Below are 57,671 nucleotides of genomic sequence, written 5' to 3'. Positions count from 1 at the left end.
GCGCGGACTTCCTGGAGCAGGTTCGCGCCGAGCAGCGCGTCCAGCGGTTCGCGCAGCGCGGTTCCGTTCCACCCGGCGGCGGCCGATGCGGCGGTCACGTGGAACTCCGGACCCGGGTGCAGGCCCAAGCGCCGGTACAGCTCTCGGGCCTGCGCCGGGAGTTCCTGGTACGACACGTCGAACACCGAACGCACCGACACCTCCTCGCCGCGCGGCGCCGGACCCGGGCGGCGCGGGAGTCCCGGCGGCTCGCCGATCGGCGGGCGCGGGATGTTCGTGGCGGCGTCGGGGAACGGAGCCGGATGGGTCGCGGTCCGGTGCGGCGGGTGCGCGACTGGTGGTTCCGGTCGTGGGCGGCCGGGGGCGGGGCGAGAACGTTGCGGTGAGTCCTCAGCTCCGGGCACGACGCGGATCACCCCCGTCCCGCACCGTACGCAGCACGCCGGTCGCCGCGATGCCCCCAAGCGAGTGGTCCCGCCGGAGTCGGCCGGGCCGAGGGCGCGGCACGCGCTGATCAGCAGCGGGCGGAGACCTCGATCAAGATCACCGGGTGCGGTGGCGGGCTGGGGTGCACTGGCGGCGTTGTCCCTGGGCAGCACAGTTACGATGGTGGGTCCGGACATCAGGTGAAAAGAGAGACGCGGTGCTGACTACTCCTCTGCCGACGCTGGAATGGACCGAGCGAGGCGAGCCGCGTTCCGCGATCTGGCGCTCGGAGAACGGTGCCGCCCCGCCGCGGCGCGTGCTGGTCGGCGACGACCGGGTGCGGGCCGACGACGCGCACAGCCAGGCGGCGGAGGGTACGGCCCTGCTGTGGCGCGGCGACTTCCACAACGCGCGCAACCTGCTGACCGCGATGGCGCGCCGGGTCGACCGCAAACCGCTGCCCGCGATGGACACCGTCGCCCAGACCTTCCACCGGCACCGCCAGCGCCAGGCGCAGCGGGCGCGGCTGCTGGGCATGGTGCTGATCCCCGTCGAGGCCGGTTGCGAGCTGTCGCTGCGGCGCGCGCCGGAGATCCGGGAGGCCTGCCTGGCCGCGGGGTGCCCGGCCGACGAGCCGTTCGTGCTGTCGCTGCGGGAACTGCTCGGGATCATCGGGGCGCACGAGTGGCGGCGCAACGGGATCGAGATCCCGGCGCTGGGGGCTCGGATCCACCCGCACTACGGGGTGTTCGCGCCGCAGCGCGCGGACTACGTGGAGCTGCTGGCCGCCGAACCGCTGCCGGAGGCGGCGACCGCGTTCGACGTCGGCACCGGCACGGGCGTGCTGGCCTCGATCCTGGCGCGGCGCGGGGTGCCGCGAGTGGTGGCGACGGACCTGGACGACCGCGCGCTGGCCTGCGCGTCGGAGAACGTGCACGCGCTCGGGCTGGCGGATCGGGTCGAGGTCGCGGCGGCCGATCTCTACCCGGAGGGCAGGGCCGGGCTGGTGGTGTGCAATCCGCCGTGGGTTCCGGCGAAGCCGTCGGCCGCCTTGCAGCGCGCCGTCTACGACCCGGGCAGCCGGATGCTGCGGGGGTTCCTCGACGGGCTCGCCGCGCACCTGGAGCCCGGCGGGCAGGGGTGGCTGGTGCTCTCCGACCTCGCCGAGCTGCTGGAGCTGCGCTCGCGGGACGAGCTGCTGAGCGCGATCGACGCGGCCGGGCTGGCCGTCGCGGGCCGCAGCGACGCACCGCCGCGGCACCCGAGGGCGGCGGATCCGACCGACCCGCTGCACGAGGCCCGTTCGGCGGAGACGGTGTCGCTGTGGCGGCTGGTGGCGCGGGACTGATCCGGTCGCGGTGATATGGAATCGGAGCGGCCGCCGAAAATCTCCGATTCTTCCGGGAGAAAAAGTAATTGTTCGGTGAATCACTCGGTTGGTCGTGCTGTTCCGGCGGGGTCGGGAGCTAGCCTCTGATCCAGTGTCGCCGGAGTCCGATTCGCCGCGGTTGATCGTCCGGAACGCAGTCGCGGCGATTTCTGGCGTTCGCCATGCGCCGGGAGCGATGCGCGGAACTCGGGACACGGCTCGCCCGTCACCGTTGACGTGGCCGGATCCAGCTCGGGGCGTTCAACCCCCGCGAAGCGCGCGCCGCTTCATCCGCTTCCTCGGCTGTTTCCGGGAAATCGTTCCACCGGGTTTCCGGCCCGGCCGAAGTGCGTGAGTAAGTCTCATTCACCAGAGGTGGCCATGCGAACGCGTGAATTGCCCCGGAGTCGACGTCCCGCAATGCGACCGAATCGTTTTCATCCTGCGCCGCGAATGCGCGTCGGCCCGCGAGCGGACGGATCGGAGAGATGAGCGGCGCCGAGCGGCGGGTCGTGCTCACCGGCATGGGAGTGCGGGCTCCCGGCGGCCACGCGACGGCGGGTTTCTGGGAGCTGCTCACCAGCGACCGCACGGCCACCCGCACCATCACCGCGTTCGACCCCGCGCCGTTCCGCTCCCGGGTCGCCGCGGAGGTCGACTTCGACGCAGGCGCGGAGGGCTTCACCGCGCGCGACGCCGCCGAGTGGGACCGGGTGACCTCGTTCGCGGTGGCCTGCGCCCGCGACGCAGTGCGGGACAGCGGGCTGGACCTCGCGCGGCCGGACCCGGCGGAGGTGGCCGTGAGCATCGGCAGCGCCGTCGGCTCCACCATCGGCCTGGACCGCGACCACCAGCGGGTGTCCTCGTTCGGCTCGACCTGGCTCGTCGACCACGCGCTGGCCTCCCCGCGGTTGCGGGACTACCAGGTGCCCTCGGCCATCGCCCGCGAAGTGGCCTGGGACGTCGGGGCGGAAGGCCCCGTCGCGCTGATCTCCACCGGATGCACCTCCGGGCTGGACGCCGTCGGGCACGGTGCCGAACTGATCCGCGACGGGCGGGCCGAGGTCGTCATCGCGGGGGCCGCCGACGCGCCGATCTCGCCGATCACCGTCGCCTGCTTCGACGCGATCAAGGCGACGTCGGCGAACAACGCCGACCCGGCGCACGCGGCGCGCCCGTTCGATCTGCGGCGGGACGGGTTCGTGCTGGGGGAGGGCGCCGCCGCGTTCGTCCTGGAGGAGCGCGCCGCGGCACTGCGGCGCGGTGCTCGGGTGCACGCCGAGATCGCCGGATTCGCCGGGCGCTGCAACGCCTTCCACATGACGGGCCTGCGGCCCGACGGCCGCGAACTGTCTTGGGCGATCACCGCCGCGCTGCGCGAATCGGGGCTCGACCACGTCGACTACGTCAACGCGCACGGCTCGGGCACCAAGCAGAACGATCGGCACGAGACCGCGGCGATCAAGCGCAGCCTGGGCGCCGCCGCGCACCGGGTCCCGATCAGCTCGATCAAATCGAAGGTGGGGCATTCGCTGGGCGCGATCGGGTCGATCGAGATCGCGGCCTGCGCATTGGCCTTGCGGCACGGCGTGATCCCTCCGACGGCGAACCTCGCCGAACCCGACCCGGAGTGCGACCTGGATTACGTGCCGGGCGATCCGCGCGAGGCGGAGCTGCACGCGGTGCTCAGCGTCGGCAGCGGCTTCGGCGGGTTCCAGAGCGCCGTGGTGCTGACCAGGGGGGACCGATGAGCCGGGGCGGTGCGGTGTGGGTGACCGGGATGGGAGCGGTAGCGCCCAACGGCATCGGCGTGGAGGACTACTGGGACGCGACGCTGCAAGGCCGCAGCGGGCTGTACCCGATCAGCCGGTTCGACGCCTCCGCGTACCCGGTGCGGGTCGCGGGCGAGGTGCTCGACTTCGACGCGGCCCGCTACCTGTCGCCGCGCCTGCTCGCGCAGACCGACCGCATGACGCGCTACGCGCTGGCCGCCGCGGACTGGGCGGTGGCCGACGCCGACGTGCGCCCCGGACTCGGCGCGGACCTGGGCGTGGTCACGGCCGCCGCCGCGGGCGGTTTCGAGTTCGGCCAGCGGGAACTGGGCAAGCTGTGGGGAGAGGGCCCGGACCGGGTCAGCGCGTACCAGTCCTTCGCCTGGTTCTACGCGGTGAACACCGGCCAGATCTCGATCCGCCACGGCCTGCGCGGCGCTTCCTCGGTGCTCGTCTCCGGGCAGGCCGGTGGCCTGGACGCGATCGCGCAGTCCGCGCGGATGGTGCGCAAGGGCACGAACTCGCTGGTGCTCACCGGCGGCTTCGAAGCCTCCGTGTGCCCGTGGGGCGTGGCCGCGCAGTCCGTGATGGGCGGTGCGAGCACCGAGCCCGATCCGAGGTGGGCGTACCGGCCCTTCGATGAGCGCGCCACGGGATCGGTGCCCGGTGAGGGCGGTGCGGCGCTGGTCGTGGAGTCCGCGGCGGGAGCGGCCGAGCGCGGCGCGCGGCGGGCGTACGGCCGGATCAGCGGGCACGCGGCGACGTTCGACCCGCCGCCGGGCAGCGGGCGGGGGCCGGGGCTGGCGCGGGCCATCCGGCTGGCCCTGCGCGACGGCGGGGTGCCTGCGGGCGCGGTGGACGCGGTGTTCGCCGACGCGGACGGCTCGCCCGACCGCGACCGGGTGGAGATCGACGCGCTCAGCGAGGTGTTCGGCGTGGCGGGCGTGCCGGTCACCGCGCCGAAGAGCATGACGGGTCGGCTGGACTCCGGAGGCGCGCCGCTGGACGTGGTCGCGGCGCTGCTGTCGTTGCGCGACGGTGTGCTGCCGCCGACGATCGGCGCCCGCTCGGTCCCGCCGGAGCTGGACCTGGTCTTGGACGCGCCGCGCGAACTGCCGCTGCGCACCGTGCTCGTGCTGGCCCGCGGGCAGGGCGGGTTCAACTCCGCGCTGGTGCTGAGCGCGGTGTGACGGGTCGAGCCGCGCCGGCCCCGGCGCGGCCGGGAAACGGGATTCGAGGAGGCAGTTGATGAGGTTGACGCAGGCCGACCTGGTGCGCGCGATCCGCGCCGCCGCGGGCGATTCCGAACTGGCCGATCTGGACGGCGACATCCTGGAGCTCCGCTTCGACGAGCTCGGGTACGACTCGCTCGCGCTGCTGGAAGTGGCGGCGACGCTGCGGCGTACCCACGGGATCACCGTTCCCGAGGACGCCGTCGTCGAGCTCGGCACGCCCGCCGAGCTGCTCCGGTTCGTGAACGAGGGGGTGCGTTGACGTGGCGCGCACGGACAACTCCGTGACGGTGCGGGCACCGCTGCCCCTGGTGTGGGACATGACCAACGACGTGGAGTCCTGGCCCGAGCTGTTCGCCGAGTACGCCCGGTCCGAGGTGCTGCGCCGCGACGGCGACACGATCGACTTCCGGCTCACCACCCGCCCGGACGCCGAGGGCCGGTCGTGGAGCTGGGTGTCGCGCCGGGTGCTCGACGTGCACGGGCGGACCGTGCGGGCGCGCCGGTTGGAGACCGGCCCGTTCGAGCGCATGGACCTGCACTGGACCTACCAGGAGGTCGAGGCGGGCACGGTGCTGCGCTGGGTGCAGGAGTTCACGATGCGCGCGGACGCCCCGTTCGACGACGCGGCGATGACCGCCCGCATCAACGCGATGACGCGGACGAACATGGACCGGATCAAAGCCGTCATCGAGAAGGCCGCCGGCGGAGCCGCCGCGTCGCGCTAGGCGGTCTTCGTCGAGCGGACGGCGCGTCGGGGCGGTGGCGGCTTCCTCGCTGCCCCCGGTCCGATGCGGCGCGGCGTCCTGAGGTGGCACGCACCTCTGCGCCTGGCATCGCCTTCTTCGCGAGGAAGCCGCTGGGATCCGCGATCCCGCGCGCCACCGCGGTGGTCCGGCCACCGCGGTCCGCTCAACGCTCCACAGTGGAGTTGACGATCAGGATGTGGTCCACCGCTGGTCGTGCGGGTCCGGCTTGTCGTCGGTCTTGAAGTTGCGGCGCAGCGAGACGCTGACCAGCTTCTCCAGCAGGGACAGGGCCTGCCCCAGGCGGTCGTCCGGTAGCTGGTCGACCAATTCGTGCAGCGTCGTTCGTTCTTCCCTCACGAGCGAGAGGGTAAGGGACCGAGATCGTCTCGCCGACATCGGACCCGGTATCGCCGCCGGTCGGGCATGGCGTGGGCGCCACTGTGGCCGGTCGGAAGTGCGGCGACGGGCTTTCGTGGTACGGAAAACGCGGCACTTGATCAGTCAAGATCTCGACGTCGTCCGGACCCGTCGCAGGTCGGCGGTGGTGCGGGGCGCCCGGTCGGCGAGAGGTCCACTATGGATCTTGATCAACTTCTCGCGGTTCGGCGTGCGAGGTCCCGCGTGCCGGTCGGATCTCTTCCGGTGGGATCGCTGTGTGCTCCTGGGATTCCCCGTGGTTTCGCCGCCGTTGGTTGCGGTGGCGGTATCGAGATGTGCTCGCTGATGATTCATTTCGCCGGGTAAGGTGAATTTGCAGTGCTGCGGATGATGTTCGGATTCGATGGATGATGTTCCGCTCTTGAAATCGATCAGCGGTCGTCGGCCGTGTGTCAAGAATGCGCGTGGAGCGGGATCGGACCTGCGGCGATCACTTCATACATGCTGGTGAAAGCTGTCTGTGACACATCGGAACGACGGTTGTCGGGCGGCGCTGAATCCGATTCGGACGGTCTCGCGACGGTATCTCGCAACCGTGATCCATCTCGTTCTCCGGCGGTTTTGATCCGAGGGTGTGACGGCCCTGGATTTCGGCGCTCCGCTGTGGTTAGCGTGGAACCGCGCGGAAGCGATCATCGCGGAAATCCCGGCCGGGAGCGGCGAAATGCGCCGCCGGACCCGGTGTGCCCGAAACCGGAACGACGACGCCGTCGTGGGATCTCCGCTCGATCCGCGCAGCGGGCGACCGCGCCCGCCATCGCATCGCGCCCCTGCCGCGATCCCCGCCGAGATCCGATCCGCGCCGAGCCGCCGCTCGCTCGGCCGGCTCGGCGCGGCGTGAGCGGGTGCGCAGTGCACCACCGGCGATCGCAGGAGGCTCGATGAGCGAGGACGTGGCCGGCCCGGACCGGCCCGGGGCCGTGGTGCGCCCGCGCCGAGCGGGTTCCGGGGCGTTCATGACCGCGATGGTCATCGACACCCTCGGCGCCGGGGTGTGGGTCACCTTCTCGTTGCTGTACTTCACCGATGGGCGCGGCATGGAGCTGTCCACGGCCGGTGCCGCGCTGAGCACGGGCTCGGTGACCGCGCTGGTGCTCGGCGGGCTGGCCGTCGGCACCTTCACCGACCGGTTCGGCCCGTACCCGGCCGCCACCCTGAGCTGCGCGATCCGCGCCCTGGTCTTCCCCGCGTACCTGTGGGCCGACACTCCGGTGGCGGTGGCGATGATCGCGTTCGGGGTGAGCCTCGGCGACCGCCTCTACTGGGCCGCCCACGGCGGTCTCGTCGCCGGGGTCGCGCGCGGCGAGCAGGCGCGTCGTGGAATGTTCGCGCTGCTCAACAGCTTGCGCACCCTCGGGTTCGGGCTCGGGGCGCTGGCGGTCGCGGTGGGCGCGGCGCTCGAAGACCGGGTGGGGCCGGTGTTCTGGACGCTGATCCCGCTGCTCAACGCGGTCGGCTTCGCGCTGTCCGGCTACCTGTTCTGGCGCCTCGGCGCCCGCGCCGTCCGGGTGCGCGAGCCCGGCGGTGAGCGGGGCGGTCGGGGTTATCGCGGGGTCTTCGCAGACGGGCGCTTCCTCGCGTTCACCGGGGCGACTCTCGCGCTCACCCTCGCCAGCGTCGCGTTCGACTCGATCCTGCCGATCTACCTGCGCTGGCTGGGCATGCCGCTGTGGCTGCCGCCGGTGGCGTACGTGCTCTCGTGCGTGGCGATCCCGGCGTTCCAGCCCGTCGCGCTGTGGTGGGGCCGGAGACGGGACCCGATGCGGTTGATGGCGCAGGCCGCGGTGCTGCTGGCGGTGGCGCTGGGCGGTTTCCTGGTGCTCGGCGGCTGCGGCCCGTCGACCGCGGTGGCGGTGATGGCGGTGCTGATCCTGCTGTTCAGCCTGGGCGAGGCGTTGTTCGGCGCCGTCGCGATGGTCATCGTGCTCGGATTCGCCGGCGGGGCGGACTCGGGGCGCTACGGCGCCTGCTACCAGCTGGTGTGGGGCGTGGCGGCGGCGATCGGGCCCGGCCTGCACACGCTGCTGTTCGCCGTGTCCGGCGCGGCGCCGTGGGTGGTGCTGTCGATCGCGCTGTCGGGGGCGGCCCTCGTCTACGAGCACTTGGCCCGGACCGCGAAACCGGTCGTCGAGGACCGCCCCGCTCGGGTGGACGTGGCGTCGCGGTGATTTCCGCGTCGAGGCGAGGAGTTCCGTCAGCGCCCTTCGCGGACGAGACCGGCGATCTCGACCGGGGCCACGACCGCGAGCGCCGCGGCCACGTCGGCTCTGCCGTGCGCCGCTATCAGCACGTCCAGGTGGGAGGCGGCGAGATCGGGGTCCTGCGGGGCCTGCTCGTCGACCAGCCAGCGAACTTGATCGACCAATCCGTCGTGCATCGCACACTCCCTGCGTCGTCGATGAGGCACGGGTGTGACCACCGTTCGGGATCGGCATGACGGTCCCCCGCGCCGGACCCACCCTTCGAGTGGACTTGATGCGAATTCCTTGACCGGAAGCCGGAAATCTGGAGCCGGACGGCGGATCGAGGTCGATCAGCGCGGGCGCGGTGGCGTCGAGAGCAGTGCCGTCCCTGCGGTGTCCGCTCGCGCCGCAGGGGGCGGGTGGTTGCCGCCGCGGCCGGATGTCCAGGTGGATGAGCGCGGATGCTCCGTGCGCACCAGGGCATCCGGTGATCATCGCGGTAATGTCCCGGCCGAGCGCCGCGGCGGATCGTGCCGGGGCACCGGAAGCTGCGAGGACCCGCCCTGATGAGCAACCACTGTGGCCCGACTGCGCGACGGATGCGCGCGCTGGCGGCGATCGGAGCAGGCGCGGTCGTGCTCGCCGCCTGCGGCACGACGACGGGTGCGGGGGACTCCCCGGCCGTCCGGCCGGTGTCGGCGACCCAGGACACCGCTCCCGCGCTGTCCGTTCCGCCGGCCGACGGCGTGCTGGACTACCAGCTCGGCGGCGCGTATCCGCCGCCGGAGGGCGTCACGGTGGTCGCGCGGGACAGCACGGCGGAACCTGCGCCGGGACTGCACAACATCTGCTACGTCAACGGTTTCCAGTCCCAGCCCGGCGATCGGGAGCTGTGGCTGGACGAGCGCCGGGACCTGGTGCTCTCCGGGCCCGACGGCGAACCGGTGAGCGATCCGGGCTGGCCCGACGAGCTCATCCTGGACACCTCCACCGAGCAGCACCGCACCCGCCTCGCCGAGATCATCGGCGAATCCGTCGAGGGCTGCGCGGCGCGCGGGTTCGACTCGGTGGAGCTGGACAACCTGGACTCCTACAGCAGGTCCGGCGATCTGCTGACCGAGGACGACAACCTGGCGATGGCGAAGCTGCTCGCCGACGTCGCGCACGGCTCCGGGCTCGCGGTGGCGCAGAAGAACTCCGCCGAGCTCGGCGCCCGCGGCAAGGACGAGGCGGGATTCGACTTCGTCGTCACCGAGAGCTGCCACCGCTGGGAGGAGTGCGGCGACTACGCGGCGGTCTACGGCGCCGGCGTGCTCGACGTCGAATACGCCGACGACCTGCGCGGCACGTTCCCGGAGGTCTGCGCCGACCCGCAGACCCCGGCGACCACGACCCTGCGCGATCACGACCTGGTCGGTCCGGACGATCCCGCCCACGTCTTCGACCACTGCTGAACCCCGCCCCACCGCGGCATATTCCGGGGGCTGGTTGGGCCGAGCGGGTGGCTCCGGTGCTCCGCGCGAGTGGATGATCGAAATCCGGGCCGCACTTCTTGCAGAATCGTCGATCGTGAGTACAGGTGACGGCGAACGGCTCCTCCAAGGTGCGGGCACGCTCATCGCGTTCCACCGCGACGATCGGCTGATGACCGCGGGCGAACCGGCGACCGACGTGCTGCTCATCGGGCAGGGCCTGGTCAAGATCGTGCTTCCGGACGCCGAGGGCGGGCAGCCGGTGGCGGGGGTGTCCGGGCCGGGCGATCTGCTCGGGGAGATGGGTGCCGTGCACGCGCGGCCCCGCACCGCGAGCGTCGTCGCGTTGAGCGCGGGGCACGCGTGGCGGGTGTCGGCGGAGGTGTTCCGCGACATGCAGGACCGCCCGGCCGTGCGCGACCTGCTCAACGAGACGTGGCGCAAGCGCCAGGAGAACTTCGACGACCGCCAGGTCGCGCAGAGCCGCGGTGTGCTGACCAGGGTCGCGCTGCACCTGCTGAAGTGGGCGGAGCACTTCGGCAGGCCCACCGGCTCCGGGCGGCGGGTGGACGGGTTGACGCAGCAGGACATCGCCGGGGTCGTCGCCGCCTCGCAGAAGCAGGTCGAATCGGCGCTGAAGGGGTTGCGCCACGCCGGGCTGATCAGCACCGGCCGCCGGACGTTCACCGTCCTCGACGCCCCGGGCGTGCGAGATCTGATCCGCGGCAACCGGAGCGATCACTAGTTCTCCCGGATATGGGGGAGAACGGCTCCGGTGCGCGCTCCAGACTGTGTGACTTCACGTAGTCACCCATCTGGAGGTATGCAGTGTCGCTGGTCCCTGAGAATCGCACGCTGTTCGCCGTCGACGTGGTCGAGTCCGCGAGCAACCGCGGGTACCACACCGAGGCGATCGCACCGGCCGTCGACGGCCTGGTGGACACCGCGTTGCACCACGGCGGCCTCGGCGCGGCGGACGTGCTCGACCGGGAATCGACCGGAGACGGCGTGCTGCTCACGCTGCCCGGCTCGCACCTGGGCTCGGTGCTCGACGCCGCCGAGTACCTGGATCGGGCCGCCGCCCGGCGCAACCGGCTGAGCAAGCCGGAGATCCGGCTGCGCATCGCCGTCGACACCGGCCCGGTCGGTGTCGTCCCGGGCTACTACCCGGCGAAGACGGCGCTCACCCGGATGCTGGACGCGCCCGCGTTCAAGGAGCTGATCGCGCGCTGCCGCGAGATCGGCGACTCCGACGAGGTGAACACCGCGCTGATCGTCTCCGATCACGCGAAGCGGATCGCCTTCAGCGGCGACCACCTGCGGGTGCTGCGGGAAGGGGAGTTCAGCCGGTTCCCGGTGCGCAACAAGGAGTACGCCGCTGAGGCGTGGGTGCGGGTCGCCGACTTCGACGCGCGCAGCGTCGCGGCCCACCTCGCGACGCTCGCCGCCGAACCCGAACCCGAGACCGGAGCCGGGACCGGCACCGTCGGCTCGCACCAACTGCCCGAGGTGTCGCAGCAGTTCGTGAACACGGTCCACGGCAACGTCCAGGAGTCCTTCCAGGCCGGTGTGGTCTACGGCGACGTCCACAACGGACGTCCCCGATGATCGGGCCGCCGAACGCCGCGCCCGCTCAGTTCACCGACGGCCGGGTGCCGATCGAGAGGCGGTTGAAGGTGTTGATCAGGGTGATCGTCCACAGCAGGTGCGCCAGCTGGGACCGGTCGAAGTGCTCCTCAGCGGGCCGGTAGTGCTCGTCGGGGACCTGCCCGCCGGACAGCCGCGTCACGGACTCGGTGAGCAGCAGCGCCGCCCGCTCGTGCCCGGCGAACCGCGCCGACTCCGCCCAGGTGGGCAGTTCCGCGAGGCGCTGCTCGGTCTCCCCGTTCTCGAGGGCTAGCCGCGAGTGCAGCATCGTGCAGAACTCGCACCCGTTGAGCTGCGAGGCGCGCAGCCGCACCAGTTCCAGCAGGATCGGGTCCAAGCCGGATTCCTGGGCGTCGGCACCGGATTCCGCCGCGAGCCGGTGCAGGGCGCTGAGGTGCTGCGGCGTGATCTGATCGAGGTCGAGGCGGGTCGCGCTGGACGTGGTCATCGGATTCCCCCTGGGGTGCTGGTGAGCGAGTGCTCGTTGGCGAGCGCGGTGACGGTGCGGCGGCACACCTTCCCGGTGGGGGCCAGCGGCAGTTCCGGCAGCACCACCAGGAGTTCGGGCAGCTTGCGGCGTTCCAGCCCGCGCTCGGCTTCGAGGAACGCGGTGAGCTCGGGCAGCGTGGGCTCGGCGGTGCCGGGGGTGTGGCACAGGCAGGCGCACAGGCGTTCGCCGAGGTCGTCGTCCGGCACCCCCACGCAGGCCACGTCGACGACGGACGGATGCGCCGCGATCTCGCGTTCGACCTCGGCGGGGCTGATGTGGAAGCCGCCGCGGGACACGACCTGGCGCAACCTGCCCAGCACGTGCAACCGGCCGAACTCGTCGATCACGCCGCGGTCCCCGCTGCGCACCCAGCCGTCGGAGGTGCGGTAGCGGGCGTCGAGGTCGGGATCGGCGACGTAGCTCAGCGGCGTCATCGGGCCGCGCGCGAGGATCTCGCCGCTCGTGCCCGCGGGCACGTCGCGCTCGGCCTCGTCGACGACGCGGATCTCCGCGACCGACGGGTCGGGGAACCCGGCGCCGGGAGCGTCGGGGGCGCGGGCGGTGTGGCAGTTGATGCCGTCGGAGGACCCGTACACGCTGATCACGGGAGCTCCGAAGCGTTCCGCGGCGGCCCGGCGGGTCACCTCCGACAGCGGGGCGGCGCTGGAGACGACGGTGGTGACGCTGGAGACGTCCTCGGCCGGGACCGGCGGGTGATCGGCGAGGCGGCGCAGCATCGTCGGCACCCCGAACACGTGGGTGGGGCGGTGCCGGGCGACCAGTTCCAGCGCCGCGGCCGTCTCGTAGCGCTCGGCCAGCACGAGGGTCGCGCCCAGCGCGGCGACCGCCACGTGGGTCGCGCACGAACCGTACGAGGAGGCCAGCGACATCAGCATCAGCGCCCGCATCGGCCGGTCCGGCCGCACCGCCTCCGCGAGGGCGCGCACGTAGTTCGCGCGGCCACCGCACATCGCGTTGTGCGAGTAGGCGATCATCTTCGGTTCCGCTTCGGAGCCGGACGTGACGAGGATCCGCACCGGTGCTTCGGCGTCCTGCGGCCGGGCGGCCCAGCGAGCGGGCGGGGCGTCGTCTAGCGAGCGCGGCCCGGATTCGCCTGCGCCGAACGTGAAGATCCGGCGCAGGCAGGGGAGAGCGCGCGCGTCCTCGGCGTCGTCGACGGTGCCGAAGATGGCCGCCGCCGCGCGGGATCGGCCCAGCAGGCTGCGGGTGTCCTTGCTGCCCCGGCCCGCCGGGTAGGCGAGCACGACCGCGCCGACGGCGGCGACGGCGAGTTCGGCGACGACCATGCGCCGCCCGTTGGGCATCCGGATGCCGACGATGTCGCCTGGGCCGATGCCCGCCTCGGCGAGCGCGGCGGCGATCCGGTCGACCTCGCGGTCCAAGCCCGCGTAGTCGAGCACCCCTCCGGTGGCGTCGATGACGGCGTCCCGGTGCGGGTGGGCGGCGACCCGCTCGCGGAACAGGGCGTGCACGTCGCGGTCCGGGCAGTGCCCGGCGCGCACCCAGTGCTCGCGGAGCTCTGGTGGGACGAGGTCACCGATCGGGAGGACGGTCTCGGGCATCGGGTCGTGGGTCATGAGAACTCCCAAGGGGGCAACGGGTGCAGGTGCTCGGCGCGGCCCAGCGCGGCGCGGAACCGGTCGTCGGCCGCGAGCGAGCGCAGGTCCGTGCACACCGGGGTGAGGTCGACGCCCACCTCCGCGCCCCGGTGCGTCCAGGTCTCGGTGGGCCGCGTCCGGCATCGGTCGGCGACGTCGCCGATGCCGGAATCGAACACGGCCTTCGCGATGTCGGGTCCGATCTCCCGCGGCAGCACCAGGAAACCGTCCTCTGTCCGAAGTGGACCCGACCACGGCGCGGGCCGTCGTGCCGGCCGGGGCACGAGGCTCGCGGCGGACAGCAGCGACGTGTCCACTCGCGATCCCTCACCGGTGCGCACCCGCCGCAGCAGGCCCTCCAGCACGCCCCAGGCGCACGCGAGGCCGCCGAGCACATCGGTCAGCGTCATCAGCGAGGGCGCGGCGGGCGTGCCCGGCGGGGTCAGCGCCGCGGCCAGCCCGCTGCCCGCCTGCACGAGGAAATCGGTGCCCAGCGGCGGATTCGGCCCCGCCGCGTCGCCCCAGCCGGACGCGTGCGCGTAGACCAATCCGGGACTGGCGCGCACCAGGTCGTCGGCGTCCAAGCCGAGCTGCGCGGCCTTGCCCGGCGCCCAGTTGTGCACGAACACTTCCGCGCCCGCCACCAGGTCGTTCAGCTCGCGGCGCCCGGCGGCCGACTTGATGTCCACCTCCACGGTCCGCTTCCCGTCGTTGAGCGAGCGGTAGCGCACCGAGCAGTCCCCGGCCATCGGCGGCAGCCCGCGCATCGGGTCGCCGCCCGGAGGTTCGACGCGGATCACCTCCGCGCCGAGCATCCGCAGCACGTGCCCGGCCACCGGTCCCTGGATCCGCCGGGTCGACTCGACGACGACGAACCCCTCCAGCGGCGCACCGGCCGGAACGCCCCAGTCCCGCGCCGGCGCGGCGGGCAGCGGAGCGCTGGTGCCTGCCGCGACCTCCCAGGGCGAGGACGGGTCCTCGCGCACCGGCAGCACCGCGACGCCGGAATCCGCCGCCGCCGCGCGCACCTCGGCGTACCGGGTGCGACCGATGACCTCGTGCAACTCGGCGGGCAGCGCGCAGCGCGCGGTGCCGAAGCGCTGCTGGAACGGCCACCACCCGTGCGCGATGGCGGGCTTGTCCGCGCCCAGCGCCCGCCAGAAGCGCAACCACGGTTCCGCGTCGAGCGTCTCCAGCTCGCAGCGGACCCCGTCGGAGGTGGTGAACGGCGGGCGCACACCCTCCGGCCGCTGCGGGTCGTCGTCGGGGTCGACGTCCGCGACCGCGAGGTACTGCTGCACGCTGAGCAGCGCGGCCTGCGCCACCGACGTGCGCACCTCGGTGCGGTGGGCCCCCCGAGCGCGGGCGATCGCCGCGGCCAGCGTGCCCTGCGCCGCCAGCACTCCGGCTACGACCGACGCGTAGTCCACGCCCAGCGCGACGGGGAGTCCGGCGGCCCGGCCGTGCACGTGCATGATTCCGCAGGCCGCCTGGACGGCAGCCTCGTCGGGAAGCGGTGCCCGCACCGGCCCGGACCAGTCGATCCCGCAGCGCGCGGCGTCGTCGGGGACGGCCGTGGTCAGCCGCGCGTGGACGTCCGCGGCGACGTGCGCCACCGCACGGTCCGACACCGGGGCGGTGCTCATCGACCGGCCTTCCGGCCGTGCACCGAGTACATCAGGCTCGACGCCGCGCGGAACTCCGGATGCAGCATCACGGCCCGCACCCGCACCAGCTCGGCCTCGGTCATCCCCGCCGCCAGCAGCCCGTCCCGCATGTGGTCGAGGCGGTGCACCAGCAGCCGCAGGTCCGCGGAACCCCGGTGCCGCAGCTGCACGTGCGGCCTCGGGTCCACGTCGACCAGACCGGCGCGGTGCATCGCCAGCGGAACCCGCCGCCCCCACTCCTCGTCCACCCCGGCGGAGCGCATCACGACGGCCTTCGCGGTGAGGAACTTCTCGTAGAGCAGGGCGGAGTCCTCGTCGGCGGCCAGCAGCAGCGGTTCGTAGGAGGTGTCGAACTCGTCGATCTGCAACCAGCCGCCGGGTTTCAGCGACCGCGCCAGCTTGGCCAGCACCGCCTCCCGCTGGGGCAGGTGCCGCAGCACCAGCCGGGCCACCACCAGGTCGAAGCTCTCCACCGGCAGCGGATCGGTCACCACGTCGTGCTCGCGCACCACCAGGTTCCCGCGCGACTCCCGCATCGGCCGCAGGTCGGTCATCAGCACGCTTCCCGTGGGCGCGACCCGATCCGCCAGCCACACCGACACGTCACCCGCGCCCGCTCCCACTTCGAGGCAGCGCCACCCGGCACCGACACCGGTCTCGGCCAGCCGCGCCAAGGTGAGCGGGTCGTGTGCCGCGCTCAGGCAGCGGTGCCAGTCCTCCTCGTGCACGTGCCGGTCGTCGAACACGTAGGTGCAGGTCACCACCCGCCCCTTTCTCCTTCGTCGAAGCCGATTCACAGGTGGCCGTCGGCCGATTCGCCGGTGCTGCGGCGAGGACGGCGATCCCGCGCGGCGCGGCAGTGCGGAAGATCGGCCATGCGGCGGGAGCACCGCTACCCGGCTCCCCGCGCCGCCTCCGGGCGGATCTAGGTCCAACGTCCGGTTCCAGGCCGGTCCGTGTCACCCGTGAGCTGTTCGAGTAGCAGCGCTCGCCGCACCTTGCCGGTGCCGGTGCGCGGTACCTGCTCCCACGTCAGCGGCACCGGTTCCTGCATCGTCGGCAGCCCGCGGATCGCCCGGCGCCAGGCACCGGTCGGGAGCGTCCCGTCGGCGGTCACCACCACCGGCAGCGGCGGCTCATCCGTCCTCCCGAGCACCACGCACTCCTGCGCCTGGGGGATCCGGTCCTCCAGGACGTCCTCGGTCTCCAGGCAGCTCAGCTGCGGGGTCCGGTCCACTTCGCGGTCCAGCAACGAGACGTGGCCGTCGCGGTGGTGCACGCCGATGTCGCCGGTGTTCCACCACGGGCCGCGCCGCTTCGCCTCCCAGCGCTCGGATTCGCCGGGGTAGTCCAGGCAGCGCGCGGCGGTGCGCGCCAGCACCAGGCCGGGATCGCCGCGCCGGACCGGTTCGAAGGTGTCCGGGTCCACCACGCGCAGCCGGGTCCGCCCCGGCACCGGCCAGCCCAGGTGCCGCGCGGAGGAGCTCTTCGCGCCGTTGAGCGAGCGCCGGGTGTGGAAGCGGAAGGTCAGCGGTCCCGTCTCCGTCTGCCCCCACCCCTGCATCCACAGCGGACTGCGGTGGGCGGAGGCGTTCAGGAAGGTGCGGACGGTGGGCGGGTGCACCGCGTCGTAGGTGCTGATGAACAGCCGCACCCGCCGGAACGGGTTGTCGAGCCGCTCGGTCAGCGGCCGGAACCCCACGTACGCGGCGGGCAGCGCCTCCACGATCGTCGGCGGGTGGGCGCGCAGCATCGGATCGGCCAGGTCCGGCTCCGGGCGGCTGAGGATGACCAGGTCCCGCGGCGCCATGCTCAGCGCCACCGCGGTCCAGCAGAACGTCCGCCCGTGCGCGTAGGAGCTCGCGTTGACCACCGTGTCGTCCGGGCGCACCCCGATCCGCGGCATCCGGGTCGACTCGAACCGGGCCAGCTGCCCGATGATCGTGCGCGTGGAGTGCGCGACGAGCTTCGGCACGCCGGTCGTGCCGGAGGTGTGGTTGATCACCAGCGGGTCGTCGTCCGGGCGCAACCGGGGTGCGGGCGCGGGCTGCCCGCGCACGTCGTCCAACGACAGCGCGCCCGGCGCGTACCCGTCGAGCAGCAGGGTGGCGCGTGCCGCGGAGACCAGGTCGAGCCCGTCCTCCGCGCAGCTCGCGGCCACCCCGCCGGAGGTGACCAGCACCGCCGCGTCCAGCCGCTTGAGCAGCTGTTCCAACGCGGCCGTCGACAGGTGCGCGGAGATCTGCGCGGGGATCGCGCCGACGCGCACCGCCGCGCACGCCAGCAGGTCGTAGTCCCAGTGGTTGTCCTTCACGATCGCCACCCGGTCGCCCCGCCCGGCCCCGGCCGCCGCCAGCCACCCCGCCGCGGTGCGCACCAGTTCGGCCAGCTCGTCCACCGCGTACGTCGACCCGCCGTCCGGTGCGATGTCGAACGGCCGGTCCAGGCGCACCGTGGTCGCGGTGTGCCGCCGCGCGCACTCGTCGAACAGGACACCCATGTCATGCGGTTTCAACGCGTCGGCTCCTAGCCTGGGTCGGGATGCTCAGCGGTGCGTGCAGCCTGCTCAGCACGCGCGAGGCGGCGAGCGCGCCCGCGCGCACGGCGCCTTCGCTCGCGGGGCGCAACATCACCCAGTCCCCGGCGTAGTCGACGGGGCGCAGCCGGCGGGCCATGAACCGGGAGCGCAGCCCCAGCGCGGCGGGCGTGGCCTCCGGCAGACCGTGCGGGTGGCGGTGCACGAAGTTGCGGCGGTTCGCCGCGGGCAGGTCGGGAAGGTACCGGGCCGCGGCGCCGGTGAGCCGGGCGATGATCTCCTCGTCGGGCAGGCCCAGCAGGTCCGCGGTGGTCGCGGGGTTCGGCATCAGGGTCAGCAGTCCCGCCCCGGCGGGCGCCCGGTCCGGGTGCTTCTGGTGGTCGAACAGGATCGCCGAGAGCACGTCCTCCTCGGCCTGCGAGGTCAGCAGCACGTACGGCGGGGCACCGGCGGCCGGTGCCAGCGGCCGGTCCAGCAGGCAGCTCACCTTGAGCGCCGGGGTGAACGAGCACGCGCGCAAGAAGTCGCCCTCCGCTTCCGGTGCTCCCGGGTGCAACCGGGCCGCCACCGGTGCGGGCACGCACAGCAGCACCGCGCGGGCGGTGATGCTCTCCGAGCCGACCCGCAGCCGACCCGAGTTGCCGGTGGACACGACCTGGTGCACCTCCTGCCCGGTCCGCACGTCGAGCCGGCTCGCGAGGCGCCGCGCCAAGGTGTCCATGCCGCCGCGGTAGGTCCGCCAGCTGGAGGCGTCGCCGACGGCCAGCAGCAGCGACAGCATCACCGCCGCGGAGGACCGCTCGGTGTCCCAGCCGAAGAAGGTGCCCGCCACCGGCTGCAGCAGGTAGTCGTGCACGTCGGGGTGGAAGCGGCGCGCGAACTCGGCGACCGTGGTGTCCGCCAGCGGGGTCCGCTGCGGGTCGTCGGTGTCGAACTCGCCGCGCCGCCGCGCCAGCCACAGCTGGAACTTGGCCAGGTCGACCCTGGCCAGTGGGGAGAGCCCGGCGCCGGTGAGCAGGCCGCGCGGATCGGCGACCCCGGCGTGCGCCCGCCCGTCCCGCCACATCGCGATCGGGCTCTTGATCAGCGGGACCTCGTGCTCGGGAATCCCCAGCCGTGCCAGCAGTTCCCACGTCGCGCGGTAGCCGCGCGGGGAGAGCTGCTCGGCTCCGGCGTCGATCGTGTAGCCGTCGACCCGGACGCTCGCGGTCCGGCCGCCGACGTGCGGGGCGGACTCGTACACGCGGACGTCGAGACCGGCGCGGGAGAGCTCGGTCGCGGCGGCGAGCCCCGCCATGCCCGCTCCGACCACCGCGACGTCCAGATCGGTGCTCATCGGGCGAGCCCCCCGACGAGTCCGAGGGTGATCAGCAGGTTCGCCACGACCAGCAGCAGCACGTACGTCCGGTGCACCCGGAAGCCGAGCTTGCGGGCGCGCATGATGTCGTGCGCCCGGAATCCGAGGTGGTACTGCCGGGCGCGCAGCGCGCTCGCCGGCAGCAGCAGCACCACGAACCACCACGGCGCCACCCCGGTGAGCGAGGCGCCGAGCACCAGCAGGAACTCGCCGAGCGACAACGCGCCGATGAACAGGGCGTTGCCGCGCGCGGTGGTCAGCGCGGCCACTGTCGGGCGGCCGACGCCCCGGTCGCCCTCGACGTCGTTGGTGTTGGAGTAGACCCCGAACATGAGCGGCCCGAGGCCGAACAGGATCGCCTGCACCAGCAGGAAGCCGGAGAACTCACCGGTGGCCAGCCCGTACGGGGCGAGCACCAGGACGGTGCCCAGCGCGACCAGGAACGCCTCCTGGAAGCCGTGGTAGCTCAGCTTGAGCCCGTAGGAGTACTGCAAGGCGATCACATAGGTCACCGCGATCACCACGATCGTCCACATCGGACGGTTCGGGGCGAGCGCGACGGCCCCTCCCCACAGCAGCGCCCCGGCGGCCGCCGCGGCCCAGCCGAACCGCAGCGCCTCCCGGTCGGTGAGCGTGCCCGCGACCAGCGGCTTGCGCAGCTTCTTGCGCAGCGGATCGTTCGGCCCGTAGTTGGCGATGTCGCTGCCGTCGCGGAATCCGGTCACGTCGTCGAACGAGACCAGCGCGACGAGCGTGCACACCTCGCCGAGCAGGAACAGCAGCAGCATCGGCAGCGAACCGGCCCCCACCGCGGCCGGCGGCAGCACGGCGGCGGCGACCACCAGGATGCTCAGGTAGTAGTCGTAGACGTCGAGCTTGCCCAGCCGCGCGTAGCTGCGCGCCTTGCTCTCCGGCCTGCCTGCGTCGAGATGCCTCGGTCCGGCGTGCAGTTCGCTGGTCATCGTGTGGGGGGGACTCCTCGTTCAGCTTGCGGGGACGCCCGGCGCCGCGGCGCGCGGGCGGTGGCGGACGAACTCGCGGACGGCATCGGCGATCCGGGCGACCTCGGCGTCGGTGAGGTGCGGGTAGATCGGCAGGGCCAGGACGCGGGCGCTGGCGTGCTCGGCGTTCGGCCATCGCTCGTCCGCCGGGGCGTAGGGCAGGAACGCCGCCTGGTACGGCAGCGCGAGCGGGTAGTACACGTGCGAGCCGATGCCGTGCTCGGCGAGGTATTCCCGCAGCACGTCGCGCTCCTCGGCGAGCACGTTGTAGACGTAGTGGCACCGGCCGTTGCGTCCCGGCGGGGGCGCGACGAGGCCGTGCTCGGCGAGCGGGGCGAACCGCTCGGTGTAGTGCTCGGCGATCTCGGCCCGCCGTTCGAGCCGGGCGGGGAAGCCCGCGTACCGGTAGCGCTGGAACGCGGCCTGGATCTCGTCGAACCTGCTGTTGGTCCCGACGGCCTGGTGCACGAACCGCTCCTGCTGACCGTGGTTGCGCAGCATGCGCAGCCGCCGGCCCAGCGCCGGGTCGCGGGTCACCACGGCACCGCCTTCACCCGGCATGCCGAACGATTTGACCTGGACGAACGAGTACACGCCCGCTTCGCCCCACAATCCGGCGGGGGTGCCGTTGAGCACGGCTCCTTGCGCCACCGCGGAATCCTCGATCAGCCGCAGGTCGTGGCTCGCGGCCAGCTCGGTGAACCGGGGCATGTCGGCCATGATCGAGAACATGTGCGCGGGCATGAGCGCCTTGGTGCGGTGGGTGATGTGCCGCCGCGCCGACGCCGGATCCAGCACGAGGGTGCGCGGATCGATGTCGGCGAACACCGGCGTCGCGCCGACCTCCACGACCGAGGCCGCCAGCGGCGCGCAGCCGAACGCGGGCACCACGACCTCGTCGCCGGGGCCGATGTCCATGGCGCGCAGCACCAGCCCGAGCGCGGCGGTGCCGCTGCCGCAGGCGACCACGTCGCCCGCGCCGAGATCGTCGCGCAGCATTTCCTCGAAATCCCGGGTGTGCTCGCCCAGGATGAACTTCTGTCGGGGATCTCGACCGATATCCTGGATCACGTCCAACATGACCTTGCGATCGTGTTCGAACAGATCCGGTGGGAAGAACGGAATCTCGGAACGCGTCACGCGGACCTCCCGGAAAAGAACGCGCGCACCGCGGAGCACACCCGATCGAGTTGTTCGAGGGTGAGATCCGGGTACAGCGGAAGGGCCACCGCGCGTTCCGCGGCCGCTTCCGCGCGGGGCAGCGCGGCGCCCTCGGAATGCAGCCCGCGGAAGCACGGTTGCCGGTGCAGCGGAATGGGGTAGTAGGTTTCGGTGCCGATTCCCGCGCGGGCGAGCCATTCGACGAGTTCGTCGCGGCGTTCGACCTCGATCAGGTAGACGTAGAACGCGCTCGCCGAACCCGGACCGCGATCCACGACTTCCGGCAGCCGCACGATCCCGGGCAGGCCGGTGAGGCGTTCCCGGTAGGCCTGCGCGAGCTGCGCGCGCCGGGCGATCTCCTGGTCCAGGCCGGGCAGCTTCGCGAGCAGGACCGCGGCCTGGATGTCGTCCATCTTGCTGTTGGTGCCCGGCCGCGCGGTCTCGGTGGAGATGCCGGGGAAGTGGTCCAGGGTGTGGCCGAAGCGCCCGTGGTGGCGCAGCCCGGACACGACTTCGGCCACCCGCGGGTCATCGGTGATCACGGCGCCGGCGTCGCCGATCGCGCCGAGCGTCTTGGTGGGGAAGAACGAGAGCACGCCGCCCGCTCCGTGCAGGCCGGCGTGCACTCCGACCTGGCGCATCCCGATCGCCTCGGCGCTGTCCTCCAGCACCGTCAGCCCCCGCCGGGCGGCCACCCGGGACACGGCGCTCATGTCGGCCATCTGGCTGAACAGGTGCGTCGGCAGCACGAACCTGGTCCGCGGGCCCGCGACGCGGTCGACCTCGGCCGGGTCCAGCGCGTAGGTCACCGGGTCGATGTCGGCGAACACCGGTTTTCCGCCCGCGAGGACCACCGAACTCGCGGTGGCGATGAAGGAGTAAGCGGGGACGACGACCTCGTCGCCGGGCCGGAGGCCGAGCGCGCGCAGCAGCAGGACCAGTGCGTCGGTGCCGCTGTTGACGCCGATCGCGTACCGGGCTCCGGTGTAGTCGGCGATGGCGCGTTCGAGCTCGCCGACCTGCTTGCCGTGGGAGAACTTGCCGTTGTCGAAGACCGCTTCGACGCGGGCGCTGATGTCCGGCCAGAGCCGGTCGAAAGTGCGGGCTTGCGAGAAGAATGGAACGGGCGCGGAAGTGTCCGGCAGGCTCGATAATTCTCGCGCCCCTGTGTCGTTCGCACCGCGGGACACGACGGTCAACTCCTGTGAGAAAGGGGTGGGGTATTCGGCTGGTGAACCTAGCCCAACGGCGTCTCGGCCCGGAAGTCCGTCGCATGATCACAAGTGATTTTCATCCTTTTCGGTGATCATCGGATCGGAGTCGTCGGACCCGGTTTCGGTCGGGTTCGGTGAAATCGCTAGTCTTCCGTTCGGCATGCCGGACTCGTTCGCCGATGACCATTCCGGTCGGCGGGCGATCCATTGCGCGAATCCGCCCGGTATCCGTCCTCAAAGGACCGCGCCACGGCGGTTCCGCCGAACGGTGCATCGGTCACGACGACGACGGAGAAAACCGAGTCGTCGCGGAAATGCCACCGCGGAAGTCCCACAGATCAACGGAGCACGATGTTGCATTCACTCGTGGTCGGGCTCGGGCGCGCCGGGGCGGGACTGCACCTGCGCGTCCTGGCCCAAGCGCGGGAACTCGACCGCGACCTGTTCCGCCCCGGCCCGATCATCGCCTGCGACCCGGAGCCCCGCGCCCGGCGCGCCCTGACCGGGGTGACCGTGGCGGAGTCGGTGCGCGCCGCCGCCGGACTCGTGCCGCCGGCGCGCACCGTGGTCCACCTGTGCACCCCGCCGCTGGACCGGCCCGCGCTGCTCGCGGAACTCGCCGAACTCGGCTTCCGCCAGGTCATCGTGGAGAAACCGCTCGCAGCGGACCTCGCCGGACTGGCCGAGATCAACCGGATCCGCACCGAGCACGGCATGCGGCTCGCGGTGGTCGCGCACTGGCTGGACGCCGAGCTCACCCGCAGGATCGCCGAGCTCGTCGACGGGCGGGCGCTGGGGGAACTGCGCTCCCTCTCGTTCCACCAGCACAAACCGCGCTTCACGCACTCCATCTCGACCCAGGGGCACCCGACCGCGTTCGACGTGGAGATCCCGCACGCGCTCGGCGTGGCCCTGCGGCTCGCGGGCCCCGCCGACCTGCTCGACGCGGCGTGCACCGACATGCGCTTCGAGGACCGCGTGCTGCCCGGCATGGGCGGCGCGCGGCTCACCCTGGACCACCACCGGGGCGTGCGCACCGACATCGTCTCCGACCTGACCGCCCCGGTGCGGGAACGCCGCGTCGCGCTCGAATTCGAGCGCGGAACGGCGATCGGGCACTACCCGCTCAGCGACCAGGACCACCACGCGCAGCTGAGCGTGCACGGACCGGACGAGCAGTGGTCGGTGTTCCCCGACGACGCGCTCACCGAGTTCACGCTGCGCGCCTACCGCCGGTTCCACTCCACCGGACCGGTCGCCGACCCCGCCGCCGACGATCGCTTCGCGCTGCAGTGCGACGTGATCCGCCTGCTGTGGGCGGCGAAACAGCACTGCCGGAACCTCACCGGCCCCGTTCGACAGCGGAGGAGGACTCCAGATCATGCAGGGTGACCTGCGGCCCGCGCTCGCCGGAATCGGCGACGAGGCCGCCGTGGACCTCACCGGGCAGCTCGCCGCGATGCGCAGGCTCGGCTGGCCCGGTATCGAACTGCGAGCGGTGGACGGCGTCGCGCTCGCCGACCTGTCCGCGCACGACCTGCGGCGCACGGTGCGCCAGGTGAGCGCCGCCGGCCTCGACGTGGTGTGCCTGGCTTCCCGGATCGGCAACTGGGCGCGTCCGATCACCGCCCCGTTCGACGCGGACCTGCGCGAACTCGACGTGCTCGCCGGGCAGTGCGGTGCGTTCGGCACCCGCTACGTGCGGATCATGTCCTACCCGAACGACGGGCTCGCCGAAGCCGAATGGGGCGCCCGCGCGCGGGAACGCGTCGCCCGGCTCGCGGAACGCGCCACCGAGCACGGCATCACGCTGCTGCACGAGAACTGCGCGGGCTGGGCCGCCGCCGACCCCGACCGCGCGCTGCGGCTGCTGGCGGAGGCCCCGTCGCTGCGGCTGCTGTTCGACACCGGCAACGGCGTCGACCACGGCTACGACGCGCTCGAACTGCTGCGCCCGCTCGCCGGGCACGTCGCGCACGTGCACGTGAAGGACGCGACCGGTGGCCCCGGCGCGGCCACTTACGTGCGGCCGGGGGACGGCGAGGCGCGGGTCGCCGACTGCCTGCGGTTGCTGCTGAACTCCGGGTACGCGGGCAGCTTCTCGCTGGAGCCGCACCTGGTGGCCCGCCCGCACGACGGCGAGCAGGCCGATGCTTCCGCCGCCGACCGGTTCGTCGACGCCGGACGGGCGCTGGAGCGGATGCTGGGGGAGCTGCTCGCGCCGTACGCGGCGGGGGCATCGGCACGCGGCCGGTCCTGATGTCCGCCGACCCGTTCGGCGCGGCGGATCGGGAGCTGCTGCGGGACCTGTTGCTGCTGCCGACGGTGAACCCGCTGGAATCGGTGGAGCCGCCCGCTCGGATGTGGCAGGCGCAGCGCGCCTACGCCCGAGCGGCGGCGGCGATCGGGTTCCGCACCGCGCACCACGCCGCGCCCGACCCGGCGGTCCTGGACCGCGACGACGTGCCCCGCACCGTCCGGGCCGCGGCGGGTAGCGCGGACTTCCTGGCCGAGCAGCCGAGCCTGGTGCTGCGGCTCGGCCCGGAGCTGCCGCCGGAGCGCACGGTCATGTTCAACGCCCACCTGGACACGGTGGCCGGGATCGAACCCGTCACGTGCTCTGCGGAACGGATCACCGGGCGCGGGTCGATCGACGCGAAGGGACCCGCGGTGGCGCTGCTGGCGGGCATCCGCACGGCAGCCGCCGCGAATCCGGCGCTCGGGCGCGACGTCGGGGTGCTGGTGCAGATCGTCTCCGGCGAGGAGGGCGGCGCGATGGGCACCTACGGCACCCGGCCGCTGGTCGAAGCCGGATTCTTCGGGCGCCTCAACGTGTTCTGCGAACCCACCGGCCTGCGGTACTTGCCGCGGGCGACCGCCTCGATGACCGCGCGGGTCCGGGTCGACGGCCGCGGTGCCATCGACGACGAACCCTCGGCCGGGCACAACGCGACGGTGCTGCTGGGCTTCCTCGCGCAGCACCTGGCGCGCCACCTCGACCCGCGGGAGCGGCCGGGCCGGTGTTGCGTCGCCGGGGTGCGCACGGGCGAGCAGCACAACCGGGTCTACGGCAGCGGGAACCTGCTGCTGAACCTGTCCTACGCCACCGCGGCGGAAGGAGCCGAGGCCGAGCGGGCGCTGCGGGCGGCGGTGCGCTCCGGGGTGCGCGAGTTCACCGAGATCTTCGGTCGCACCAGGGAATTCGCCCGCACCGCCGCCGACGCCGCCGAGATCGTGCACGTCGACTGGCTCAAGCGCGGCCTGCCCTGCCTGGACGACTCGCCCGCCTGGGCGCGGGAGCTGTTCGCCGCCGCCGGCCTCGCCCGCTGGCCGGACGAGCTGCCCGCGTTCACCTGCGACGCCATCTGGATGCACGGCGTCCCGGACACCGCCACGGCCGTGCTGGGGCCGGGTTCGCTGGAGACCAACCACGCCCACGCCGAAGGCGAATACGCCGACGTCGCCGAACTGCGGGCCTTCGCCCGCGCGGTGGCGTCGTTGCTCACCGAGTTCACCGAGCGGCACCACCGGGGTGCCGGGGAGGAGACCACCTGATGACACTGCTGCCGGAGATCGCACACTCCGGGGATCGAACGACGGTGTCCCACGCGGACCTGCACGCGTTCACCGCGCGCGTGTTCGCCGAGCACGGGATACCTGATCGCCGAGCGCACCTCGCGGCCGACGCGCTGTGCTACGGCGATCTGTGCGGATTCGACTCGCACGGCCTGTTCAACCTCGCCCGGTTGTACCTGCCGTTGCTGAAGTCCGGGCGGATCGATCCCGCCGCCCAGCCCCGCGCGCTGACCGACCTGGGCGCGTGCGCCGTCGTGGACGCCCGCCGTGCGCTCGGGTTGTGGGCCGCGGCCGAAGCCGCGGACTCCGCCGCGGAACGCGCCGCCGAGCACGGCATCGGAATGGTGTCGGTACGGGGCGGCACGCACTTCGGCTGCGCCGGGTTCCACGCCGCCCGCGTCGCCGACCGCGGCATGATCGGGATCGTCGCGAGCAACTGCGGCGGCCAGCGCATCGCCCGCCCGCCGCTGGGTGCGCTGACGATGCTGGGCACCAACCCGCTCAGCGTCGCCGCTCCCGCCCTCGACGACCACCCGTTCGTCCTCGACATGAGCACCACCGTCGTACCCACCGGGAAGGTGCGCGTCGCGGCGAGCAGCGGTGAGCGCGTGCCGGCGGGCTGGCTGACCGACGACACCGGCGCCGCGGTCACCGACCCGGCGGAGTTCGACCGGGGCACCGCGCACCTGCGCTGGCTCGGCGGCGACCCGGACACCGGCTCCCACAAGGGGTTCGGGCTCGGCCTCGTCGTAGAACTGCTGTCCGCGCTGCTGCCGGGAGCCGGGCTCGGCCCTGCCCCGGAGGCGCTGCACGGCGACGGCGGACCGCACGGCCGCGACGACGACATCGGCTACTTCGTGCTGGCGATAGCCCCGGACCTGCTGCGCCCGGAAGGGGAGTTCGCCGCCGACGCGCGCAGCCTGTTCGGCACGCTGCTGGACTGCCCGCCCGCCGCCTCCGGCGACGCGGTCCGCTACCCCGGCTGGCACGAGGCGGAACTGGCCGCCCGCCGTCGCCGGGACGGGGTGCCGCTGCGGCCGCGCCTGCACCGGGAACTGGTCGAGCTCGGCCTGCCCGACACCGGCGGAGGTGCGCGATGACGAACCCGGAGACCGCGCGCCGCGTCGCCGTGATCGGCCTCGGCACGATCTCGAAGTACTACCTGGCCGCGATCGACGAGCTCCCCGGTTGGGAACTCGTCGCCGTGTGCGACGTGCGCCGCTCGGCGCTGGCCGTGCACCGCGGGCACGTACCCGGTTTCCTCGACCACCGCGACCTGCTCGCCACCGTCGCGCTGGACGCCGTGATCGTCGTGGTGCCCAACGACGTGCACGCCCGGATCTGCCGCGACGCGCTGCTGGCGGGAGTGCCGGTGTGCGTGGAGAAACCCCTCGGCATCGACCTGGACGAGGCCCGCGCGCTCACCGAACTCGCCACCGAGCGAACCCCGCTGTTCACCGCGTTCCACCGCCGCTACAACGACAACGTGCTGCGGTTGGTCGACGAACTGCGCGAGCGCGGTCCGGTCGAATCGCTGGTGGTGCGCTACCTGGAGCGCATCGAGGAGCACATCGGCGGCGACACCTGGTACCTCGACCCGGACCGCTGCGGCGGTGGCTGCGTCGCCGACAACGGACCGAACGCCTTCGACCTGGTGCGGTTGTTCCTCGGCGACGTCGAACCGACCGGGGTGTCCGTGGTCAGGGACGAGCACGGGATCGACCGGCAGGCCGTGCTCGGACTGCGGTCCGCCACCGGCGTGCCCGCCGTCGTCGAACTCGACTGGTCCCACCCGGGCGAGACCAAGGACGTCGAGGTCCGCTGCGCCGACGGCACCGTGCACCGCGCGGACGTGCTGCACGGGCACCGCGGGTTCAAGGCCTCGCTGTGGCACGAGTACGTCGGAATCTTGGAGGACTTCGCGACGGTGCTCGACGCGGGCGGCGCGGGCGCGGCCCGGCGGCCCGACGGCGGGCTCGCCGCGCTGGAACTGGTCGACGCGGTCTACCGCACCGAATTCCTCGACACCGCACCGGAATGGGAGGGCCTGTCATGAACCCGCACGAAGACGGGCGCAAGCGGGGCCTGCGGGCCACCGTCGTGAAGGTGCTCCGGCACCGCCGGGATGACCGGGGCATGTCCCTCGAACCGCACCTGAGCCGCTGCATCAGGGCGGGCGAGGTGCACGAGCTGGTCACCACCGACCACGGCGACACCGCCACCGGGTCCCGCATCGACCGGGTCGGGTTCCTCGGCTTCGCCGAGTTCGGCAGCGCCGGGGTGCTCGACCGCGGCGACGAGCTCCGGATCGGAGACCGGCTGGTGGGCACCGTGCTCGGCTTCGACGCCTGCCACTACCCGAACCACTACAACATCCTCGTGCGGACCTCGATCCCGTGCACCGGCGAGGAGATCGGCCTGGAACCGGAAACGGCCCTCGCCTTCGACCAGGCGTCCGTCCGCGTCTGACGCCGCCGCAGCCGAACGGCCGGTGACCTTCTGGGGGAAGGTCACCGGCCGTTCGTTCGCCGGGGGCGGATCAGCCCAGCAGTTCGACGTCCAGCCGACCGAAGTGGAAGTTGCGCACGGCGGCGAGCAGCTCGTCCACGGTGAGCTCACCGTTGGCGTCGGTGTCCACGTTGACGAACGCCTCCGCGGCCTGCGAGCGGTCGACGCCGACGGCGTTGAGCCAGGAGGCGAACTCCGTCGCGTCGATCTTGCCGTCGTTGTTCTTGTCGCACAGGCCGACGATGCTGCGCACCAGCGGGCCGAGCACGCGGTTGAACTGCTCCTCGCCGTCCTCGAAGATCAGCTTCTGGGTGACGCGCAGGAAGTCGTCCTCCGACAGCGAACCGCCGGCCGTGGTCCCGGCCTCGACGGCCAGGTACTCGAACATGCCGGTGAGCGCGTCCTGGACCGACTGGGCCTCGGCGCTGTCGACCTGCGTGCCGAAGGCCTGGGCGATCTGCACGGCTTCCTTCTCGAAGTCCGAGCGCTCCAGACGGCCACTGCCGTCCAAGTCCCACTTGGCGAAGCGCTTGCGCAGGCGGTCGTTAGCGATAGCCGCGGTCATGGCCATCCTCCTTGATGATTCGTTGGTGAAATGGTGCTCCGCCCGCGACCGGACGGCAGCGGACGGCCCGCGCGAGACCGAAGTCCTCGCGCAAGATCGGTTCCGGTGCGCCGGGGTGCACCGACGCGCCGGGGCGGGGGTGGGTCAGAGCAGCGTCACCGAGCCACCGGCGGACTTCCCTCGGGTGTCCAGCAGCGCGCGACCAGTGCTGGAGATCTCGACGAGGTCGTAGCAGGAGTGGTCCTGCAGCAGGACGACGAGATCCGCGTCGGCCAACGCCTCCGGGAGCGGGTGCTCCTTGCGGATCGGGCGACCGTCCACTTCGAACTCGGCGACCTCCGGGTCGTGGAACGAAACGCGGGCGCCGCGGGCGAGCAGTTCGCGGGCGATCGGGTACGCGGGCGACTCGCGGGTGTCGGCGACGTCGGGCTTGTAGGCCACGCCCAGCAGCAGGACCCGCGAACCCGCGAGCGCCGCGCCCCGCTCGGCGAGCAGCGCGGCCGCCCGAAGCACCACGTGCGAAGGCATGCGTTCGTTCACGGCGCGAGCGGCCGACAACGTGTCGAAGGTGAACCCGGCGCTGCGCGCCTTGCTCTCCAGGTAGCGCGGGTCGATCGGAATGCAGTGGCCGCCGACGCCGGGGCCCGGCTGGAACGGCGCGAACCCGAAGGGCTTGGTGCCCGCGCAGTGCAGCACGTCCCACACGTCGATGCCCATCCGGTCGCAGAACAGCGCGACCTCGTTCACCAGCGCGATGTTCACGTACCGGTAGCTGTTCTCCAGGAGCTTCGCCATCTCGGCCTCCCTGGTCCCGCGGGAGACCACGAGGGATTCGACGAACCGGCCGTAGAAGGCGACGCCGTACTTGGCGCACAGCGGGGTGCAACCGCTGATGATTTTCGGGGTGTTGTGCATCGAGAACCGCTCGTTGCCCGGATCGATCCGCTCCGGCGAGTACACCAGGTGGAAGTCCTCGCCGACGCGCAGTCCGCTGCCCCGTTCGAGGATCGGCCGCACGACCTCCTCGGTGGTGCCGGGATGACTGGTGGACTCCAGGACCACCAGGGTTCCGGCGCGCAGCCGGGCGGCGACGGTCCCGGCCGCGGCCCGCACGGCGCTCAGGTCCGGATCGCCGGAGGCGGACAGACCGGTGGGCACGCACAGCACCACGGTGTCCGCGGTGGCCAGCACCGCCGGGTCGGTGGTCGCGGTGAACCCGGCGGCGACCATCTCGGCCACGGCCGCCTCCGGCACGTCCCCGACGTGGGACCGGCCCGCGTTCAACCCGGCCACGACCTCGTCGGACACGTCCAGCCCGACCGTGGTCACGCCTGCGGAGCAGGCGGCGGACGCCAGCGGCAGGCCGACGTAGCCGAGTCCGGCCACCACGAGATCAACAGACATCATCCGACTCCTCGTCCGATGCTGGTTCCGGTCCTGCGGGGACGGTCGGGTCAGGCCTGGAAGCTGCCGGTGCCCGGGGGCACGTGCGCTCCGTGGCCGGGGGCGACGACGAGGGACGCCGTCATGCAGAACGGATCGCCGTAGATGCGAACGGGCGAGTCCGTCTCGTTGATCAGCACGTGCGCGGTGAGGGGGGCCCGGTAGCACCCGTTCGGCGTGTCGTAGGTCGTCACCGGTTCGAGCTCGGTGCTGAAGATCAGGACTTGGCCGCTGGAGGCGGCGGCCGCCGTGGCCGCGGGGAAGCCGGCGGCCAGGATCGCGGCCGTCGCGGCCACCAGTAGACGTGCGGTCGAGCGCATGGTGCGATTCCTGTTCTGTGTGGGGGAATTCCCGCCGGTGGCACCCGATCGGGGAGTGGCGGGGTTGCACCCGGGACGAGCGCGTCGCCGCGTCCCGGGCCGTAGGTCACCGGCCCGCTCGGGTCGCCGACGACAGCGCGCCGACGCTGACCATCATCACGAGCACGCCGAGGACCGCGATGAATCCGGCGGTCTGGGCGGGGGATTCGCGCGGCCCGCCGGAATCCGCGAGCTCCACCCGGGTCTCGTCGAGCGGCGGCGGGACCGGACGCGCCGCCGGTGGCGGCCGTTCGGCGGGCGGGGACGGTTCGGCGGCAGGCGGCGCAGGGGGCAGCGGGGGCACGACCAGTGCGTCGGCGGCGGTGACCTCGCCCGCCAGCGACCGGGCGGAGACCGCGAGGCGCACCGTCTCGCCGGGAGCCGCCCGGCAGGTGTAGGTGACCGAGCGACCCGGTTCCAGCGTGCCGAGCGTGCGCCGGCACGCGGGCGGCTCGCCGGTGACCTCGACTCCCAGCAGCGGGACGGTCGAGGTGTTGCGCACCCGCACCGGCACCGATCCGGCACGCGCGGGCAGGATCTCCAGCGCGACCGAGGGCCGTTTCGGTGCGGGCGGTTCGGGCTCGGGCGGTGATTCGGCGATCTCCGCGGTGGCGCGCTCGACGACGGGCAGGCCGCCGTGGCTCATGCCTACCGCGCGCGCCGACACCCGGCCGTGCGCGGGCGCCGTACCGGAGCACGAGGCGGTTTCCGTCGCTCCGGGCCGGAGGTGGCCGAGAACTTCGTGGCAGGGGCCGGAATCCAGGGTCACGACGACACCGGCGAGCGTGGTGTCGCCGGTGTTGCCGACGACGGCGGTCTGCGTGATCGGGTCACCGGGCCGCGCGACGGCGGGCGCGACCTCGGTGCGCAGCGACAGCGAGGGGTGCTCGATCGGCCACCCGCTCTCGTGCTCTCCGACGTGCTCTCCGGGCGCCGGAGCGCCCGGGTGCGGCGGGACGTACGCGGACGTCAGCAGCGGGATCAGCAGGGCCAGCCCGCAGCACGACAGCACGGCGGAACGCCGTGCGGCCGCTCGGCGCGGGGCGCATCGGTTCAGAATGGATTGCTTCCGCAACATCTCACCCCCTCGGGCACGTGGAAAGCAGCGGAATGACCGGAGACGGCAGGTCCTTATCGGCGGCCGGGAAAACCGTAGCACTGCGAATTCGAACCCCGAGTGCTCTTCGTGGAAAGTCCACATTGGCCTAATTGGCCTGCTGACCAGCGGAGATGTGGGAATTTTGTCGAACTGCGCGGAATGGTCGAGATGAGTTATCCGTTTCGGGAATCGTTCAAGATCACCCTATTCGGTGAATTTTGCGCCTGACGCTTGGAAAGTTCCTCCTTTTAACGCAGCGTGGCGGGTAGGGTTCTTCGCGGCGGACCGGAGATAGCAGCCGAACTCCGGATTCGTTCCCCTTCGGGCGCGCCATTTCGCGCGGCCCGGTCCCGGCCATCGCACAGCACAAATCGACCTCGCCCGGTCGTGCCGTCAGGAACGGACTTCTCGTGATCTTCCTCATTCTTCTGGTGCTGGTGTTGCTCACCGCGGCCGTCGCCGCGGTCACCTTGCTGGGCGCCCGGCGTGAAGCGGTCGCCGCCGGCGGCTCCGACTCCGACTCGCAGTCCTTCGTGGGCGGCGTGCTCAACGCGCTGTTCACCGTGCTGCTGGCGTTCTACATCGTGTTCGCGTGGCAGAACGGCGACGACGTCGACAAGGCGGCGCAGCAAGAGGTCAATGCGCTCAACGATGCGTATTGGCAGGTCAGCGCGGTTCCGGCGGAGCAGGCCGCGTCGATCCGCTCGCTGGCCGAGCAGTACGCGCACCGGGTCGCCGAGCACGAGTGGGCGGCGCTGGGCCAGGGGCGCGGCGACGCGGAGGCGGACCGCCTGCTCGTCGGGTTGCGGGCGGAGGCGATCGCGCTGCCCGCCGACACCGAGGTGCAGAAGTCGGCGCGGGAGCAGGTGCTCGCCGACGTGCGCCAGATCGACGAGGGGCACCGGGAACGGGTCGACGTGGCAACCGACGACCAGAGCTTCAACGTGGTGCTGCTCGTGGGCAGCATCCTCGGCGCGGTGCTCATGATCGTGTTTCCGTTGCTGGTCGGGTTGAGCGCTCGTCCGGCCAACGTGGTGACCATGGCGCTGCTGACGTTGACCCTCGGATTCACCATTTACCTCTCGGTGCAACTGATGCACCCATTGCAAGGACCGTTCGGTGTCGATCCTGATTCCTTCCGCACATTCCTGGAAGCGCTGCCGGGGGGTACATCGGCGACCGAATGAGTCGAGCGTCGCAGCCTCGTTCCGAATGCAGGGGGAGAAATGGTGGGGGTCATGGTGCATGTCGTGATGAGTCGCAGATGCGAGCCGCGAGCCGCGGTGCGGAGCCTGACGGGAAACGCCGTGCTGCAACGGTGCGACTGGGCGGCGGAGGCGGATCGCGTGGTCCGCGAATTCCGATCGGGGTCCACGATGGACACCAGCCGATTGCGCAATTCGCTGTGCTGGTTGTTCGAGCAGATCGCGCTCGTGGCCGGGGCCGGAGCGGAGATCAGTCGCGACCGCTTCCACCAGGCCTGCGAAGACCTCCTGTTCGAGCAGGGCGAGGCGGCGTTCAACCGGATGCTGCTGCCGGTGCTGGAGGCCGTGCTGGAGCTGAGCCCGAACGCCGCCGAGGGCACGATGCCGCACCCGGATTTCGTCGGCTGGATGCGCGCGCTGGGCATGAATCCGGCGACCGCGCTGTGCGCGTCCGAGAAGGCCCGCCTGCGCCACCCCGGCGACCTCTCGTTGCACGCGATGCTGCACGTGATGCGCGATTACCACCTCGCCGGCGCAGGGGTGCACCACCGCAGCTGACCGCCGGTCGCCGTGCACGGGCGCACCTCAGCCACCTTCGATCTTGTCGCGTTCCAGGAGGGCGGCGTTGTCGATCGTCGTCCTGCCGGCGGCGACACCGCTGAAGCGGCCACCGGCTTGAGCGAGTCGATCCCCGCGCACTTCGGGCGCCCCGGCCGTGAGGTGAGTCAGCCGTCGAGTTCGTACTGGTGCTCAGGTCTCCCGCTGGCTCCGTATCGCAGCGTCATGGTCACCTTGCCGTCCTGGGCGAGTCCGGCGAGGTAGCGCTGCGCGGTGGCGCGGGCGATGCCGAGCTCGTCGGCGACCTCGGAGGCGGATCTCGGTGCGGTGGCGCTGCGCAGCGCGTCGGTGATCAGCTTCGTGGTGATGCTGGACTGGCCCTTGGGCGAACCGGGCCGATCGCCTTCCCGCAGCGACCGCATGGCCCGGTCGATCTCCTCCTGGTCGACGGCGCCGTCGGTGGCGGGCAGCCGGGACCGGTAGTGCGCGTAGGCGGTGAGCCGGTCCTTCAGCTGGTGGGCGGTGAACGGTTTCACCAGGTAGTTGAGCGCTCCGGCGGCGAGCGCGGCGCGCACCGACGCGGGGTCGGACGCGGCGGTGAGCATGATGGCGTCGACGTCCAGTTCGGCGAGCAGCGCGATGCCCGGCCCGTCCGGCAGGTAGTTGTCCAGCAGGACCAGTTCCGGCCGGTGCTCGGCCAGGAGGTCGCGGGCTTCGGCCGCGGAGTGCGCGATGCCGACGGTGCGGAAGCCGCGCACCCGGTCGGTGAACTCGGCGTGCACCTGCGCCACGCGGAAGTCGTCCTCGACGACGAGTACCCGGATCATCGCTTCGTCTCCTGTTCGGTGGTTTCGCCGGTCGCGGCCAGCGCGCCGGGCAGCCGGGCCACGAACAGCGCGCCCCGGCCCGCGCCGCCGGGGTCGGCGAGCCGGACCTCGCCGCCGAGGCTGTGCGCAGCCTGCCGGGCCAGCGCGAGGCCGATGCCGTGGCCCTCGCCGCCTTTCGTGGACGTTCCTTCGGTGAACACCTCGTCACGAATCGCGGCGGGCACGCCGTCGCCGCTGTCGAGCACCGACAGGTGCAGGGCGGTGCCGTCGGAGAGCAGATCGACCTCCACCACGGCCGGCCGGGTGCGCCCGGAGCGGGCGGCGTCGCAGGCGTTGTCGACGAGGTTGCCGAGCACCGTGGTCACTTCGACCGGCGCGACCACGCCGGTGGCGACCCAGCTGGTCTCGCCGAGTTCCAGGGTCACGTCCTTCTCCCCGGCGGCGGCCTTCTTCGCTCCGAGGAAGGACACCAGGTAGGAATCCCGCACCGCGTCGGCCGCCGGCCCCAGCCCGGCGATCGAGCCGCTGAACAGCGCTTGCAGGTAGTCCTCGGCTTCCTGGCGGTGCCCGGTCTGCAACAGGCCGGACAGCGCGTGCAGCCGGTTGGTGAACTCGTGGCGCTGCGCCCGCAGCACGTCGGCGGTGCCGCGCACCGCGTCCAGTTCGCGGGTGAGCTTGTCCAGGTCGGTGCGGTCGCGCAAGGTCACCACCGCGCCGAGGTCGACGCCCTCGCGGAGCACCGGGCGGTGGTGCACGACGAGCACGCGGTCCGCGGTCACCGTGATCAGGTTGTCGACCGGCCGCCGCGCCAGCAGCGCGGAGCGCAGACGGGGCGGCAGGTCCAGGTCGCGGACCGAGGTGCCCGGTTCGACGGGGCGGCCCAGCAGCCGTTCGGTCTCCGCGTTGCACACCGTGACCCGTTCGTCGGCGTCGAGGGCGAGCACTCCTTCGCCGATCCCGTAGAGCACCGCTTCGCGCTGCCGCACCAGCTCGGCGAGTTCGTGCGGTTCGAGGCCGAGCGTGCGCCGCTTGAGCAGTCTGGTGAGCAGCGCGGCACCGGCGACGCCGAGCAGCAGCGCGCCCGCGGCCAGCCCGGCGGAGGTGCCCAGCAGGCGCAGGAAGGCGGTGTCGATCTCGTGGGCGTCGAAGCCGACGCTGACCTGCCCGACGACGGTGCCGTCGGCGGTGCGCAGCGGCACCTTCCCGCGCGCGGACCACCCGAGCGTGCCGCGCTGCACGTTGACCGCTTCGCGCCCGGTGAGCGCCGCCGAGGGGTCGGTGCTGACGGGGTCGCCGATCTTCTCCGGAACGGGGTGTGAGAGCCGGACTCCGCGGCTGTCGGTGACGACGATGAACAGCGCACCGGTGGCGGCTCGGACGCGTTCGGCCTTCGCCGCGACCAGCGGGTGCAGCGCGGGGTCGGTGACGCCGCGGGCGAGTTCGTCGTCGGCGGCGACCGAGCGCGCCACGCCGAGCGCGCGCTGCCCGTACTGCTCGACGAGACCGCGGTCGAGCAGGGCGGCGGCGATCGCGAAACCGATGCCGGTGACCAGGACGATCAGCCCGATCTGCAACGCGAGCACCTGCCGGGCGAACCGCATGGGGCGGCGGGACATGCCGCGACCCTACCCAGCCGTTTCGGCGCGGCCGGGACGCGCGGCTGCGGGCGGTGAGCAGAACGAGCAGAACGCGCCGAACGCGGAATAGGCGTACAACATCCGCAACCCTCCCGCCCCGGGCGTGCAGCACCTACGGTTCCGCGAAATGAAACAACGGTGTTACGTGGGCCACGTCGTGGTTCGAAGGGGGGTAGTGCGTTGATCGCGTTGCTCGGGTTGGCAATGGTGGCGGTCTTTCTCTATCTGGTGATGAGCAAGCGGCTGGCCCCGATGGTCGCGCTGATCGTCATTCCGGCGATCTTCGCGGTGATAGCCGGTTTCGCCCCTGATCTGGGCGACATGGTCACCGAGGGCATCACCTCGCTGGCGCCGACCGCGGCGATGCTGATGTTCGCCATCCTCTACTTCGGAATCATGATCGACGCGGGGTTGTTCGACCCGGTGGCGCGGGTGGTCGTCCGGCTCACCGGCAACGACCCGCTGAAGCTGATCATGGGAACGGTGGCGCTGGTCGCCGTGGTCTCGCTCGACGGCGACGGCACCACGACGTTCATGATCACGGTGTCGGCGCTGCTGCCGATCTACCGCAAGCTGGAGGTCAGCCCGGTGCTGATGACCGGCTTGGCCTGCATGACCAACGCCATCCTCAACATCGTCCCGTGGGGCGGTCCGGCGGCGCGGGCGGCGAGCGTGCTGCGCCTGGATCCGCAGGAGATGTTCGTGCCGATGATCCCGGCGCTGGGTGCCGGACTGGTGGCGGTGTTCGTGATCGCCTACGTGCTCGGTCTGCGGGAGCGGGCGAAGCTGCGGGCGCGCAGCGCCGAACCGGTGCCGGCCGGTGTGGGCGCGGGCGGCGGCGGCCTGGGCGGATCGGAGTCCGATGCCGCCGACGCGCCGGGCATCGGCGGGGACTTCGACGTGCTGGCCCCGGACCGCGAGAGCCTGCGGCCGAAGCTGATCTGGTTCAACGCGGCGCTGACCGCGGCGCTGCTGGTCGCGCTGATCGTCGGTGTGCTGCCCATCGCGGTGCTGTTCATGATCGGCACCGGGATCGCGCTGATCGTGAACTACCCGAGCATCAAGGAGCAGGCGGCGCGCATCGCCTCGCACGCGGACAGCGTGGTCGCGGTGGTGTCGATGGTGTTCGCCGCCGCGGTGTTCACCGGGGTGCTCTCGGGCACCGGGATGATCGAGCAGATGGCGCAGTACCTGCTGCACGGCATGCCGGACGCGCTGTTCCCGTACTTCAGCATCGTGATCGCGGTGCTGAGCATCCCGTTCACGTTCTTCATGAGCAACGACGCGTTCTACTTCGGCGTGGTGCCGATCCTCGCGGAAACGGCGGCGCAGCACGGGATTTCGGCGATGGAGGTCGCGCGGGCCTCGTTGCTGGGCCAGCCGATCCACATGCTCAGCCCGCTGGTGCCCGCGATGTACGTGCTGATCGGGCTGGCGAAGGTGGATCTGGGTGACCAGCACCGGTTCGCCATCAAGTGGGCGTTGCTGGTGTCGCTGGTCGTGATCGCGGCCGGGTTCGCGCTCGGCCTGATCTCGGTGCATTGATCTCCACGCGGCAGGCGAGTCCGGGGAGGGTCCCGCCTGCCGCGTGAAGTACCGGCCCGCTCGCGATCGGAGCGAGGCTGTCGTTGACCGAGTTCGGGCGCCCCCAGGTCGCCCGAACTCGATGCCCCCTGCGAAGGACCAAGATTAGAGCTTGATCCACTTCGCGGGAAGTTTCATCTTGCCCAGCCGACCGGGAATCCGGTAATAAATTGCTGCGTGAATGAGAGATCGCGCCGATTGGAATATGCCAGCGTGGCATTGCGCTGTCCAGGGCCGATCGCGCCACGTCTCGTGCACGGCCGATAAGGTCGACTGCCGTGCAGCAGCGGACCCCACCCACTGAACCGGACGGTGACGCCGAACGGCTCCGCCGTTTGCACCACGACGCGTTGAGCCCCGACGGCACGAGACTGCTGCTGCGCCGGGTAGCCGACGCCGTGCGCGGTGAGGCGGCGCTGGTCGACGCCGCGGGCGAACCGGTCGCGGAAGGCCCGCCCGTGAATCCGGCCGCCGTGGCCGCGATCGCGCCCGACCTGGACCGGATCCGGACGGGCCAGGCGCATTCCGCGGCGGTGCACCACGACGACCGGCTGATCTCCGCGCAGGCCCTCGGCGCGGACGCGCCGATCCTGCTGATCTCGGCGCGGGCGGCGGCCTACCAGGGCGTCGACCGGCTCATCGCGGACGCGGCCCGGCTGCTGTCGATGCGCTGGCATTCCGACGAGGCGCTGCGGGCCGCGCAGCGCGTCGGCCAGGCCGCCACCGCGATCCGCGAGGTCGTGATCCACCTGCTGCTGATGGGGCACACCGACAGCGCCCAGCGGGTCGCGAGCACCCTCACCCCGCGGCTGCCCGCGTTCCTCACGCTCTACGTGATCGAAGCGGACAAGGCCGATCGGGATTCGCTCGCGGCGCGGATCGCGCGCCTCACCGGCGGCCGGGCGTGGATCGTGCACTGCCCGGTGTACGTCAAGCACCTGATCGCGCTGGTTCCCGCGGGCGAGCACGAACGCCACCGCCCCGCCGACGCCGTGGCGGACCTGGTGCGCGGGGTCGTCGCCGGGCAGGAGCGGATCCGGGTGGGCGTGAGCCGGGTCGTGTCGCTGCGCGAAGTCGGGGTCGCTTACGAGCAGGGCTTCCACGCGCTGGCCGCGGCTCGCGGCGGGGCCGGTTCCTTCGAGCTGTTCGCCTTCCAGGAGAGCCTCGCCGCGATCGTCGGACCGGAGGGGGAGGGCTGGGCCACGCGGGTCCTGGCGCCGCTGCGCGCGTTCGTTCCCGCCCGCACCCAGGACCCGGACGCGGCGACCTTGGAGCTGACGCTGGGGTCGTGGCTGACCCTCGGCACCAGCGCCACCCGCCAGCTCAAGATCCACCGCAACACGCTGACGTCGAGGTTGGCGCAGCTCGACCGCATCCTCGACTGCGACGTGCGGGACCTGCCCACCCAGGCTCGGCTGCACTTGGCGCTGCGCTTGGCCGCCCGGTCCGCCGAACCGCCCGCCGAACCCGACGAGGCGGACCTCCCGGACCTGCTGGAGACCGACGCGGTCCGGGCCTGGACGGCGCGGCAGCTCGAACCGCTGCACCACGCCGAGGAGCACCTGCTCGACACGCTCCGCGCGTGGCTGGGCGGCGGGGCCCGGCTGGAGCAGGCGGCGCGCACCCTGGGCCTGTCGGTTCCGGCGGTGCGCAAGCGGATCGTGCGCATCGAGCGGTTGCTCGAACGGTCCCTGCTGCACGGCCCGTCGGTCCGCTACGACCTGCACTTCGCCCTGCGACTGCACGACCGCGGCGCGACCGAGCCGGTCTGAGGCGGTGCGCTCGGCCGCGGATGTCGCGACGGCCGGGTGTCGGCGGCGATGGTCTTCTCGGCGAGAACGGCGACTCGGAACCGGCCGCACATCGGGTCTGCTACCGCCCCGGAAAGGGGATCACCCGTCCTGCTCCGCGAGCAGCAGAGCACCCATCAGTGACGACCTCGCGCCGAGCGTCGCCGCGGCGACCGGTGGCGTCGGATGCCCGGGGCGCGCCAGCGCGGCGACCTGGTCCGCCACGGATTCGGTGAATCCCGGCATCCCGGCGGCGAAACCGCCCCCGACGAGCACGACGTCGGGGTGCAGCAGTTCGCTCACGCCTACCGCGGCGGCGGCCAGGGCGGCGCAGCCGTCGTGCACGGTTCGGCGAGCCCACGGTTGCCCGTCCAGCCAGGCGGCCCGAAGATCGTCGAACTCGACCGGTTCGCCGCGCAGTTCCCCGGCCCGGCGCAGCATCGCCGGTCCGGACGCGATCGATTGCAGGCATCCGCGGCGCCCGCAACCGCACCGCGGGCCTGCTCCGGTGGCGATGACCAGGTGTCCTATCTCGCAGGAGCCACGTCGTGCTCCGGGGACGAGACGCCCGTCCAGCACCGCTCCGCCGCCGACGCCGGTGCCCACGCCGAAGTACAAGGCGTCGGCGCATCCCGCGTGGTGGGCTTCGGCGAGCGCGGCCAGGTCCCCGTCGTCCGCGGTGCGCACCCGCGTTCCGGGGAAGAGCTCGGCGAGCAGGCCCGTCCAGTCCAGCCCGACCCAGCTCGGTCGGTTCGGCCAGCTGGTGACGGTGCCGGACGGGTCCACTGTTGCGGGAAACGCGATGCCGGCACCCGCCGGGGTGCCGGTGGCGTCGAGCGCTCCGGCGACCGCCGCGCGGAGCAGTGACAGGTCCTCGTCCAGGCTCGCGCTCGTCGGCCACCGGACCACGTCGTCGTACCGGACGGGTCCTCCGGTCGAGCGCAGCGCGACCTTGGTCCCGCCGATGTCGATCGCGAGCAGTGGCATGGGAGTCCTCCCGGCGTTGAACGGCACGCGGGGCCGGGCGTCGACACGGCTCGTCGCTCGTGGCACCAGGTCATTGAACGCGCCGGACATCCCCTTCGACCCCCCTGGTCACCCCTGAATTCCGCCCGGCGGCGCAGAAGGCGGCCCTGCGGGCCGGGTCTCCCGCCGGATCGCTGGTAGACGGAGGAGCAGCCGGATCCGAGCACCATGCTGGTTCCGGCGGCGCCGTCGATTTCCACGGGAGGGTCGTCGCATGTCGATTTCGGGCAACACCCGGCTGTACGGGGTCCTGGGCGATCCGATCGGTCAAGTGCGAGCCCCGGCCCTGCTCAATCCGCTGCTGGCGGGGTTCGACGCGGTCCTGGTCCCGATCCGGGTGTCCGCGCCCGACCTCGCCGCCGTGGTCGAGGGGCTGGCTCGGGCCGGGAACGTGGACGGGTTGCTGGTGACGGTTCCGCACAAGGCGGCGATCTGCGGTGTCGCGGCGGAACTGGGGCCGATGGCCGGGCTGGTGGGGGCGGCGAACGCACTGCGCCGCCGTCCGGAGGGCGGATGGCTGGCGGACAACTTCGACGGGATCGGGTTCGTGCGGGGGCTGCGGGCCGCCGGACATGAACCGGCCGGACTGCAGGTGGGGATCGTCGGTGCGGGAGGCGCGGGCAGCGCCATCGCCGCGGCCGTGCTCGACGCCGGTGCGGCGGAGACGGTCGTGTCCGACGTGGACGGTGCGAGGCGCGGAGGGCTGGTGGACCGGCTGTGCTCCGCATGGCCGGGACGGGCCCGCGCAGGCACCGCGTCCGCGCTGCGCGAAGCCGACCTGGTGATCAACGCTACGCCGCTGGGCATGCGGCCCGGTGATCCGCTGCCGCTGGATCCGGAGCGGTTGGCGGCGGGTTCGGTCGTGGCCGACATCATCATGAGCCCTCCGGAGACGGCGCTGCTGCGCGCTGCGGCGGCCCGCGGCCTCGTGGTGCACCACGGACGGCACATGCTGGACCACCAGGTGTCCTGCTACCGGGAGTTCTTCGGTTGGCAGCAAGAGGATTCACTGGTGGAGCGGGTACCCGACGAGATCGCCGGAGTACCACCCGCGGGCGAAGTGCGGCGTGCCGGCCACCTGCGGTGACGGCCGGCCCACGCGTGAGGGAACCGAGCCGCCCCGACCGTCGCCGCGTTACCGGTTGATGGACGTTCGCTGGAGAGAACGCCGGTTCGACGCCGAGGCACCGGGGCTAATCTGTGGCTGATCGCGCCGCCCGCCGCACCGCGCGGGTCGCTCTCCGCCGACTCGTCCTGTTCGGACTTCCCGCGTTGTGGCGCCACGTATCGGTGTTCGGTTCCCTCGATTCGGATTGGTTCGGTGAACGACATGCTGGTGCTCGGACTGAACGGGAACTTCTCCCCGGCGGAAACCGACCTGGTACCCGGAATGCCGGAGTTCTTCAGCCACGACGCGGCGGCCTGCCTGGTCCACGACGGGGAGCTCGTCGCGGCGGTCGAGGAGGAGCGCTTCAACCGGATCAAGAAGACCACCAAATTCCCGGTCAACGCGATCCGCGCCTGCTTGGCCCGGGCGGGTGTCACGCCGGCCGAGGTCGACGCGGTGGCCTACTACTTCCCCGAGGAGCACGAGGACATGGTGCTCAACCAGCTCTACACGGAGCACCGCGGAGTGCCGATCCGCTACACGCGTCAGCTCATCAAGGACTGGCTGCACGCCGAGTTCGACTGGGACCTGCCCGACGACAGGCTGCACTTCACGCCGCACCACCTCGCGCATGGGATGTCGACCTTCGTGCGCTCGGGGCTGGACGAGGCGCTGGTCGTGATCCTGGACGGGACTGGCGAGGAACATTCGGGAACGGTCTACCGAGGTGATCGGGGGAAGCTGGAGAGCCTCGCCACGTACTCGATCCCGAAGTCCCTGGGCATGTTCTACCTCAACGCCACGCAGCAACTCGGTTATGGCTTCGGCGACGAGTACAAGGTGATGGGCCTCGCGCCCTACGGCGACCCCGGTGCTTACCGGGAGATCTTCGAAGGCTTGTACTCCTTGCAGGACAAGGGGAATTACGAACTCGGCCCCGGGAACCTGGGGTTGAACATGGTGGGACCGGCGTTCCTGCCGCACGGCTTCCGCCCTCGGCGCAAGGGAACGGAATTCGGCCAGGAGCACAAGGACTTCGCGGCCGGCGCGCAGCAGATGATGGAGAACATCGTGCTGCACGTCCTGGCGCACTGGGCGGAACGCACCGGATTGCGCAAGCTGTGCTTCGGTGGCGGGGTGGCGCACAACTGCAGCCTCAACGGGGTGATCCTGCGATCCGGGTTGTTCGACGAGGTGTTCGTGCACCCGGCCTCGCACGACGCGGGCTCGTCGGACGGCGCGGCGCTGGTCGTGGAGTACCAGGGCGGTTCGCGGGCCGCGCCCGCGCGGCTCCGCCGAGCCGACCTGGGGCCGGACCTGGGCAGCGAGGCGGAAGTGCGGCGATCCCTGTCGGCGTGGTCAGGGCTCGTCGAAGTGGAGCACGCCGCCGACATCGTGGAGGTGGCCGCCGGGTTGCTCGCCGACGGTGCCGTGCTCGGATGGGCGCAGGGCGGTTCGGAGTTCGGGCCGCGGGCGCTCGGGAACCGCAGCATCATCGCCGACGCCCGGCCGCGGGAGAACCAGACCAGGATCAACGCGATGGTCAAGAAGCGGGAGAGCTTCCGGCCGTTCGCCCCCGTGGTCACGCCCGAAGCCCTGCACACCTACTTCGAGGTTCCGGACGCGAAGGCCGACTACGACTTCATGTCGTTCGTCGTGCGGGTGGCCCAGGAACGGCGCGAGGAGCTCGGCGCGGTGACCCACGTCGACGGGACGGCGCGGGTGCAGGTCGTCGATCCGGGCGGCAACGAGCGGTTCCACCGCTTGGTCACCGCGTTCGGCGAGCTCACCGGAACACCCGTGCTGCTGAACACTTCGTTCAACAACAACGCCGAGCCGATCGTGCAGACCGTGGACGACGCGGTGACCACTTTCCTCACCACCGCTCTCGACTACCTCGTGGTCGAGGACTTCCTGATCCGTCGCCGCCAGGCGGGACCCCCCGCCGTCGACGGCCTCGTCGTGCACTTCCGCCCGATCACCAGGTTGGACCGCAGCCTGCGGATCGACCCGAACGGGCGACCGCAGCGGACCCACCAGATCTACCTGGAATGCCCCGGAGGGCCGCGGGCGGATGTCTCACCTGAGCTGTTCGCCCTGTTGGAGCAGGTCGACGGGCGCACCACGGTCGCCGCCTCGGCCACCGTCGTCGGTGGGCTCAGCGCGGCGGTGCGCACCGAGCTGCACAGCCTGTGGCAGGAGCGGTTCTTCCACCTGCTCCCGGAATGATGGCGCGGAAGGGTGTTGCCTGCGTCTGGTCCCTGACCTGTGTAGGGGTGGGGTGGCGGAACCTCAGCGTTCTTCTCGCTGCGGGATCTTTTTCCCGAGTGGCCCCGCCACGAGGGAAAAAGCCGTCCTCGCGAGAAGAACGCTGAGAACCCGCGGCGATGCCGGTGGGCATGGTGGTCGCTGCTCAGCGGCTTCGCCGCTGACAGGACGGGCCGAGAACTTCGCCGCTCGGGTGGATGTCGTCTGTCCTGATGGGAGTGCATCGGCGCGACTTCGGTGACCGCAGCGCCGGCTCGCGCGGCTTCTCCACGCAAGTTCCCCGAGCAGCCCGGCTGCTCGGGGAACCGGCTTCGTTCCGGGCCTGAGCACCGGGGGGCCTGCCGCGCCTGCGGCGGATCAGTCGTCGAGGTCGAGCAGCGCCCTGGCCGCGAGCCGGTAACCGCGGTGGCCGAGCCCGGCGATCATCCCGGTGGCCACGGGGGCGAGCACGGATTCGTGTCGGAAGCTCTCCCGGGCCCAGATGTTGGACAGGTGCACCTCGATCCACGGACCGGGGTAGTTCGCCAGCGCATCCCGCAATCCCCACCCGGCGATCATCAGCGCGCCGGGATTCACGATCGCGCCCTCGGTGTCGTAGCTGTCCTGGATCGTCCGGATGAGGTCGCCCTCCGCATCGTGCTGGTGGGCCCGCAGCGTCCAGCCATGACCGGCGATTTCGGCGGCGACCGAGCGTTCGATGTCGGCGAGGGTCTCGGTTCCGTAGATCTCGGGTTCCCGTCGGCCGAGGATTCCCAGGTTCGGTCCGTTCAGCAGCAGCAGCTCGGGCATCGCGTCCTCAACTGTGGTGGCTTCGGGAATCGTTGTCCCGCAACGGATTGTGCCAACTACGGCGGCGCGGGCAACAGTGCGATCAGGTGACCCGCGAGGACCGGGGTGATGCGGGGGTGCGTAGGGGGTGAGCGCGGGCCCGTCGCGTGGTTAACGTCCGATCCAGTCCGGCGGACCGGTGCCGCCGGCCTGGCGGGTTCCCGGTCGGTCGACCGGCCCGAGGAAGGAGCGACGGCGGATGACCACGACTGCGGATGGCGGAGAACGACTGCAATTCCCGGAATGGCCGCAATTCGGCGACGACGAGCGGGTCGGCCTGATCCGCGCGCTGGAACAAGGCCAGTGGTGGCGGATGGGAGGCAGCGAGGTCGACTCCTTCGAGCGGGAGTTCGCCGAGCACCACGGGGCGCGGCACGCGCTCGCGGTGACCAACGGCACCCATGCGCTGGAACTGGCTCTCGAGGTGCTCGGTGTTCGTCGCGGGGACGAGGTCATCGTGCCCGCGTTCACGTTCATCTCCTCGTCCCAGGCGGTGCAGCGGCTCGGTGCGGTCGCGGTGCCGGTGGACGTCGATCCGCACACGTACTGCATCGACGTGGCGGCCACCGAGTCGGCGATCGGACCTCGGACCCGGGCGATCATGCCGGTGCACATGGCAGGGCAGTTCGCCGACATGGACGCGTTGGCGAAGCTGGCCGCCGACGCCGGTGTTCGGCTGCTTCAGGACGCCGCGCACGCGCAGGGCGCGCAGTGGCAGGGCAGGCGGGTCGGCGAACTCGACTCGGTGGCGGCGTTCAGCTTCCAGAACGGGAAGTTGATGACGGCAGGCGAGGGCGGCGCGGTGCTGTTCCCGGACGCCGACCTCGCCCAGGAGGGGTTCGTCCGGCACAGCTGCGGACGTCCGCGCGAAGACCGCGGGTACTTCCACCGCAGTTCCGGATCGAACTTCCGGCTCAACGAGTTCTCCGCCGCCGTGCTGCGTGCCCAGCTGGGCAGGCTCGACCAGCAGATCCAGCGCCGCGAAACGCGCTGGCCGGTGCTGCGGGAGCTGCTGGAGGCGATCCCCGGCGTGGTGCCGCAGGCCGAGGACCAGCGCACCACTCGCAACCCGCGCTACATGGCGATGTTCCGGGTGCCCGGTATCAGCGAGCAGCGGCGGGCCGCGCTCGTCGACGCCCTCGTGGCCCGTGGAATTCCGGCCTTCGTCGGATTTCGCGCCGTGCACCGGACCGACGCGTTCTGGGAGACCGGTGCACCGGACGCGACGGTGGACGAACTGGCGCGCCGTTGCCCGAACGCGGAGGAGCTGACACACGATTGCGTGTGGCTGCACCACCGGGTGCTGCTGGCGGAACCGGAGCAACTGCACCGCCTGGCTTCCGTGCTGTCCGAGCTGGTCAGCGGGTCATGAACCCGTCATCGGGCACCGGCCCCCGGACGGCTTGGCCGGTGCGGGTCGCCATGGTCGGACTCGGGTGGGCGGCGCGATCGATCTGGTTGCCGCGGCTGCACGCGCATCCGGCGTTCACGGTCGCCGCCGCGGTCGACCCGGACCCGGCGGCGCGCACCTGGGCCGCGGCGGAGGGGATGCCGGTGCTGGCCGCGCCCGGCGAACTCGATCCGGCAGACGTCGATCTCGCCGTGGTGGCCGTGCCGAATCACCTGCACTGCCCGGTCGCGGTGGGCCTGCTGGAACAGGGCATCCCGGTGTTCTTGGAGAAACCGGTGTGCCTGAACGAGGAGGAAGCCGATCGGCTGGCGGCGGCGGAACGGCTCGGCGGGGGGCGGCTGCTGGCGGGCAGCGCGGCGCGCTGCCGCGCGGACGTGCGCGCGCTGCACGACCTGGCAGGCCGGCTCGGAGCGCTCCGGTACGTCGACCTGACGTGGACGCGCGCGAGCGGGGTGCCGGACTCCGATGGCTGGTTCACCCGGCGTCGCCTCGCCGGGGGCGGTGCGCTGGTGGACCTCGGCTGGCACCTGCTCGACGTCGCGGCGCCGCTGCTCGGCGCGGGTGCGCCCACCCGGGTGATCGGGACGACGTCGAGCGACTTCCTCACCCGGCCCGCCGCTCGCGCCGCCTGGCGGCCGGCCAACGCCGCGGGCGGGCGCGCACCGAGCGGTGACGTGGAGGACACCGTTCGTGCTTTTTTGGTCACCGACACCGGAATCGCGGTGTCGCTGCGGGCGAGCTGGGCTTCCCACGAGCCGTGCGACGTCACCTCGATCCGGGTGGAGGGCGACGCGGGTGCGGCGACCCTGCGCTGCACCTTCGGATTCAGCCCGAACCGGGTGGCGAACCCGGAACTGGTGCTCCTGCGATCAGGTCATCAGGAGCAGATCCCGCTTCGGCCGGTGCCGGTCGGCGCGGAGTACGACCGGCAGCTCGACGAGCTGCCCGTGCAGCTGGCCGATCCGACGGGCGCGGGACGGGCGGTCGACGAAGCGCGGCGCACCGCGCGGATCGTCGACGGCGTCTACGCCTCGGCCGCCACCGGCCGCGAAGTTCCGCTCGGCGACGCCGCGGCTCCGGTGGCCCTGTGAACCCGCCCATCCCGGTTCCTGCCCGTGCACGTGCGTCGGAAATCGAACTGCGGTCGGAAAAGCGCCACGGCTCGGGGGTTCCCGGAAAGACCCGTCCAGAAAGGACTCCTTCGAATGGACACCGAACACACGACCGGGCGGCCCGGTGCCCGAATCCCGTTGCGCGCCGTGGTGTTCGACCTGGACGGCGTGCTGGTGGACAGCTTCGACGTGATGCGCCAAGCGTTCACCATCGCCTATGCCGAGGTGGTCGGCGACGGCCCTGCTCCGTTCGAGGAGTACGGCAAGCACCTGGGCAGGTACTTCCCGGACATCATGCGAATCATGCGGCTGCCGCCCGAAATGGAGGAACCGTTCGTCCGGGAGAGCTATCGGCTGGCTGACCGGGTGGAGGTGTTCGACGGAGTTCCCGAGGTGCTGCGGACGTTGCGGGAACGGGGACTCGGGCTGGCCGTGGCCACCGGTAAGAGCGGTCCCCGCGCCCGTTCCCTGCTCGACCGTCTCGGCCTGCTGCCGCTGTTCGACCACGTCATCGGGTCAGACGAGGTGGCGCGTCCCAAGCCGGCACCGGACATCGTGCTGCGCGCGCTCGCGTTGCTGGACGTGCCGCCCTCGACCGCGATCATGGTCGGTGACGCGGTGACCGACCTGGACAGCGCCCGCGCCGCAGGGGTGCCCGCGGTGGCCGCGTTGTGGGGCGAGACCGACGAATCCGGGCTGCTGAGCCGGGACCCGGACGCGGTGCTCAGGTCCCCGGCGGAGCTGCTCACGAGTTTCCCGACGCGGGCGGAGACGTCCCCGAAGGCGTGACCCGGCAGGAAGCGGCGGTGCCGATCGGGCGACCGCGATGCGGTCGGCCCATGCCAGGAGCGGAACTTCCGCCACCACCGGTCGAGCGGCACGTCCCGGAAGCCCTAGGGGGCGATGAGGGGGGTGAGCGACGGCTGTTCCGGGGCAGGCTGTCGTCGAGATGCACTGCTCGCGTCTCTCCACTTCTGGCCGTGACCCGATCGAGAGGTGTGGTGACGTGCTGCGTACCGAGCTGATCCGTCCGCTGTCCGAACTCCTGCGCGAGCACGCCGATCGCTTCGGGGCCAAGCCCGCCTATCGCGACGCCCGGCGCGTGGTCGGCTACGCGGATCTGGAGGCGCGCTCGCGGCGGTTGGCCGGGCACCTGGCCGACCTCCGCGTGCAGCCCGGCGACCGGGTGGCGCTGCTGCTGGGAAACCGGGTCGAGGCGGTCGAGAGCTACCACGCCGTCACCCGCGCCGCCGCGATCGGCGTCCCGATCGGCCCGCGGTGCACCGATCCGGAGCTGACGCACGTGCTCGACGACAGCGGCGCGCGGTTGGTCATCGCCGACGCGGCGCACGTCGACCGGCTGCAGCGGTTGCGGGAGAGCCGTCCGGGCCTGGGCGTGCTGGCGGTCGCGCCGGCCGCCGAGCTGCCGCCGGACGTGCTGTCGTTCCCGGAACTCGCCGCTGCCGAACCGGACGTCCCGGCCCGCGACGACCTCGGCCTGGACGAGATCGCCTGGATGCTCTACACCTCCGGTACCACCGGCGCCCCGAAGGGCGTCCTGTCGACCCAGCGCAACTGCCTGTGGTCGGTGGCGGCGTGCTACGCGCCGGTCCTCGGGCTGTCGCCGGAGGACCGGGTGCTGTGGCCGCTGCCGCTGTTCCACAGCCTTTCGCACATCGCTTGCGTGCTGGCGGTGACCGCGGTCGGTGCCTCGGCGCGGCTCGTCGACGGGTACTCGCCGGACGAGGTGCTCGACGCCCTGCACGAGGACCGGTCCACCGTCTTCGCCGGAGTACCGACGACGTACCACCACCTGGTGCGGGCGGTCCGCGACAAGGGCTTCCGAGCGCCGGCGTTGCGAGTGGGGCTCGTCGGCGGCGCGGTCACCACCGCGGAACTGCGCGGCGAGGTCGAGCGGACCTTCGACATACCGCTGATCGACGCCTACGGCAGCACCGAGACGTGCGGATCGATCGCGGTGAACTGGCCGACCGGCTCCCGGGTCGAGGGCTCCTGCGGCCTACCGGTCCCCGGCCTGGGCGTGCGACTCGTCGATCCTCGCACCGGGCAGGACGTGGCGACGGAGGCGGAAGGCGAGGTGTGGGTGCACGGGCCGAACGTGATGGCCGGCTACCACAACCAGCCGGAGGCGACGGCCGCGGTGCTGCGCGAAGGCTGGTACCGGACCGGGGACCTGGCCCGCCGGGACGAGTCCGGGTACCTGCGCATCACCGGCCGGATCAAGGAGTTGATCATTCGCGCGGGCGAGAACATCCACCCCGGGGAGGTGGAGGAGGTGCTGCGGACGGTTCCCGGGGTCGCGGACGTCGGGGTCGCCGGCAAGCCGCACGAAGTGCTCGGCGAAGTGCCGGTGGCCTTCGTCGTGCCGGGCCCGCGGGGCCCGGACCCGGCGGCGATCTTCGAAGCGTGCCGCGAGCAGCTGTCGGGGTTCAAGGTGCCCGAGGAGCTCTACGAGATCGACCGGGTGCCGCGCACGGCGTCCGGGAAGATCACCCGGCACGTGCTGCTGGAGCTGCCCGCTCGGCTCCTCGCCGCCGGCGGTCAGCTCGACTCGGTGTTCCGGACGGAGTGGGTGCCGCGGGCATCGGTGCGGTCCGGCTCGGATTCAGCGGAGCAGTGGGCGGTGGTGGGCGGCCCGGAGATCGCCGAAGCGCTGGCGGACGGGTTCCCGGTGCGGAGGTTCCCGGACGTGGCCGCGTTGCGGGACGCGTCAGTGGTGCCGGACGTGGTGGTGTTCGCCGCGGCGGAGTCCGGTGAGGTGGCGGCGTGGCTGGACGACGAGCGGGCGGCGGGCGGCCGGGTGGTGGCCACGACTCGGCGCGCGGTGTCGGCCGGCGAATCGGACGACGTCCCGCTACCGGGTTCGGCCGCGTCGTGGGACCTGCTCGGCGCGGTGCAGGCGGACCGGCCCGGGCGGTTGGTCCTCGTCGACCTCGACGCCGCCGCGTCCGCGCGGGCGCTCCGCACGGCCGTGCACTGCGGTGAGCAGCAGCTAGCGGTCCGAGCGGGAGTGGTGCTGGCACCCCGGTTGGCCCGGACGTCGGCGTCCGCGGGCGAGGCGGCGCCGGTCGTCGGAGGTGGCGCCGGCACGGTGGTGGTGACCGGAGCCCACCTCGCACTGGCGGCGATGCTCGGCAGGCACCTGGTGGCGGCGCACGGCGCCCGGCACGTGCTGCTGCTCAGCCCCGGGGGGCGACGCGACCGCGATGCGGTCGAGCTGGCCCGCGCGTTGCGGCGAGCCGGGGCGGCCGTCGCTCTGCGCTCCTGCGAGCTCGCCGATCGGGCGGCTCTCGCGGCGGTGCTGGCCACCGCCGAACGGCCGGTCCGCGCGGTGGTGCACGCGGACCCCGGCCAGTCCGATGCGGACAGCTTGCAGTCGTTGCACGAGTCGATCGTCGGCGTGACCGCGTTCGTGCTGTGCTCGCGAGCGGCCGACTGCGCCGGCCTGGTGACGGGACCCGCCGCCGCCGACGCGCTGGCACGACGGCGTCGCGCGGACGGGCTGCCCGCGCTGTCGCTCACCTGGGGGCCTAGGGAGGGCGACACCGGTGTGTCGCCGGACCTCGGTGCGCTGACCGACGAGCAGGTGGTGGCGGCGTTCGACGCGGCGCTCACCACCGGGCAGCCTGCGCTGTCGGCCACCAGGCCGTCGTTCTCCTCGAACCGGCGCGTTCCGCCGCTGCTCAGCGAGCTGATCGACGACTCCGCCGCACCGTCACCGGACGCGTCGAACGCCGCCGCGCTGCGCCGCCGGATCGGTGCGCTGTCCGAAGCGGAGCAGGAGCGCGAGCTGCTGGACCTGGTGCGGGCAGCGGCGGCCCGGGTGCTGGGAGTGGATCGAGTGGCCGCGGACCGCTCCTTCAAGGAAGCCGGATTCGGTTCGGTGGCCGCCGTGGAGTTGCGCAACCTGCTCGTCGGGGCGACGGGCCTGCGACTGCCCGCCACGTTGGCGTTCGACCACCCGACACCGTCGTCCACCGCGAAGATGCTGCGCGCTGAACTCTGGGGTGACGCGGACCGATCGTCCGAAAAGGACGGTGAAGTGCGTCCGGTGTCGCCGGTGGACGACCCGGTTGTGGTGGTGGGCGTGGGGTGTCGTTTTCCTGGTGTGGATTCCCCGGAGGACTTCTGGGAGTTGGTGCGCGACGGCGTGGACGCGGTGTCGGATTTCCCGAGTGACCGGGGTTGGGATCTGGGTTCGTTGTTCGATCCGGATCCGGATGTGTCGGGTTCGAGTTATGTGCGGTGTGGTGGGTTTTTGGGTGATGTGGCGGGTTTTGATGCGGGGTTTTTCGGGGTGTCGCCGCGGGAGGCGGTGGCGATGGATTCGCAGCAGCGGTTGTTGTTGGAGGTGTCGTGGGAGGTGTTCGAGCGGGCGGGTGTTGATCCGAGTTCGTTGCGGGGCAAGGACATCGGCGTGTTCACCGGCTTGATGCACCACGACTACGGCAGCGGGAACCGAGGGCACGACGAGGCGGGCGAGGGACACCGCAGCACCGGTACGGCGGGCAGCGTCGCTTCGGGCCGGGTGTCTTACACGTTGGGTTTGGAGGGTCCGGCGGTGACGGTGGACACGGCGTGTTCGTCGTCGTTGGTGGCGATTCATCTTGCTGCGCAATCGATCCGCCAGGGCGAGTGCTCGATGGCGTTGGCGGGCGGCGTCACGGTGATGGCCTCTCCGGACACGTTCGTCGAGTTCTCCCGGCAGCGGGCATTGGCCCCGGACGGCCGGTGCAAGGCGTTCGCGGCGGCGGCCGATGGCACCGGCTGGGGCGAGGGCGTCGGAATCCTGCTGTTGGAGCGCCTTTCGGAAGCCGAGCGCGGCGGGCACCGGGTGTTGGCGGTGTTGCGCGGGTCGGCGGTGAACCAGGACGGCGCGTCGAACGGGTTGACGGCGCCGAACGGCCCGTCGCAGCAACGCCTGATCCGGCAGGCGCTGGGGCGGTCCGGGCTCTCCGCCTCGGATGTGGATGTGGTGGAGGCGCATGGGACTGGTACGCGGTTGGGTGATCCGATCGAGGCGCAGGCGTTGTTGGCGACTTATGGGCAGGGTAGGTCGGTTGATCGGCCGTTGTGGTTGGGGTCGGTGAAGTCGAACATCGGTCATACGCAGGGTGCTGCGGGTGTGGCGGGTGTGATCAAGATGGTTTTGGCGATGCGGCATGGTGTGTTGCCGAAGACCCTGCACGTGGATGAGCCGTCCCGGGAGGTGGACTGGTCTTCGGGTGACGTCCGGTTGCTGACCGAGCAGCGGGAGTGGCCGGAAACGGGCCGTCCCCGGCGAGCGGCGGTGTCGTCGTTCGGCGTGAGCGGCACCAACGCACACCTGATCCTCGAACACCCGCCGGCCGGACCCCCGGTCGGCGGCCCCGGCCCAGGAGGCCCGGTCCCGCTGGTGGTCGCGGCGACGGGTGAACAGGCGCTGAGTGAACAGGGCGCCCGGTTGCACTCCTGGTTCGAGGACCGGCCGGAACTCGCACCGTCGGATCTCGCCCACTCGCTCGTGACGACCCGCGCCGCGCTGCGCGACCGGGCGATCGTGGTGGCGGGCGGCAGGCACGAGGCGATGGCCGGTCTCGCGGCGCTGAGCCGTGGTGAACCGGCCCCGAACCTCATCTCCGGGAAGTCCGATGTGGACGGACGTATCGCGTTCGTCTTCCCGGGCCAGGGAGCGCAGTGGACGGGCATGGCGGCCGACCTGGTGCGGTGGAGTCCGGTGTTCGCCGAACGCATGCGGGAATGCGACTCGGCGCTGGCGCCGCTGGTCGAGTGGTCGTTGTTCGACGTGCTCGACGACGCCGAGGCACTGCAACGGGTGGACGTCGTGCAACCCGCGCTGTTCGCGATCATGGTGTCGCTGGCGGAGTTGTGGCGTTCCGCCGGAGTGCGGCCGGACGTCGTCGTGGGCCACTCGCAAGGGGAGATCGCCGCCGCGTGCGTCGCCGACGCGCTGTCCCTGCCCGACGCCGCGCGGGTCGTGGTGCTGCGCAGCCGGATCATCGCCGACCGGCTCGCCGGCCGCGGCGGCATGGTGTCGGTGGCGCTGCCCGAGGACGACGTGCGCAACAGGGTGCGCGACCATCCCGGCTTGGAGATCGCGGCCGTCAACGGCCCGGCGTCGGTGGTGGTCTCGGGCGAACCGCCCGCGCTGGCGGCGCTGCTCGCCGAGTGCGAGGCCGCGAACGTGCGTTCCCGGCGCATCCCGGTGGACTACGCCTCGCACAGCGCCCAGGTCGACGAGATCCACCAAGAGCTGACGAGCGCGCTGCGCGGGCTCGAACCCCGGCCGCTGCGGGTGCCGTTCTACTCCACGGTCTCCGGGGAATGGGTGGACGGCACCGGCCTGGACGCCGAGTACTGGCATCGGAACCTGCGCCGCCCGGTCGGTTTCCACGGCGCCACCCGGGCACTGCTGGAGCACGGTTGCCGAGCCTTCGTCGAAGTGAGCCCGCACCCGGTGCTGACCGGCGGCGTCCAGGAATCGGCCGATGCCGCGGACGTGGTGGTGACCGGAACGCTGCGCCGCGACGAGGACGGGCCGGTGCGATTCCTCACCTCGGCCGCCGAGCTGCACGCCCGCGGTGTCCCGGTGGACTGGACGACCGCCACCGGCGGCCCGGGCACGCGGCGCGCGGAGCTGCCGACCTACCCGTTCCAGCACCGGCGCTACTGGCCGGGCCCGGCCCCGGTGGCGTCCGGTGTGGGCGCCGCCGGCTTGACCGCGGCCGAGCACCCGCTGCTCGGTGCGCTGGTCGGCCTGCCGGAGTCCGGCGGATTCCTCGCCACCGGCGCGGCATCGCGCACCGCGCCGCCCTGGCTCGGGGACCACGCGGTGGCCGGTGTGGTGCTGCTGCCCGCCACCGCCTTCGTGGAACTCGCCTTCCGCGCCGGTGCCGAGGTGGGTGCCGATGAACTGCGCGAACTCGTCGTCGAGCGTCCGCTGCTGTTGCCGGAGCACGGCGGCGTGCGCTTGCGGCTGACCGTGGACGACGCGGACCGCCACGGGTGCCGGCGGCTGTCGGTGTACTCGTGCCCGGAGGACGCGGACGCCTTCGAGTCCTGGACCCGTCACGCGCACGGCCTGCTCGCCCAGGAGCAGGCCGAATCCGAACCGGACGAGGCGCCCGGGGAGTGGCCGCCGCCGGGGGCCGCCGCCGTCGACATCGGCGACTTCTACCCGCGCAGGCACGACGACGGCTACCACTACGGACCGGCCTTCCGCGGACTCCGCGCGGTGTGGCGCCGAGGTGAGGAGGTCTTCGCCGAGGTCGCCCTGCCAGAAGACCAGCGACCCGACGCCGAGCGGTACGGCCTGCACCCGGCGTTGCTCGACGCGGCGCTGCACGCGGGGAACTTCTGCACCGCCGAGCAGGCGGCATCTGGACGGACCCCGTTGCCGTTCGCGTGGAACGAGGTGCGGCTGCGCGCGTCGGGCGCGTCGATGCTCCGCGTGCGCGCGACGCCTGCCGGGCGGGACGCGGTGTCGCTGCGGTTGTGGGACGGCACCGGAGCACCGGTCGCCGCGGTCGGTTCGCTCGCGCTGCGGCCCGTGGACACCGCGCACCTGGTCGCCGACGGCGGCCCCGGGCGCGACGTGCTCTTCCGGATCGGCTGGACCGAACTGCCCTCGTGCGACGGCGATGTTTCGACGGCATCGGTCCGCGCCGCCGAGGACCTGCGGCGGCTGGCGCAAGCCGAGGCGATCCCCGAGTTCGTGCTGGCCGATGTCGAGGAGGAACGCACCGGCGAGCGGCCGATCTGGACATCGGCGGCCTCGGCGTTGGAGCTCGTGCAGGCTTGGCTGGCCGAGCCGCGGTTCGAGGCGGCGCGGCTCGTGCTGGTCACTCGTGGTGCCGTCGCCGTGCACGGCGACGGCGAGCTGCGCGACCCGGCCGCCGCCGCGGTGTGGGGACTCGTCCGCTCCGCGCAATCCGAGCACCCGGACCGGTTGGTGCTCGCCGACGTGGACGCTCCTGGCGGGTGGGAGGCGGCGTTGGCCGGCGGCGAGCCGCAACTCGCCGTGCGGGCGGGCGTCGCGTTCGCGCCCCGATTGGAACGCGCCGGGGACGAGCCCGGACTGGTGCCGCCCGAGAACACCACCGCCTGGTGCTTGCAGAGCACGGGTGACACCGCCACCGAACTCGCCCTGGTTCCGGCGCAGGGAGCCCTCGGCCCGCTGGAGCCCGGGCAGGTTCGCATCCAGGTCCGGGCGGCGGGAGTGAACTTCCGGGACGTGTTGGTATCCCTGGACATGGTCCCCGGGCAGCGAGGACTCGGCGGCGAAGCGGCCGGAGTGGTGCAGGACGTCGGCCCGGGGGTCACCGAGTTCGGACCCGGTGACCGGGTGATGGGCACGTTCGACCGCGATTTCGGCGCGTTCGGTCCGGTCGCGGTCACCGATCACCGGCTGCTGGCGCGGATCCCGGCGGGCTGGTCCTTCCAGCAGGCCGCGACCTTCCCGATCGCGTTCCTCACCGCCTGCCTAGGACTGCACGACATCGCCGGTCTGCGGTCGACGTCGAACCCGCCTTCGGTGCTGGTCCACGCGGGGGCCGGCGGTGTGGGCATGGCCGCGATCCAGCTCGCCCGGCACGCCGGCGCCGAGGTGTTCGCCACCGCGAGCCCGGCGAAGTGGGACGTGCTCCGCGCGATGGGCGTCGACGACGACCACCTGGCGTCCTCGCGGACGGCGGAGTTCCGGGACCGGTTCCGCGCCACCACGGGCGGGCGAGGCGTGGACGTGGTGTTGAACTCGCTCACCGGGGAGCTCGTCGACGCCTCGCTGGACCTGCTGCCGCGTGGGGGCGCGTTCCTGGAACTGGGCAAGACCGATGTCCGCGATGCCGCCGCGATGCCCGCCGGGGTCGACTACCGGGCGTTCGACCTGCGCGAGGCGCACCCCGACGAGATCCGCCGGATGCTGACCGAGTTGGTGGAGCTGTGCGAGCGTGGCGTGCTCACGCCGTTGCCGTCGACGGCGTGGGACCTCCGGCGCGCGTCCTCGGCGTTCCGGCACGTCGCCCAGGCCAGGCACACCGGGAAGGTGGTGCTCACCGTCCCGCGCGAGCCGGACCCGGACGGAACCGTGCTGATCACCGGTGGCACCGGCACTCTCGGTGGTCTGGTCGCTCGGCACCTGGTCGCCGAGCGCGGGATGCGGCACTTGCTGCTCTGCGGGCGCAGCGGTCCGGCGGCGGAGGGCGCCGCCGACCTGGTGGCGGAGCTGACCGGGCTCGGCGCGGAGGTCCAGGTGGCGGCTTGCGACGTGGCGGACCGGGACGCCGTGTCCGCTCTGATCGCCGGAATCGCCGCGGAACATCCGTTGACGGCGGTGGTGCACGCGGCCGGGGCGTTGGACGACGGCGTGGTCGAGGCGTTGAGCCCTGAGCGGTTCGACGCGGTGTTCCGGTCCAAAGTGGACGGTGCGCGGAACCTGCACGAGTTGACCCGAGGGCTGGATCTGGCGGCGTTGGTGTTGTTCTCCTCGGCCGCGGGTGTGCTGGGCAATCCGGGGCAGGGGAACTACGCGGCGGCGAACGCGGCGCTGGACGGGCTGGCTCAGCGGTGGCACGCGGCAGGGGCGCCGGTGGTGTCGCTGGCCTGGGGCTTCTGGAGCGAAGCGAGCGGCCTGACGGCGCACCTCGGGCGCGCGGACCTCCAACGCAACCGGCGGGACGGCATGGTGGGCCTGGACTCGGCGACGGCGGTGGCGGCGTTCGACCTCGGGATGCGGGGGCCTGACCCGGTGCTGCTGCCTGCGCGCCTCGACCTGGTTGGGTTGCGGGCCGCTGGGGCGGTGCCGCCTCCGCTGTTGCGCGGGTTGGTGCGGCCAGGGCGTCGAGCATTGCCGAGAGCGTCCGATGACCGGGGCGTGGCGCGGCGGCTGACCGGGCTGGCCGAACCGGAGCGACGCCGGGCCCTGCTGAATCTGGTCCGGCAGCACGCCGCGACGGTGCTGGGGCATTCCAGCCCGGAAGTGATCGACCCGCGCCGGGTGTTCAAGGAGGCCGGTTTCGACTCGTTGACGGCGGTGGAGCTGCGGAACCGCCTCAGCACTGCCACCGGACTCCGCCTCTCGGCGACTGCGGTGTTCGACCATCCTACTCCGAACGAGCTGGCAGCCGCCTTGCAGGAGGAACTGGTCGGCGCACCGGCTGATCCGGTGCGCGCCGGATCAGGTCGGATTTCGGCTGACGTGGTCGATGATCCGGTTGTGGTGGTGGGTGTGGGGTGTCGTTTTCCGGGTGTGGATTCCCCGGAGGGGTTGTGGGGGTTGGTGCGCGACGGCGTGGATGTGGTGTCGGATTTCCCGAGTGACCGGGGTTGGGATCTGGGTTCGTTGTTCGATTCGGATCCGGATTCTTCTGGGTCGTCTTATGTGTGTGCGGGTGGGTTTTTGGGTGATGTGGCGGG

At 72.2% G+C, this 57,671-nt stretch carries 45 protein-coding genes (1 of these 45 running past the window's edge); 25 read left to right on the top strand and 20 right to left on the bottom strand.

Annotated features, from left to right (window positions below):
- Positions 1–194: the 5' portion of a hypothetical protein gene (locus tag ACWD38_RS09225; protein WP_450123804.1), read on the bottom strand. Its footprint begins 1,066 nt before the window's first position; the window shows 194 of its 1,260 coding nt (coding positions 1–194); its start codon is at positions 192–194; its stop codon lies off the left edge, out of view.
- Between the two features lie 452 nt (positions 195–646).
- On the opposite strand from ACWD38_RS09225, the gene ACWD38_RS09220 reads away from it, so the two are divergent.
- The 5 genes from ACWD38_RS09220 to ACWD38_RS09200 all read left to right on the top strand — a co-directional run bounded on the left by ACWD38_RS09220 (position 647) and on the right by ACWD38_RS09200 (position 5,527).
- The gene (locus tag ACWD38_RS09220) at positions 647–1,774 is read left to right on the top strand and encodes a methyltransferase (RefSeq protein WP_450123832.1); all 1,128 of its coding nucleotides are present in this window, start codon (positions 647–649) and stop codon (positions 1,772–1,774) included.
- Between the two features lie 509 nt (positions 1,775–2,283).
- Positions 2,284–3,546, top strand: a complete 1,263-nt coding sequence (locus ACWD38_RS09215) for a beta-ketoacyl-[acyl-carrier-protein] synthase family protein (protein WP_450123803.1) — start codon at positions 2,284–2,286, stop codon at positions 3,544–3,546.
- Positions 3,543–4,757, top strand: coding sequence for a beta-ketoacyl synthase N-terminal-like domain-containing protein (locus ACWD38_RS09210; RefSeq protein ID WP_184479477.1), 1,215 nt, complete (start codon positions 3,543–3,545; stop codon positions 4,755–4,757). The genes ACWD38_RS09215 and ACWD38_RS09210 overlap by 4 nt, the downstream gene beginning before the upstream one ends.
- A 58-nt stretch (positions 4,758–4,815) precedes the next feature.
- Entirely contained in the window at positions 4,816–5,061 is a 246-nt protein-coding gene (locus ACWD38_RS09205; protein ID WP_184479476.1) for an acyl carrier protein, read from the top strand.
- Between the two features lies 1 nt (position 5,062).
- Positions 5,063–5,527, top strand: coding sequence for an SRPBCC family protein (locus ACWD38_RS09200; RefSeq protein WP_184479475.1), 465 nt, complete (start codon positions 5,063–5,065; stop codon positions 5,525–5,527).
- A 210-nt stretch (positions 5,528–5,737) separates the two neighbouring features.
- Here the strand turns inward: ACWD38_RS09200 and ACWD38_RS09195 are convergent, their stop codons facing one another.
- A complete protein-coding gene (locus ACWD38_RS09195; protein WP_184479474.1) occupies positions 5,738–5,905 on the bottom strand; it encodes a hypothetical protein in 168 nt (55 codons plus the stop codon).
- Between the two features lie 962 nt (positions 5,906–6,867).
- Between ACWD38_RS09195 and ACWD38_RS09190 the strand changes: the two genes are divergently transcribed.
- A complete protein-coding gene (locus ACWD38_RS09190; protein WP_184479473.1) occupies positions 6,868–8,154 on the top strand; it encodes an MFS transporter in 1,287 nt (428 codons plus the stop codon).
- 26 nt (positions 8,155–8,180) lie between these two features.
- On the opposite strand, the gene ACWD38_RS09185 is transcribed toward ACWD38_RS09190, so the two are convergent.
- Complete coding sequence (locus ACWD38_RS09185; protein WP_450123802.1) at positions 8,181–8,363, bottom strand: hypothetical protein; 183 nt, start codon at positions 8,361–8,363, stop codon at positions 8,181–8,183.
- A 372-nt stretch (positions 8,364–8,735) separates the two neighbouring features.
- On the opposite strand from ACWD38_RS09185, the gene ACWD38_RS09180 reads away from it, so the two are divergent.
- From ACWD38_RS09180 to ACWD38_RS09170, 3 genes are all read left to right on the top strand, one after another.
- Complete coding sequence (locus ACWD38_RS09180) at positions 8,736–9,623, top strand: endo alpha-1,4 polygalactosaminidase (protein ID WP_246456800.1); 888 nt, start codon at positions 8,736–8,738, stop codon at positions 9,621–9,623.
- Between the two features lie 115 nt (positions 9,624–9,738).
- The gene (locus ACWD38_RS09175; protein ID WP_184479471.1) at positions 9,739–10,386 is read left to right on the top strand and encodes a cyclic nucleotide-binding domain-containing protein; all 648 of its coding nucleotides are present in this window, start codon (positions 9,739–9,741) and stop codon (positions 10,384–10,386) included.
- Between the two features lie 83 nt (positions 10,387–10,469).
- Positions 10,470–11,249, top strand: coding sequence for a hypothetical protein (locus tag ACWD38_RS09170; protein WP_450123801.1), 780 nt, complete (start codon positions 10,470–10,472; stop codon positions 11,247–11,249).
- A gap of 25 nt (positions 11,250–11,274) precedes the next feature.
- On the opposite strand, the gene ACWD38_RS09165 is transcribed toward ACWD38_RS09170, so the two are convergent.
- The 9 genes from ACWD38_RS09165 to ACWD38_RS09125 form a co-directional block, all read right to left on the bottom strand.
- Positions 11,275–11,736, bottom strand: a complete 462-nt coding sequence (locus ACWD38_RS09165) for a carboxymuconolactone decarboxylase family protein (protein WP_184479470.1) — start codon at positions 11,734–11,736, stop codon at positions 11,275–11,277.
- The gene (locus ACWD38_RS09160; RefSeq protein ID WP_450123800.1) at positions 11,733–13,376 is read right to left on the bottom strand and encodes a class I adenylate-forming enzyme family protein; all 1,644 of its coding nucleotides are present in this window, start codon (positions 13,374–13,376) and stop codon (positions 11,733–11,735) included. Before ACWD38_RS09160 ends, ACWD38_RS09165 begins: the two co-directional genes overlap by 4 nt.
- Positions 13,373–15,043 (bottom strand): CoA transferase, encoded by a 1,671-nt coding sequence (locus ACWD38_RS09155; RefSeq protein WP_450123799.1) that lies wholly within the window; start codon positions 15,041–15,043, stop codon positions 13,373–13,375. The genes ACWD38_RS09160 and ACWD38_RS09155 overlap by 4 nt, the downstream gene beginning before the upstream one ends.
- On the bottom strand, positions 15,040–15,825 hold the full coding sequence (locus tag ACWD38_RS09150) for a class I SAM-dependent methyltransferase (RefSeq protein WP_450123798.1): 786 nt from the start codon (positions 15,823–15,825) through the stop codon (positions 15,040–15,042). The genes ACWD38_RS09155 and ACWD38_RS09150 overlap by 4 nt, the downstream gene beginning before the upstream one ends.
- A gap of 164 nt (positions 15,826–15,989) precedes the next feature.
- Positions 15,990–17,564, bottom strand: a complete 1,575-nt coding sequence (locus ACWD38_RS09145) for an AMP-binding protein (RefSeq protein ID WP_450123831.1) — start codon at positions 17,562–17,564, stop codon at positions 15,990–15,992.
- Position 17,565: 1 nt separating this feature from the next.
- Complete coding sequence (locus ACWD38_RS09140) at positions 17,566–18,936, bottom strand: protoporphyrinogen/coproporphyrinogen oxidase (protein WP_450123797.1); 1,371 nt, start codon at positions 18,934–18,936, stop codon at positions 17,566–17,568.
- Positions 18,933–19,919 (bottom strand): UbiA family prenyltransferase, encoded by a 987-nt coding sequence (locus ACWD38_RS09135; protein WP_450123796.1) that lies wholly within the window; start codon positions 19,917–19,919, stop codon positions 18,933–18,935. Before ACWD38_RS09135 ends, ACWD38_RS09140 begins: the two co-directional genes overlap by 4 nt.
- 21 nt (positions 19,920–19,940) lie before the next feature.
- Complete coding sequence (locus ACWD38_RS09130) at positions 19,941–21,098, bottom strand: DegT/DnrJ/EryC1/StrS family aminotransferase (protein ID WP_450123795.1); 1,158 nt, start codon at positions 21,096–21,098, stop codon at positions 19,941–19,943.
- Positions 21,095–22,318: a DegT/DnrJ/EryC1/StrS family aminotransferase gene (locus ACWD38_RS09125; RefSeq protein ID WP_450123794.1), complete on the bottom strand. Its 1,224-nt coding sequence runs from the start codon at positions 22,316–22,318 to the stop codon at positions 21,095–21,097. Before ACWD38_RS09125 ends, ACWD38_RS09130 begins: the two co-directional genes overlap by 4 nt.
- A gap of 366 nt (positions 22,319–22,684) precedes the next feature.
- Between ACWD38_RS09125 and ACWD38_RS09120 the strand changes: the two genes are divergently transcribed.
- Genes ACWD38_RS09120 through ACWD38_RS09095 form a run of 6 tightly spaced genes read left to right on the top strand, consistent with a single transcriptional unit; the run spans position 22,685 to position 28,378 of the window.
- Positions 22,685–23,725: a Gfo/Idh/MocA family oxidoreductase gene (locus ACWD38_RS09120; protein ID WP_184479462.1), complete on the top strand. Its 1,041-nt coding sequence runs from the start codon at positions 22,685–22,687 to the stop codon at positions 23,723–23,725.
- A complete protein-coding gene (locus ACWD38_RS09115) occupies positions 23,715–24,593 on the top strand; it encodes a sugar phosphate isomerase/epimerase family protein (RefSeq protein WP_450123793.1) in 879 nt (292 codons plus the stop codon). The genes ACWD38_RS09120 and ACWD38_RS09115 overlap by 11 nt, the downstream gene beginning before the upstream one ends.
- Complete coding sequence (locus tag ACWD38_RS09110) at positions 24,593–25,888, top strand: M20/M25/M40 family metallo-hydrolase (RefSeq protein WP_184479460.1); 1,296 nt, start codon at positions 24,593–24,595, stop codon at positions 25,886–25,888. Before ACWD38_RS09115 ends, ACWD38_RS09110 begins: the two co-directional genes overlap by 1 nt.
- Complete coding sequence (locus ACWD38_RS09105; protein WP_450123792.1) at positions 25,888–27,009, top strand: Ldh family oxidoreductase; 1,122 nt, start codon at positions 25,888–25,890, stop codon at positions 27,007–27,009. Before ACWD38_RS09110 ends, ACWD38_RS09105 begins: the two co-directional genes overlap by 1 nt.
- On the top strand, positions 27,006–27,965 hold the full coding sequence (locus tag ACWD38_RS09100; RefSeq protein WP_184479458.1) for a Gfo/Idh/MocA family protein: 960 nt from the start codon (positions 27,006–27,008) through the stop codon (positions 27,963–27,965). Before ACWD38_RS09105 ends, ACWD38_RS09100 begins: the two co-directional genes overlap by 4 nt.
- Complete coding sequence (locus ACWD38_RS09095; protein ID WP_184479457.1) at positions 27,962–28,378, top strand: DUF6917 domain-containing protein; 417 nt, start codon at positions 27,962–27,964, stop codon at positions 28,376–28,378. The genes ACWD38_RS09100 and ACWD38_RS09095 overlap by 4 nt, the downstream gene beginning before the upstream one ends.
- A gap of 70 nt (positions 28,379–28,448) precedes the next feature.
- Here ACWD38_RS09095 and ACWD38_RS09090 read toward each other — a convergent pair whose 3' ends face one another.
- The 4 genes from ACWD38_RS09090 to ACWD38_RS09075 form a co-directional block, all read right to left on the bottom strand.
- Positions 28,449–28,982 carry an EF-hand domain-containing protein gene (locus ACWD38_RS09090; protein WP_450123791.1) on the bottom strand — a complete coding sequence of 178 codons (534 nt, stop codon included), beginning with the start codon at positions 28,980–28,982 and terminating at the stop codon, positions 28,449–28,451.
- A gap of 144 nt (positions 28,983–29,126) precedes the next feature.
- Positions 29,127–30,386, bottom strand: coding sequence for a nucleotide sugar dehydrogenase (locus tag ACWD38_RS09085; protein WP_450123790.1), 1,260 nt, complete (start codon positions 30,384–30,386; stop codon positions 29,127–29,129).
- Between the two features lie 50 nt (positions 30,387–30,436).
- Complete coding sequence (locus ACWD38_RS09080) at positions 30,437–30,745, bottom strand: hypothetical protein (protein WP_184479454.1); 309 nt, start codon at positions 30,743–30,745, stop codon at positions 30,437–30,439.
- Positions 30,746–30,851: 106 nt separating this feature from the next.
- Complete coding sequence (locus ACWD38_RS09075) at positions 30,852–31,862, bottom strand: hypothetical protein (protein WP_450123789.1); 1,011 nt, start codon at positions 31,860–31,862, stop codon at positions 30,852–30,854.
- Between the two features lie 431 nt (positions 31,863–32,293).
- Between ACWD38_RS09075 and ACWD38_RS09070 the strand changes: the two genes are divergently transcribed.
- Both ACWD38_RS09070 and ACWD38_RS09065 read left to right on the top strand, forming a co-directional pair.
- On the top strand, positions 32,294–33,070 hold the full coding sequence (locus ACWD38_RS09070; RefSeq protein WP_450123788.1) for a bestrophin-like domain: 777 nt from the start codon (positions 32,294–32,296) through the stop codon (positions 33,068–33,070).
- Between the two features lie 189 nt (positions 33,071–33,259).
- Complete coding sequence (locus tag ACWD38_RS09065) at positions 33,260–33,646, top strand: hypothetical protein (protein WP_450123787.1); 387 nt, start codon at positions 33,260–33,262, stop codon at positions 33,644–33,646.
- 167 nt (positions 33,647–33,813) lie between these two features.
- On the opposite strand, the gene ACWD38_RS09060 is transcribed toward ACWD38_RS09065, so the two are convergent.
- Positions 33,814–34,473 (bottom strand): response regulator, encoded by a 660-nt coding sequence (locus ACWD38_RS09060; RefSeq protein ID WP_450123786.1) that lies wholly within the window; start codon positions 34,471–34,473, stop codon positions 33,814–33,816.
- A complete protein-coding gene (locus tag ACWD38_RS09055; RefSeq protein ID WP_450123785.1) occupies positions 34,470–36,089 on the bottom strand; it encodes a sensor histidine kinase in 1,620 nt (539 codons plus the stop codon). Before ACWD38_RS09055 ends, ACWD38_RS09060 begins: the two co-directional genes overlap by 4 nt.
- Before the next feature lie 159 nt (positions 36,090–36,248).
- On the opposite strand from ACWD38_RS09055, the gene ACWD38_RS09050 reads away from it, so the two are divergent.
- Entirely contained in the window at positions 36,249–37,655 is a 1,407-nt protein-coding gene (locus tag ACWD38_RS09050; protein ID WP_450123784.1) for a CitMHS family transporter, read from the top strand.
- A gap of 317 nt (positions 37,656–37,972) precedes the next feature.
- Entirely contained in the window at positions 37,973–39,466 is a 1,494-nt protein-coding gene (locus ACWD38_RS09045; RefSeq protein WP_450123783.1) for a helix-turn-helix domain-containing protein, read from the top strand.
- Between the two features lie 120 nt (positions 39,467–39,586).
- Here ACWD38_RS09045 and ACWD38_RS09040 read toward each other — a convergent pair whose 3' ends face one another.
- Positions 39,587–40,471: an ROK family protein gene (locus ACWD38_RS09040; RefSeq protein ID WP_450123782.1), complete on the bottom strand. Its 885-nt coding sequence runs from the start codon at positions 40,469–40,471 to the stop codon at positions 39,587–39,589.
- 253 nt (positions 40,472–40,724) lie between these two features.
- Here ACWD38_RS09040 and ACWD38_RS09035 point away from each other — a divergent pair, with 253 nt between their 5' ends.
- Positions 40,725–41,597, top strand: coding sequence for a shikimate dehydrogenase family protein (locus tag ACWD38_RS09035; RefSeq protein WP_450123781.1), 873 nt, complete (start codon positions 40,725–40,727; stop codon positions 41,595–41,597).
- A gap of 243 nt (positions 41,598–41,840) precedes the next feature.
- Positions 41,841–43,847, top strand: coding sequence for a carbamoyltransferase family protein (locus ACWD38_RS09030; RefSeq protein ID WP_450123830.1), 2,007 nt, complete (start codon positions 41,841–41,843; stop codon positions 43,845–43,847).
- Between the two features lie 396 nt (positions 43,848–44,243).
- Here ACWD38_RS09030 and ACWD38_RS09025 read toward each other — a convergent pair whose 3' ends face one another.
- Complete coding sequence (locus ACWD38_RS09025; protein ID WP_450123780.1) at positions 44,244–44,675, bottom strand: type II 3-dehydroquinate dehydratase; 432 nt, start codon at positions 44,673–44,675, stop codon at positions 44,244–44,246.
- 238 nt (positions 44,676–44,913) lie between these two features.
- Here ACWD38_RS09025 and ACWD38_RS09020 point away from each other — a divergent pair, with 238 nt between their 5' ends.
- From ACWD38_RS09020 to ACWD38_RS09005, 4 genes are all read left to right on the top strand, one after another.
- Positions 44,914–46,086: a DegT/DnrJ/EryC1/StrS family aminotransferase gene (locus ACWD38_RS09020; protein WP_450123779.1), complete on the top strand. Its 1,173-nt coding sequence runs from the start codon at positions 44,914–44,916 to the stop codon at positions 46,084–46,086.
- Complete coding sequence (locus ACWD38_RS09015) at positions 46,083–47,216, top strand: Gfo/Idh/MocA family protein (RefSeq protein WP_450123778.1); 1,134 nt, start codon at positions 46,083–46,085, stop codon at positions 47,214–47,216. Before ACWD38_RS09020 ends, ACWD38_RS09015 begins: the two co-directional genes overlap by 4 nt.
- A 114-nt stretch (positions 47,217–47,330) precedes the next feature.
- Positions 47,331–48,026 (top strand): HAD-IA family hydrolase, encoded by a 696-nt coding sequence (locus ACWD38_RS09010; RefSeq protein ID WP_450123777.1) that lies wholly within the window; start codon positions 47,331–47,333, stop codon positions 48,024–48,026.
- Positions 48,027–48,243: 217 nt separating this feature from the next.
- A partial coding sequence (locus tag ACWD38_RS09005) for an SDR family NAD(P)-dependent oxidoreductase (protein ID WP_450123776.1) occupies positions 48,244–57,671 on the top strand: 9,428 nt, incomplete at its 3' end.

It is taken from the genome of Saccharopolyspora sp. NPDC002578 (assembly GCF_053592695.1).
Note: the sequence above shows the minus strand (reverse complement) of the source record. Positions and strands in the feature narration are given on the sequence as shown.

Coding starts and splice junctions, on each gene's coding strand:
- ACWD38_RS09160 (WP_450123800.1), bottom strand. CDS start 13,376: ATGACCCACGACCCGATGCCCGAGACCGTCCTCCCGATCGGTGACCTC.
- ACWD38_RS09100 (WP_184479458.1), top strand. CDS start 27,006: ATGACGAACCCGGAGACCGCGCGCCGCGTCGCCGTGATCGGCCTCGGC.
- ACWD38_RS09020 (WP_450123779.1), top strand. CDS start 44,914: ATGACCACGACTGCGGATGGCGGAGAACGACTGCAATTCCCGGAATGG.
- ACWD38_RS09110 (WP_184479460.1), top strand. CDS start 24,593: ATGTCCGCCGACCCGTTCGGCGCGGCGGATCGGGAGCTGCTGCGGGAC.
- ACWD38_RS09165 (WP_184479470.1), bottom strand. CDS start 11,736: ATGACCACGTCCAGCGCGACCCGCCTCGACCTCGATCAGATCACGCCG.
- ACWD38_RS09080 (WP_184479454.1), bottom strand. CDS start 30,745: ATGCGCTCGACCGCACGTCTACTGGTGGCCGCGACGGCCGCGATCCTG.
- ACWD38_RS09140 (WP_450123797.1), bottom strand. CDS start 18,936: ATGAGCACCGATCTGGACGTCGCGGTGGTCGGAGCGGGCATGGCGGGG.
- ACWD38_RS09090 (WP_450123791.1), bottom strand. CDS start 28,982: ATGACCGCGGCTATCGCTAACGACCGCCTGCGCAAGCGCTTCGCCAAG.
- ACWD38_RS09205 (WP_184479476.1), top strand. CDS start 4,816: ATGAGGTTGACGCAGGCCGACCTGGTGCGCGCGATCCGCGCCGCCGCG.
- ACWD38_RS09040 (WP_450123782.1), bottom strand. CDS start 40,471: ATGCCACTGCTCGCGATCGACATCGGCGGGACCAAGGTCGCGCTGCGC.
- ACWD38_RS09135 (WP_450123796.1), bottom strand. CDS start 19,919: ATGACCAGCGAACTGCACGCCGGACCGAGGCATCTCGACGCAGGCAGG.
- ACWD38_RS09190 (WP_184479473.1), top strand. CDS start 6,868: ATGAGCGAGGACGTGGCCGGCCCGGACCGGCCCGGGGCCGTGGTGCGC.
- ACWD38_RS09055 (WP_450123785.1), bottom strand. CDS start 36,089: ATGTCCCGCCGCCCCATGCGGTTCGCCCGGCAGGTGCTCGCGTTGCAG.
- ACWD38_RS09120 (WP_184479462.1), top strand. CDS start 22,685: ATGTTGCATTCACTCGTGGTCGGGCTCGGGCGCGCCGGGGCGGGACTG.
- ACWD38_RS09210 (WP_184479477.1), top strand. CDS start 3,543: ATGAGCCGGGGCGGTGCGGTGTGGGTGACCGGGATGGGAGCGGTAGCG.
- ACWD38_RS09145 (WP_450123831.1), bottom strand. CDS start 17,564: ATGGGTGTCCTGTTCGACGAGTGCGCGCGGCGGCACACCGCGACCACG.
- ACWD38_RS09180 (WP_246456800.1), top strand. CDS start 8,736: ATGAGCAACCACTGTGGCCCGACTGCGCGACGGATGCGCGCGCTGGCG.
- ACWD38_RS09085 (WP_450123790.1), bottom strand. CDS start 30,386: ATGTCTGTTGATCTCGTGGTGGCCGGACTCGGCTACGTCGGCCTGCCG.
- ACWD38_RS09185 (WP_450123802.1), bottom strand. CDS start 8,363: ATGCACGACGGATTGGTCGATCAAGTTCGCTGGCTGGTCGACGAGCAG.
- ACWD38_RS09065 (WP_450123787.1), top strand. CDS start 33,260: ATGGACACCAGCCGATTGCGCAATTCGCTGTGCTGGTTGTTCGAGCAG.
- ACWD38_RS09215 (WP_450123803.1), top strand. CDS start 2,284: ATGAGCGGCGCCGAGCGGCGGGTCGTGCTCACCGGCATGGGAGTGCGG.
- ACWD38_RS09095 (WP_184479457.1), top strand. CDS start 27,962: ATGAACCCGCACGAAGACGGGCGCAAGCGGGGCCTGCGGGCCACCGTC.
- ACWD38_RS09105 (WP_450123792.1), top strand. CDS start 25,888: ATGACACTGCTGCCGGAGATCGCACACTCCGGGGATCGAACGACGGTG.
- ACWD38_RS09030 (WP_450123830.1), top strand. CDS start 41,841: ATGCTGGTGCTCGGACTGAACGGGAACTTCTCCCCGGCGGAAACCGAC.
- ACWD38_RS09155 (WP_450123799.1), bottom strand. CDS start 15,043: ATGAGCACCGCCCCGGTGTCGGACCGTGCGGTGGCGCACGTCGCCGCG.
- ACWD38_RS09115 (WP_450123793.1), top strand. CDS start 23,715: ATGCAGGGTGACCTGCGGCCCGCGCTCGCCGGAATCGGCGACGAGGCC.
- ACWD38_RS09035 (WP_450123781.1), top strand. CDS start 40,725: ATGTCGATTTCGGGCAACACCCGGCTGTACGGGGTCCTGGGCGATCCG.
- ACWD38_RS09015 (WP_450123778.1), top strand. CDS start 46,083: ATGAACCCGTCATCGGGCACCGGCCCCCGGACGGCTTGGCCGGTGCGG.
- ACWD38_RS09060 (WP_450123786.1), bottom strand. CDS start 34,473: ATGATCCGGGTACTCGTCGTCGAGGACGACTTCCGCGTGGCGCAGGTG.
- ACWD38_RS09025 (WP_450123780.1), bottom strand. CDS start 44,675: ATGCCCGAGCTGCTGCTGCTGAACGGACCGAACCTGGGAATCCTCGGC.
- ACWD38_RS09075 (WP_450123789.1), bottom strand. CDS start 31,862: ATGTTGCGGAAGCAATCCATTCTGAACCGATGCGCCCCGCGCCGAGCG.
- ACWD38_RS09010 (WP_450123777.1), top strand. CDS start 47,331: ATGGACACCGAACACACGACCGGGCGGCCCGGTGCCCGAATCCCGTTG.